This window comes from Mesorhizobium sp. P2_F5 (assembly GCF_056403715.1).
In genome coordinates, this window is the sequence record NZ_JBFUEY010000009.1 from 222,032 (window position 1) to 279,240 (window position 57,209).

The 57,209-nt window shown below is 62.7% G+C and carries 54 protein-coding genes (2 of these 54 running past the window's edge); 31 read left to right on the forward strand and 23 right to left on the reverse strand.

Annotated elements, in window-relative coordinates; translation table 11 throughout:
• On the forward strand, positions 1-522 hold the end of the coding sequence (gene galE / locus AC1DYO_RS15450; protein WP_477264566.1) for a UDP-glucose 4-epimerase GalE. It extends 558 nt beyond the left edge of the window; the window shows 522 of its 1,080 coding nt (coding positions 559-1,080); its start codon lies off the left edge, out of view; the stop codon is at positions 520-522.
• Between the two features lie 167 nt (positions 523-689).
• Here galE and AC1DYO_RS15455 read toward each other — a convergent pair whose 3' ends face one another.
• The 3 genes from AC1DYO_RS15455 to AC1DYO_RS15465 all read right to left on the reverse strand — a co-directional run bounded on the left by AC1DYO_RS15455 (position 690) and on the right by AC1DYO_RS15465 (position 4,774).
• Positions 690-1,277: a DUF995 domain-containing protein gene (locus tag AC1DYO_RS15455; protein ID WP_477264568.1), complete on the reverse strand. Its 588-nt coding sequence runs from the start codon at positions 1,275-1,277 to the stop codon at positions 690-692.
• 215 nt (positions 1,278-1,492) lie between these two features.
• Entirely contained in the window at positions 1,493-3,982 is a 2,490-nt protein-coding gene (locus AC1DYO_RS15460; RefSeq protein ID WP_477264570.1) for a sulfatase-like hydrolase/transferase, read from the reverse strand.
• A gap of 273 nt (positions 3,983-4,255) precedes the next feature.
• Positions 4,256-4,774, reverse strand: coding sequence for a hypothetical protein (locus AC1DYO_RS15465; protein WP_477264572.1), 519 nt, complete (start codon positions 4,772-4,774; stop codon positions 4,256-4,258).
• Positions 4,775-5,111: 337 nt separating this feature from the next.
• Between AC1DYO_RS15465 and AC1DYO_RS15470 the strand changes: the two genes are divergently transcribed.
• Positions 5,112-7,691, forward strand: coding sequence for a DUF6212 domain-containing protein (locus tag AC1DYO_RS15470; RefSeq protein ID WP_477264574.1), 2,580 nt, complete (start codon positions 5,112-5,114; stop codon positions 7,689-7,691).
• Positions 7,692-7,956: 265 nt separating this feature from the next.
• Positions 7,957-8,244: a hypothetical protein gene (locus AC1DYO_RS15475; RefSeq protein ID WP_181059053.1), complete on the forward strand. Its 288-nt coding sequence runs from the start codon at positions 7,957-7,959 to the stop codon at positions 8,242-8,244.
• Between the two features lie 36 nt (positions 8,245-8,280).
• Here the strand turns inward: AC1DYO_RS15475 and AC1DYO_RS15480 are convergent, their stop codons facing one another.
• Positions 8,281-9,294 carry a glycosyltransferase family 2 protein gene (locus tag AC1DYO_RS15480; RefSeq protein WP_477264576.1) on the reverse strand — a complete coding sequence of 338 codons (1,014 nt, stop codon included), beginning with the start codon at positions 9,292-9,294 and terminating at the stop codon, positions 8,281-8,283.
• A 130-nt stretch (positions 9,295-9,424) separates the two neighbouring features.
• Between AC1DYO_RS15480 and AC1DYO_RS15485 the strand changes: the two genes are divergently transcribed.
• Both AC1DYO_RS15485 and AC1DYO_RS15490 read left to right on the forward strand, forming a co-directional pair.
• On the forward strand, positions 9,425-12,727 hold the full coding sequence (locus AC1DYO_RS15485; RefSeq protein WP_477264578.1) for a DUF6212 domain-containing protein: 3,303 nt from the start codon (positions 9,425-9,427) through the stop codon (positions 12,725-12,727).
• Positions 12,728-12,816: 89 nt separating this feature from the next.
• Entirely contained in the window at positions 12,817-13,593 is a 777-nt protein-coding gene (locus tag AC1DYO_RS15490; RefSeq protein ID WP_477264580.1) for an OmpA family protein, read from the forward strand.
• 55 nt (positions 13,594-13,648) lie between these two features.
• Here AC1DYO_RS15490 and AC1DYO_RS15495 read toward each other — a convergent pair whose 3' ends face one another.
• Complete coding sequence (locus AC1DYO_RS15495) at positions 13,649-14,257, reverse strand: TetR/AcrR family transcriptional regulator (RefSeq protein WP_477264582.1); 609 nt, start codon at positions 14,255-14,257, stop codon at positions 13,649-13,651.
• Positions 14,258-14,393: 136 nt separating this feature from the next.
• Between AC1DYO_RS15495 and AC1DYO_RS15500 the strand changes: the two genes are divergently transcribed.
• Positions 14,394-14,855: a carboxymuconolactone decarboxylase family protein gene (locus AC1DYO_RS15500; RefSeq protein ID WP_477264584.1), complete on the forward strand. Its 462-nt coding sequence runs from the start codon at positions 14,394-14,396 to the stop codon at positions 14,853-14,855.
• Between the two features lie 178 nt (positions 14,856-15,033).
• On the forward strand, positions 15,034-16,191 hold the full coding sequence (locus AC1DYO_RS15505) for an ATP-grasp domain-containing protein (RefSeq protein ID WP_477264586.1): 1,158 nt from the start codon (positions 15,034-15,036) through the stop codon (positions 16,189-16,191).
• A gap of 19 nt (positions 16,192-16,210) precedes the next feature.
• Here AC1DYO_RS15505 and AC1DYO_RS15510 read toward each other — a convergent pair whose 3' ends face one another.
• The 8 genes from AC1DYO_RS15510 to AC1DYO_RS15545 form a co-directional block, all read right to left on the reverse strand.
• Positions 16,211-17,215: a Rieske 2Fe-2S domain-containing protein gene (locus tag AC1DYO_RS15510; RefSeq protein ID WP_477264588.1), complete on the reverse strand. Its 1,005-nt coding sequence runs from the start codon at positions 17,213-17,215 to the stop codon at positions 16,211-16,213.
• Positions 17,212-18,366: a GNAT family N-acetyltransferase gene (locus AC1DYO_RS15515; RefSeq protein ID WP_477264590.1), complete on the reverse strand. Its 1,155-nt coding sequence runs from the start codon at positions 18,364-18,366 to the stop codon at positions 17,212-17,214. Before AC1DYO_RS15515 ends, AC1DYO_RS15510 begins: the two co-directional genes overlap by 4 nt.
• On the reverse strand, positions 18,363-19,619 hold the full coding sequence (locus AC1DYO_RS15520; protein WP_477264592.1) for a F390 synthetase-related protein: 1,257 nt from the start codon (positions 19,617-19,619) through the stop codon (positions 18,363-18,365). Before AC1DYO_RS15520 ends, AC1DYO_RS15515 begins: the two co-directional genes overlap by 4 nt.
• Entirely contained in the window at positions 19,616-20,440 is an 825-nt protein-coding gene (locus tag AC1DYO_RS15525; protein WP_477264594.1) for an MBL fold metallo-hydrolase, read from the reverse strand. The genes AC1DYO_RS15520 and AC1DYO_RS15525 overlap by 4 nt, the downstream gene beginning before the upstream one ends.
• Positions 20,437-21,429: an NAD-dependent epimerase/dehydratase family protein gene (locus AC1DYO_RS15530; protein WP_477264596.1), complete on the reverse strand. Its 993-nt coding sequence runs from the start codon at positions 21,427-21,429 to the stop codon at positions 20,437-20,439. Before AC1DYO_RS15530 ends, AC1DYO_RS15525 begins: the two co-directional genes overlap by 4 nt.
• A gap of 2 nt (positions 21,430-21,431) precedes the next feature.
• The gene (locus tag AC1DYO_RS15535) at positions 21,432-22,373 is read right to left on the reverse strand and encodes a 3-oxoacyl-[acyl-carrier-protein] synthase III C-terminal domain-containing protein (RefSeq protein WP_477264598.1); all 942 of its coding nucleotides are present in this window, start codon (positions 22,371-22,373) and stop codon (positions 21,432-21,434) included.
• A 142-nt stretch (positions 22,374-22,515) separates the two neighbouring features.
• On the reverse strand, positions 22,516-22,965 hold the full coding sequence (locus AC1DYO_RS15540) for a DNA polymerase III subunit chi (RefSeq protein WP_477264600.1): 450 nt from the start codon (positions 22,963-22,965) through the stop codon (positions 22,516-22,518).
• Positions 22,966-22,971: 6 nt separating this feature from the next.
• Positions 22,972-24,462 carry a leucyl aminopeptidase gene (locus AC1DYO_RS15545; RefSeq protein ID WP_477264601.1) on the reverse strand — a complete coding sequence of 497 codons (1,491 nt, stop codon included), beginning with the start codon at positions 24,460-24,462 and terminating at the stop codon, positions 22,972-22,974.
• Positions 24,463-24,835: 373 nt separating this feature from the next.
• On the opposite strand from AC1DYO_RS15545, the gene lptF reads away from it, so the two are divergent.
• From lptF to AC1DYO_RS15585, 8 genes are all read left to right on the forward strand, one after another.
• Positions 24,836-26,035: an LPS export ABC transporter permease LptF gene (gene lptF, locus AC1DYO_RS15550; protein ID WP_477264603.1), complete on the forward strand. Its 1,200-nt coding sequence runs from the start codon at positions 24,836-24,838 to the stop codon at positions 26,033-26,035.
• 2 nt (positions 26,036-26,037) lie between these two features.
• A complete protein-coding gene (gene lptG, locus AC1DYO_RS15555; RefSeq protein ID WP_477264605.1) occupies positions 26,038-27,120 on the forward strand; it encodes an LPS export ABC transporter permease LptG in 1,083 nt (360 codons plus the stop codon).
• Positions 27,120-29,543 (forward strand): LPS-assembly protein LptD, encoded by a 2,424-nt coding sequence (locus tag AC1DYO_RS15560; protein WP_477264607.1) that lies wholly within the window; start codon positions 27,120-27,122, stop codon positions 29,541-29,543. The genes lptG and AC1DYO_RS15560 overlap by 1 nt, the downstream gene beginning before the upstream one ends.
• A 75-nt stretch (positions 29,544-29,618) precedes the next feature.
• Positions 29,619-30,548: a peptidylprolyl isomerase gene (locus AC1DYO_RS15565; RefSeq protein ID WP_181059037.1), complete on the forward strand. Its 930-nt coding sequence runs from the start codon at positions 29,619-29,621 to the stop codon at positions 30,546-30,548.
• 13 nt (positions 30,549-30,561) lie between these two features.
• Positions 30,562-31,590 (forward strand): 4-hydroxythreonine-4-phosphate dehydrogenase PdxA, encoded by a 1,029-nt coding sequence (gene pdxA / locus AC1DYO_RS15570; protein WP_477264610.1) that lies wholly within the window; start codon positions 30,562-30,564, stop codon positions 31,588-31,590.
• Positions 31,587-32,426, forward strand: coding sequence for a 16S rRNA (adenine(1518)-N(6)/adenine(1519)-N(6))-dimethyltransferase RsmA (gene rsmA, locus AC1DYO_RS15575; protein ID WP_477264612.1), 840 nt, complete (start codon positions 31,587-31,589; stop codon positions 32,424-32,426). Before pdxA ends, rsmA begins: the two co-directional genes overlap by 4 nt.
• Positions 32,427-32,489: 63 nt before the next feature.
• Positions 32,490-32,798 carry a type II toxin-antitoxin system RelB/DinJ family antitoxin gene (locus AC1DYO_RS15580; protein ID WP_477264816.1) on the forward strand — a complete coding sequence of 103 codons (309 nt, stop codon included), beginning with the start codon at positions 32,490-32,492 and terminating at the stop codon, positions 32,796-32,798.
• A complete protein-coding gene (locus tag AC1DYO_RS15585) occupies positions 32,795-33,088 on the forward strand; it encodes a type II toxin-antitoxin system RelE/ParE family toxin (RefSeq protein ID WP_477264614.1) in 294 nt (97 codons plus the stop codon). Before AC1DYO_RS15580 ends, AC1DYO_RS15585 begins: the two co-directional genes overlap by 4 nt.
• 33 nt (positions 33,089-33,121) lie before the next feature.
• Here the strand turns inward: AC1DYO_RS15585 and gmk are convergent, their stop codons facing one another.
• From gmk to fabD, 9 genes are all read right to left on the reverse strand, one after another.
• Entirely contained in the window at positions 33,122-33,796 is a 675-nt protein-coding gene (gene gmk, locus AC1DYO_RS15590; protein WP_477264616.1) for a guanylate kinase, read from the reverse strand.
• Positions 33,797-33,802: 6 nt separating this feature from the next.
• Positions 33,803-34,693, reverse strand: a complete 891-nt coding sequence (locus AC1DYO_RS15595) for a YicC/YloC family endoribonuclease (protein ID WP_477264618.1) — start codon at positions 34,691-34,693, stop codon at positions 33,803-33,805.
• A gap of 262 nt (positions 34,694-34,955) precedes the next feature.
• Positions 34,956-36,215, reverse strand: a complete 1,260-nt coding sequence (mltG, locus tag AC1DYO_RS15600; RefSeq protein ID WP_477264620.1) for an endolytic transglycosylase MltG — start codon at positions 36,213-36,215, stop codon at positions 34,956-34,958.
• Positions 36,216-36,417: 202 nt separating this feature from the next.
• A complete protein-coding gene (gene fabF, locus AC1DYO_RS15605; protein WP_112560796.1) occupies positions 36,418-37,680 on the reverse strand; it encodes a beta-ketoacyl-ACP synthase II in 1,263 nt (420 codons plus the stop codon).
• Between the two features lie 34 nt (positions 37,681-37,714).
• Complete coding sequence (locus AC1DYO_RS15610) at positions 37,715-37,951, reverse strand: acyl carrier protein (protein WP_006203723.1); 237 nt, start codon at positions 37,949-37,951, stop codon at positions 37,715-37,717.
• A gap of 221 nt (positions 37,952-38,172) precedes the next feature.
• The gene (fabG, locus tag AC1DYO_RS15615; RefSeq protein WP_027045360.1) at positions 38,173-38,910 is read right to left on the reverse strand and encodes a 3-oxoacyl-[acyl-carrier-protein] reductase; all 738 of its coding nucleotides are present in this window, start codon (positions 38,908-38,910) and stop codon (positions 38,173-38,175) included.
• A 42-nt stretch (positions 38,911-38,952) separates the two neighbouring features.
• Positions 38,953-39,219: a type II toxin-antitoxin system RelE family toxin gene (locus tag AC1DYO_RS15620; protein ID WP_477264623.1), complete on the reverse strand. Its 267-nt coding sequence runs from the start codon at positions 39,217-39,219 to the stop codon at positions 38,953-38,955.
• Positions 39,203-39,424, reverse strand: a complete 222-nt coding sequence (gene relB / locus AC1DYO_RS15625; RefSeq protein WP_181059030.1) for a type II toxin-antitoxin system RelB family antitoxin — start codon at positions 39,422-39,424, stop codon at positions 39,203-39,205. Before relB ends, AC1DYO_RS15620 begins: the two co-directional genes overlap by 17 nt.
• Positions 39,425-39,510: 86 nt before the next feature.
• On the reverse strand, positions 39,511-40,458 hold the full coding sequence (gene fabD, locus AC1DYO_RS15630) for an ACP S-malonyltransferase (protein ID WP_477264625.1): 948 nt from the start codon (positions 40,456-40,458) through the stop codon (positions 39,511-39,513).
• Positions 40,459-40,736: 278 nt separating this feature from the next.
• Between fabD and AC1DYO_RS15635 the strand changes: the two genes are divergently transcribed.
• The 15 genes from AC1DYO_RS15635 (at position 40,737) to AC1DYO_RS15705 (ending at position 55,870) form a co-directional block, all read left to right on the forward strand.
• Positions 40,737-42,665: an LTA synthase family protein gene (locus AC1DYO_RS15635; protein ID WP_477264627.1), complete on the forward strand. Its 1,929-nt coding sequence runs from the start codon at positions 40,737-40,739 to the stop codon at positions 42,663-42,665.
• 297 nt (positions 42,666-42,962) lie between these two features.
• Positions 42,963-43,463: a 30S ribosomal protein S6 gene (gene rpsF / locus AC1DYO_RS15640; RefSeq protein ID WP_112560792.1), complete on the forward strand. Its 501-nt coding sequence runs from the start codon at positions 42,963-42,965 to the stop codon at positions 43,461-43,463.
• Complete coding sequence (gene rpsR / locus AC1DYO_RS15645; RefSeq protein ID WP_006203718.1) at positions 43,463-43,711, forward strand: 30S ribosomal protein S18; 249 nt, start codon at positions 43,463-43,465, stop codon at positions 43,709-43,711. Before rpsF ends, rpsR begins: the two co-directional genes overlap by 1 nt.
• Positions 43,712-43,979: 268 nt before the next feature.
• Positions 43,980-44,564, forward strand: a complete 585-nt coding sequence (rplI, locus tag AC1DYO_RS15650; RefSeq protein ID WP_181059027.1) for a 50S ribosomal protein L9 — start codon at positions 43,980-43,982, stop codon at positions 44,562-44,564.
• A 176-nt stretch (positions 44,565-44,740) separates the two neighbouring features.
• Entirely contained in the window at positions 44,741-46,075 is a 1,335-nt protein-coding gene (locus tag AC1DYO_RS15655; protein WP_477264629.1) for a class I SAM-dependent methyltransferase, read from the forward strand.
• Positions 46,076-46,145: 70 nt separating this feature from the next.
• A complete protein-coding gene (locus AC1DYO_RS15660) occupies positions 46,146-46,469 on the forward strand; it encodes a YnfA family protein (RefSeq protein WP_477264631.1) in 324 nt (107 codons plus the stop codon).
• Positions 46,470-46,471: 2 nt separating this feature from the next.
• Entirely contained in the window at positions 46,472-47,446 is a 975-nt protein-coding gene (locus AC1DYO_RS15665; RefSeq protein ID WP_477264633.1) for a small ribosomal subunit Rsm22 family protein, read from the forward strand.
• A 66-nt stretch (positions 47,447-47,512) separates the two neighbouring features.
• Positions 47,513-48,007 (forward strand): P-loop nucleotide/nucleoside kinase family protein, encoded by a 495-nt coding sequence (locus tag AC1DYO_RS15670; RefSeq protein WP_477264635.1) that lies wholly within the window; start codon positions 47,513-47,515, stop codon positions 48,005-48,007.
• Between the two features lie 288 nt (positions 48,008-48,295).
• Positions 48,296-49,786, forward strand: a complete 1,491-nt coding sequence (locus tag AC1DYO_RS15675) for a replicative DNA helicase (protein ID WP_477264637.1) — start codon at positions 48,296-48,298, stop codon at positions 49,784-49,786.
• Positions 49,787-50,038: 252 nt separating this feature from the next.
• The gene (gene radA / locus AC1DYO_RS15680) at positions 50,039-51,442 is read left to right on the forward strand and encodes a DNA repair protein RadA (RefSeq protein WP_477264639.1); all 1,404 of its coding nucleotides are present in this window, start codon (positions 50,039-50,041) and stop codon (positions 51,440-51,442) included.
• 48 nt (positions 51,443-51,490) lie between these two features.
• The gene (locus tag AC1DYO_RS15685; RefSeq protein WP_477264641.1) at positions 51,491-52,162 is read left to right on the forward strand and encodes a CvpA family protein; all 672 of its coding nucleotides are present in this window, start codon (positions 51,491-51,493) and stop codon (positions 52,160-52,162) included.
• 130 nt (positions 52,163-52,292) lie between these two features.
• The gene (gene purF, locus AC1DYO_RS15690; protein WP_112397309.1) at positions 52,293-53,774 is read left to right on the forward strand and encodes an amidophosphoribosyltransferase; all 1,482 of its coding nucleotides are present in this window, start codon (positions 52,293-52,295) and stop codon (positions 53,772-53,774) included.
• Between the two features lie 220 nt (positions 53,775-53,994).
• Entirely contained in the window at positions 53,995-54,750 is a 756-nt protein-coding gene (locus AC1DYO_RS15695; protein ID WP_477264643.1) for an SDR family NAD(P)-dependent oxidoreductase, read from the forward strand.
• A 130-nt stretch (positions 54,751-54,880) separates the two neighbouring features.
• Positions 54,881-55,510, forward strand: coding sequence for a hypothetical protein (locus tag AC1DYO_RS15700; RefSeq protein WP_477264645.1), 630 nt, complete (start codon positions 54,881-54,883; stop codon positions 55,508-55,510).
• A gap of 138 nt (positions 55,511-55,648) precedes the next feature.
• The gene (locus tag AC1DYO_RS15705) at positions 55,649-55,870 is read left to right on the forward strand and encodes a hypothetical protein (protein ID WP_023689120.1); all 222 of its coding nucleotides are present in this window, start codon (positions 55,649-55,651) and stop codon (positions 55,868-55,870) included.
• Positions 55,871-56,027: 157 nt separating this feature from the next.
• Here the strand turns inward: AC1DYO_RS15705 and AC1DYO_RS15710 are convergent, their stop codons facing one another.
• The gene (locus AC1DYO_RS15710; RefSeq protein WP_477264647.1) at positions 56,028-56,534 is read right to left on the reverse strand and encodes an OsmC family protein; all 507 of its coding nucleotides are present in this window, start codon (positions 56,532-56,534) and stop codon (positions 56,028-56,030) included.
• Between the two features lie 188 nt (positions 56,535-56,722).
• On the opposite strand from AC1DYO_RS15710, the gene AC1DYO_RS15715 reads away from it, so the two are divergent.
• A protein-coding gene (locus AC1DYO_RS15715) for a S10 family peptidase (RefSeq protein WP_477264649.1) crosses the window boundary here: on the forward strand, positions 56,723-57,209 show its beginning. 1,019 nt of this gene lie beyond the right edge of the window; the window shows 487 of its 1,506 coding nt (coding positions 1-487); it begins with the start codon at positions 56,723-56,725; its stop codon lies off the right edge, out of view.

Sequence of the window (57,209 nt, forward strand, 5' to 3'; positions counted from 1 at the left end):
ACGCCGGAAACCCACCTGATCCCGCGAGTGCTAATGGCCGCATCCGGACTGATCGACGAGATCGAGGTTTTCGGCGCGGACTACGACACGTCGGATGGCACCTGCGTGCGCGACTACATCCATGTCAGCGATCTGGCGCGCGCACATCTAAAGGCTCTGGTGCATCTGGAGTCGGGTGGCGAAAGCTTATCGGTCAATCTCGGCACCGGACGCGGCGTATCCATCAAGGAGATTCTCCAGGCGGTCACCCGGATGACGTCAAAATCGGTTCCAACCGTCTTCAGGCCCCGGCGCCCGGGAGACCCGGCAGAGCTCTACGCCGACCCTGCCAAAGCACGCGAACATCTCGATTTCATGCCGGAACTTTCCGACATCGATACGATCGTCAGGACAGCCGCCCCATTCTTCGGACTGGAGGCCGCCGCGTCCACAATTCCGATGCCGACAGCGAAGCGCGGTCGGTCAACTGCGCCAGACATGTCAAATGCATCGGAAAGCAACACCAGCTCGCAAAGCTGGTAGTAGTCGTCCCGCTTGTCGTGTGTCGGGACGTGGGCTCGCTGAGGTGAGTGAGGGCTTCTCAGCGAGCCTTTGATACGGCTCAGGGCCTGAAACCAAAGCCCGTCAACGCGCTTTGTCTTCATGCATGCCGTTGTCCCAAAATCGCTGCGCGCTTTGGGCCGCATGCATCAACTCTTGGAATCGATCAGGCTGCGGATCTTGTCAAACTGCGCGCCCTTTGTATCGCCTTCCTCGAATTTCCGTTGCTCGTCGGAAGGGTTTTCCGAAGAGTGCCTGAAACTGTACCAGACTCCGTCCGGATCCTTGCGCTGCTGGAGGGTCCCGCCCCGGATGCGGTGGCTGAAACACGTGCGAATCGGCGCCGCGTAGCTCTTGGACCGCCAGACGAGATCCATGCACATCTTGCCATCGTTGCTTAGATGCCATCTGCCTTCGCCGACAGAAACCGTGTCCGGCTCGGAGGTCCAGGCCCGGACCGGTCGATCCTTCTGTCCGAAATAGGCCGCTCCGTTATCCCATATCCACGTGCGGTCAGCATAAACAAGCTGAAGTTCGAAAGCCGTCGGGACAGTAACGGCATCTGCAGGTCCTCTGTCTTTGGCACCAGCTGCGTGCGCGGCTCCGCAAAGCACCATCTGGCAGCAAATGGCCAGGAGGGGCGCAAGGGAGACACGCCTGGCAAGTCGATGGCGCCTCACCCCGCTGGCTGATTCAGATGGCAATCCGGTCCGGGTCGTCATGCCGAGCGATCGCATTCGATGTTCACTTCCCAAGCGGGCGTCGACCAGCCGAGCATACCGCAAGAACGGGCCCGGTCCGTTCTGCGCTGACAACTGGCTCCACGCCCCAACCATCAGTATTTCGCATGCTATTGACTGCCACGCGAAGATGTCAACCGCGAGGGCCGACAGTATCTGTCGCGGCGCGCACGGGCTGTAAGATCGAAGACGACGGTCAGGCACGCGGCACGTTATACACATCCCTCGACGAAGGGGCCGCTAACCCATAGCGAGCCGTTGCTGTACATGGCCGTCCCGTTGTCGTCGGTGTAGCCATGAGACTGCTCGTCGACGTGCAGCCTGGTGTTTGGCACCAGCTGACCGTTCACCTTGACGCTCTTGATGAACAGGTTGCGATCACCTGGCTTGCCCTCTCCGCCCCAGAGGTCGTTGATATAGCGAAGCTCGATCGTCTTCGGGTTTGGCACGCTGCTGAGATCGATGTGGAACGGCTTGGCCTCGGTCGACGCCTGCATTAGCTCCGCCACGGCAGCTTCGGGCGTCGATGCGGCGCTCTCGTTGCCCGGGACGTCGATCTCGGCGACGGTCTTTCCGTCGACCACGACGTCGAACCGAGGCGCGCCTTGGAGATTAACGCCGGCAGCGTCGACCTCCAGACTGGTGATGGAGCAACGTCCGGTGGCTTTCGCCGCGGTGGCCACTAGGTCGGCCACACGCTGCCTCTGCGATTGCACCCATCCGGCGATGGGCTGCAGCAGCGCGTTTCGGTCGCCGGCATCGACCTTGAAGAGGTTGGTTCGTTCACCGGAATCGGCCTTGAGGTCGTATTCCTCCACCTTGCCGGTGGTCGCGTTGAAGATGACCTTTCGATCGTTCTCGCGATAGCCGAACAGGAATCCGGCCCAAGGGTTGAAGAAGAAGGTCTTGTTTGGCCGTTGCTCGCTGAACAGGCTGCGCCCCTGCCACTGCTTCGGCAGCTGAAGTCCGAGTATGTCGAAGATCGTCGGAGCGATATCGATGATGCCGCCGACCGGGTGCGCAACCTCGTCATGAAAGAGATGCTTGTTGATCATGATGAGCGGTATGTGGATGTTTTCCTCGTAGATCGCGCTGGCATGAATGTAGTCGCCATGCTCCCCGAACGCCTCGCCATGATCGCCCAATATGACCACGAGCGTCGAATCGAGCTTGCCGGACTGCTTGAGCGATTCAAGGATCTCGCCAAGCGCCGTATCGCCGACCTTCAGGGCGTTGAGATAAGCGTTGAATTTCTGATCGTCCGAGTAGTGGACCAGCGTGTTGCCATCGGCGGAAGGCGCCATCTTCGAAAACATCGGGCTGTCGGTGATGTAGGGATAATGGGTCATCGCCGTGAACATTATGCCGAAGAAGGGTTTTCCCGCGTCCTTGTTCATCCAGTCGATGATCGACTGCGCCGTGCAAAGATCGCTGTTGTAGTCCATGTTCTTCCACTGCTCCGAGCTGAGCTTGAACGTCGGGGTACCGCATTTCTGCCCCCGGTAGTCCTGGATCACATCCAGTCCCCTGTTGAGCAGAAACTCATCGACCCGTTGGAATCGGGAATCCGCACTCCAGAAAAACCCTGTGCGGAAATTGTTCTTGGACAGGGTGTTGGAGATCGTGTCGAGAGGCAGATAAGGATACCTGGTGGTCATGCCATAGTATGAAATGTCGTTGTACATAGAAGTGAGCAGAGAAAATACCGAGTAATGCGTGGACGGCGCGTGCGCATATATGTTGTCGAATCGTATGGAGTCGTTCGCATAACTCTTGATATTCGGTGTGACCGGATACTTGCCGCCAAACGTCTCGATGTATTTGGACGGCACCGACTCCATCATGAAAATCAGCACGTTCTTGATCGGGTTTGGCGTCGGCGCCTTGAAGGTCGACGTTTCCGGCGGACGCTCGCCGACGCTCGCGACATCCGGGTCATTGGTGCTGGCATTCATTGTCAGCACGACCGGCGTTGGACTGAGCACGGCCGATTCAACAAAATACAGGATCGGATTGTCGATCTTGGCCGCCGGCAGCGCCTCCGCCCGCACGTGGTATCCAGTGCCGGCGAGGGCCGCGCCGACACACACAACGAGCACGCCCAGAAAGGCCCCGTAGCCAGCGGCGCTCAGCCTCTGGCACAAACTGGCCGCGGCATAGCCAAGGATGAGCACCAGAATGACGGACCCTGAAAGGGTCGCGAAGTCCTTGATGTTGAGCGCGTCGCCCATCGCGTTCCTGGCATCGGCATTCTGCAAGAAGTCGCCATAGACCAGCCACTGGAACGTGAACGGTTCGCCCAGCATCTTGACGAGATTGATGTTGGCAAATCCCCAGCCCAGAGAGACCACGACAGCAACATAGAAGAGGAAGACGACGATTGCTGAGCCGAGACGGCTGGCCTTTGCCAGGAAAAGCAGGATCAGAGTCACCACGGTCAGGGACGTAACGACAATCAAGTCGTAGTAGCTCGATGCCAATCCCTTGGGGATGGCCCCCAAAAGGCCTGGAAACGTGGTTTGCGGATCAACGATTGCGCCGCGGTAGACACCCAAAAGCAGCCAGGACAACAGGCCCGTGCAAATGATCCGCAGGCTCCTGCGCCGGAAGCGCAAGTCCTTCGATGAAGCCGTCCCCGCCTTCGATTCCGTAAGGCCGCTCTCAGGTCGGCGCGCCGACCCCATATTGCCGCCGATGCTCATACAATTGCCCGCCGCCAGTCTGCGCTTCGGCCCAAACCACGGCCGATAGCCTTCAAACCCCCACCCGCAGAATCGGCTTGCGCTAAAAAAGAGTCAACAAAATCAAGTTTGCGTTAACCAACTCTCTTGAGAACTGGTTAACCGAACGCATTGATCGGCGATGCGTTTTGGCCAAGTGAGCTGTCTGATCAACTGTGCACCCGCCGTATGAATCGGCGACGGCGGGCGCTGTCGAGCACCCGCCGTCGTGACGTTCGGTACTGGCGTCGACGATCAGCCGCCACGCAGACGTGTCGCACTCAGGCTCGCGATGGTCATGCCCCGCTGTTCGGAAGGGCACGTCGGCAGAAAGCGGCTCGCATCCGCGTATGTCATCTTCGCGATGGAACTCTTCAGCCCACCACGCTTGGCGATCCAGCCGCGAACCCAGCCAGGGTAGTTTTTCATCATGAAATTCGCGGCCACCTGATTGCCCCGCGCAGAAACGCCATACGGTAGGTGAAAGCCGAACGACGCGTTCTGCGTGATGCACACCTTGCTCTTGGGCATCGACAGATAAAGCGTGCAGGCCGAGTCGCACGAACCGTTGAACCGCACAAAAGTACCGCTGCGGCGCATTTTCAGCGCACGGATGGCATAGTCGATCACATAGCCACCGCGATCGCCACTGATCGTCTTGACGTTGGCCGTGCCAAGGCTGATGCGCGGTCGCAGCAATTCTCCCGCGGAGCTTGCCGAGACCAGTGCGCCCATCAAACCGAGCGCACCGAGAAACTTCATTATCGTTTTCATTTGCGCCTCCTGCTATGCCGTCAATGACTAGCTGGGAGGCGTAAAGATTGAATATTCCGCGTCGCTAAAGTTGTATCAGTTGATTGATTGTACAGCCGTTTTAGGATCTGATTGACGATTTGGTTTACTAATGGCGCAGAAGGATGATCACTGAAAAGTAAACCCGGCACGGACATCATTGCGGATCGACTGTGCTGGGGAGCGCACTCGGCGGAACTGGATCAGAGGAAGTCGGATGGCCGTTGGTGGCAAGGAGCGGAGGCCGTCAAAGGAAGGCAAGCCTCGCCGCGTCTGCGTCGTGACAAATGTAATCGGTCAGGCTGGCGAAGACGCCGCCATGGTCGAACTGGCCAGGCTTTTCGCCGAAGATGGCGACGACGTCACCCTGCTATGGGTTCCCGGCAGGGATGCAGCATCTCTAGAGGAGGAGGCAGCGCGCCACCGCGACCTGGAGGCGGCCTCGGTGCGACTGGAAGTTCTCGACAAGTCCGATCAGTTGCTTCCTTCGCTGGCGACGCCCGAGAGCCGGTCCGCCGCTGTGCTGCATTATCTCGAACGGTCCAGCCACGATTTGGTCTACGCGCCGCTTGAGGGCGGGTTGCCTTACTACACGCTGCTGGCGGTCGAGACCGCGGCCTTTGCCGCGCCGCCGATCGTGGTCGTCGCCCACGCTCCGGAAGAATGGGAACATGACGCCGACAAGGCGTTCATGGACAGCACCGAGGCGATCGCCGTCGCCTACATGGAGAAATACTGCGCCGAGATGGCGAACAGGACGATCTGTGTGTCGGCCGCCTTGCGACAGTGGATGTTGTCGAAGGGCTGGAAGGTGAAGAAGGCGATCGTGATGCCGATGTTGCTGATGCAGGATCGTCTCGGTCCAGCCGGAGCGCGGCCGTCGATTGCGAGAAGCGCCAGAGAACTTGCCGTCTTGGCCGGCTGGCGCTTCCGCGATGGCCTGACGCTGCTTTGCGACGCGCTCGACATCATCGCGCCAACAGCGCCAAAAGAGCTGACGGTCACCGCATTCGGTCCATTCGGAAAGATCATGGGCGAGCACAGCGGTGGACTGCTTCTGAGGCGCGCCGAGCGGTGGCCGTTCAAGCTCAACCTGTTGGCGCACGCAAGCCCCGCCGCAAAGCTCGACTACGTCGCGCGGACCGGCGCACTCGCCGTCATCCCCGCCCGCGCCGCATCGACAGGCGCGGCGGTCGCCGCCTGTACCGAGGCGGGATTGCCTTTCGTTGCGACCAATGTCGACGCGAACGCCGAGAGCTGGAATGCGCAGTCGAGGCAACCGCGGCTGGTCGATCCTGACGCTGCCGCGTTGGCGCAGGCGATTTCGGCGGCGCTCAATGACCCGCCTCGCCCGCTGCCTGTCGACCGCCAATGTCGGCAGTCCTGGCTGGATACGCGCAATTTGCCGACGCCGGCCAAGCGCAGGCGCGTCGACAAAAGTGCCGGGTCGTCACCACTGGTCTCTATCGTCATGGCCCATCGCAACCGGCCACTCTATCTGAAACAGGCAATCGCGGCGATCGAGGCGCAAACCTACGATCACCTGGAACTGGTTCTGGTCGACGACGGAAGCGACCTGGACGAAGCCAGGCGATTGCTGGATACGCTGGAACCGACCTTCCGTAAGCGCGGATGGAAAATCCTGCGCCGACCGCACAAGCATCTCGGCGCGGCGCGAAATGCCGGCATCCGCGCTTCGCGCGGCGCGCTGATCCTGTTCGTCGACGATGACAACGCGCTGTTTGCGGAGGCCGTCGATCATTTCGTGCGTGCGATGGCTACATCGGGCGCCGATATCTGCACTGCGTTCCAACTGATCTTCTACGAGGATTTTGTGCCCGAGGATCGCGCCGACGGGCTGATCCAGTACCTGCCCCTGGGTGGTCCCGACGCGCTCGGCCTGATCCACAACGTCTACGGCGACGCGAATGCGATGATGCGCCGATCTGTGTTCTCGCAGATCGGGTTCTTGATCGAAAAACCCGGCTACGCCATGCACGACTGGGAGTTCTTTGCGCGAGCCTCTCTCGCGGGTCTCAAGATCAGGACGATTCCAAAGCCGCTATACTGGTATCGCTCGAAACCGGATGGAATGTTCCGGACGTCGAATTGGTACGACAGCCGGCTTCCCGTCCTGGAGGCGTTCAGGTCGAGCCAATCCGATGACGTCCGCCTGCTGCATCATTTGGCCATCGCCCAGAACACGCACCGGTCCGAAATTGAAAGTGCCCGCGAAAACCTGAAATATGTCCCCGGCAATCGAAAATATCTGGAGCTGTGCGACATCGAACCGAACAGCGATGCAGCTATAGAGAAGCTTGCGAGCATTGCTGGGTCGATCGGCCGCCCCGATACGGCTGCCACCTTGCTTGGACGCCCCGCCGCCGCCACACACCACGATGCCCCGAACCGTCCTGATGTCAGCGGCAGTTCGATCACCCTCGACTACGACATACTGAGGAGTGCACGGTTGCTTACACCGCGCGTCTCGGCTCTCCCGCTGCTGCTTGTCGCGCCGGATGACGGCGGGGTGTTCTTGCGTCCGCATGCGGACGGCGCGGTCGCTGCATCGCTTGATCATCATTTTCCAGCCTTCTTCCGGAAGGTGGAAGCAACCGTTGAAATCGCTCATGCCGATGCGCCGGCGATGGATTTTGCTCTCGCCCTTGCTCGACCCGACCAAACCATAGATTGGCAACAGGACGTCGGCGCGCAAACGATCGCCTTTTCAGGCTGGATAAGCATCGAAGACAGATTTGTGCGCCATCCCTTGGTGGCAGCGCTTCGCGCACGACGGAAGATGCCGCTTTCAATCGTTCTCGCCGTTCGTTTCGCTGGAACGTCCAATGGTTTTCCAACCAATGCTTTCTTTCGGAAGCTGACACTGTTCAGCGACTAAAGCGCGTCGCGCCTGAACGGCCTCATGCAACGCGCTTTAGGTTGTTGTATTTATGCATGTCGTTGTCCCAAAACCGCTGCGCACTTTTGGGCGCATGCATTAGCGGCGATCCGCCCAAGCAAACGAAATCCCCGAGCGCCAGCGAGGCCCCGGTCCGATCAATTGCGCGCGTTAACCACGTTTGCCCAAACTTGCCGAAATGGTTGACAAAACGTTAATAGATGCTAATATTTCAGTGGGTTGTTTTGTGTGTGTGGGGTGCGTTATGCGCAAGGTTCATTCTTTGCTTTTGGGCGGACTTAGTCTGCTGGGGCTGAGCGTCGCTTTCACAGGCGCGGCGCAGGCGAGTATCGATGTTGGCGTCAAGGAAGCCGAGCTCGCATGCGAGCAGGCCCTCAAAACCGGCACAATCGAGGCGCTTGAGGACTATCTGCACCGTTACCCGAATGCTCCGACCGCCTGCAAGGCGCTTGCTCTCAACAGTCTGGGCCAGTTTGCGGGCGGTGATGGGAGCAATGACCACGGTGAAGGCGGCGGCCGCTACGGCGGATAAGCATCAGCCAAATTTTGCCCTTCAATAATTCGCACGTCAGTTAGCGTAGTCGCTACCTTGGTGTTGTATGGCAAGGGTTGATACGAATCCGGCATAGCGCTCCGAGGTTTTCATCCAGCCGAGCTCCACCAGTTGCGCGGCGTCACCGCGATAGCGGACAGACCTTTGATTGCGGAGCGCGAGTTTCGGATTGCGCTCCAGGGCCTCCATGTAGGCAGCACGCTCCTCAAGCGTCTTTTCCTTGAGTTGCGCATTTTCACTCAGAGACGACGCTGATTTCTGGCGAAACCCCCAGATGAATTTGAAGTGCAGCAATGCGACGCGGAGTTCGCTGAACCGGACCTTGCTGATCGTGTGCTGTGCGACGTGATAATGCGTGCCCCGCCCCCATTTTACGATCGGCACCTTTGTCAGGCACGGGGGAAAGGTTTGCTTGAACCGGCCGTGCCAGAAGACCCGTTCCCTCACGCCACCGAACATCTGCTCGGGTGGATACATACCGTCGCGGGCGCGCAGCCACCCTGGCTCCGGGTCGAAGTAAGGTGAAGCTTCAACAAGCGGGATCGTGCCATCATAGCTGTATTCGGCCAACGGGCCGTCGGCATACATGTCGATCATGGAGCCGATAACTGCGTCCGCGCCGGTCGAATCGAGATAGCTGCAAAGCTGCCGCAGGTTCGCTCGCTCAAGATCGGGATAGACGAGAAGCTCGTCAGCGTCGATCGAGAGGCACCAATGGCCGGTGCCGAACACATTCATGAGCGTGTTGATCCATCGCGGCGGATCGATGTTTTCAGCGAAATGCGATCCTTCCGTGTGGAAGCAGTGGCTGTCCGGCTGCTCCAGGATCAGCTCACGCGTCCCGTCCGTGGAGCCATTGTCCAGGAAGAAAAAGCGATCGACGCCGAGGCCGCGGTAGTGGTCGAGAAGTTGCCGCAGCAATTTGGCTTCGTTGCGCAGTCCGACAAAGCACAAGATCTCGCCATCGGTCACGTCAATCGGCCGGTCGTCCAGGCGCGCAAGATGTTTTGGGGAGCGAAGTTCAACCATCCGAACGTCATCAAACCAGTTCACGCGAAAGGCAGGTGCGGTATGGAGAGTCCCGCGAAACGATTATCAAAGTGTTATCCAACTGTTGGCAAGACTGTTTCGAACGAAGCGGGCTGACAAGGGGGACTCATTGAGCGTTGGTTCCAAGGCAGGCGCAATGCCCAAGGGCAAGCGACAGGCAAGCCAGAAGCCTCGCAATGTGTGTGTCGTTTCGGAGGTTGAGTTCGGCTCGACGGTTACTGGTGATCACGGGTCGGTGACCTACGCGCTGGCGCAGCATCTGGCGGGAACCGGTGACACCGTGACGCTGCTTTGGGCGCCGAGCCCGCTCGGCAGCCAGCCCGACGATCAGGAAATCGCCAGGCTACGCAAATGGTGCTTCGACAATTTCCTGGTGCGGCTCGAATTGTTGCCTCAGTCGCCCGAGTTGCTGCGCGGCATGGATTCCAGCGACAAGAACTCATTGGCTGTCTACCACTACCTCAAGCAGAACGCATTCGACGTCGTCTATTTTGCGCTTGAAGGCGGACTGGCGCATTTCTCTACCCTTGCCAAGCGAACAGGCGTCTTTCCCGACCCTCCTGCGATCGTCGTGCTCGCGCATGAGCCGCTTATGTGGAAGCTGGAAGCCAATTCCCGGGCGGTCGAACGAAAAGAGCAGATGACCGTCGCGCATATGGAAAAGACGTCGGCCGAGACGTGCGACCATCTTGTCATCGCTGGCCAGTCGCTGCTCGACTGGATGGCCAAGGCAGCATGGAAGCTGCCCACCAGCCATCACATTGCTGCGCCCCTCGAGCCGGAGGAGTGGCGTTCGAACTTCGCTGTCGATCACTACAGGCCGCGAGAGCGGCCCGCCGCCGAAGTGGTTCATTTCTCAGGCACAGAGGCGCGTGATGGACTGACGCTCTTCTGCGATGCGCTCGATCGTCTGGCCGACCGCGGCGTCACCGATCTGACAGTGACCGTTGTCGGCACGTTTGGTCATGTCCTGGGCGAGCATTCGGGCGGCATGATCGTTCGGCGTGCGCGGCAATGGCCGTTCAAATTGAAGCTCCTGCCCATTCGAGATGAGCCTGATATCTACAGGTACCTGCGGCAGAGTCATGCGCTGGTGGCGATGACGCACTCAGCGGCTCAGCTCCCGCTGGAAGTGATGACGTGCCTCGACGAAGAGATTCCGTTCGTCGCGACAGATGTCGGCAGCATACGTGACGTGCTCCATCCGAAGTCGGCTGACGCCGTCATGATGGAGGCGTCAGCTTCCGCCATCGCGGCCAAAATTGCGTCTGCGCTTGAAAGCCGATCGTTTGGTCCGGCAAAGCCCCTGCAAAAACGGGAAGCGCGCGAGAAAGCCTGGAGCAGGCTGCACGCAAAATTCTCCCGTGATCCCGGTAAGGTCTCCAGCCGCAGCCGCAGCCGGCCACCGCTCGTTTCGATCATAACGGCGCACTACAACCGGGCGCGCCTGTTGCCCCAGGCGATTGCCTCGGTCCGACGCCAGGACTATTCCAACATCGAACTGATCGTCGTCGATGACGGCAGCACCGATCCAGATGCAATCCAATTGCTGGCAGAGCTCGAACCGGAGTTCGAGCAGCGAGGCTGGCGGATCATCCGGCAGAAGAACGGCTTCCTCGGCAAGGCGCGCAACACGGGAATCCGCGCCGCCAAGGGTTCACTGATCCTGTTCCTAGACGACGACAACGTGCTGTTCCCAAACGCCGTCAGTACGTTCGTCACCGGCATGCAGAATTCCGGCGCCGATATCTGCACAACCTTCGCCAAGTGGCTCAACGAGCCCTTCGTGCCGCCGGACACCAAGAGCGGCTACATGCTTTACTTCCCGGTCGGCGGGCCTACGGACATCGCCTTGCTCAACAATCCGTATGGCGATGCCAATGCGATGTTCCGGCGTGAGGTGTTCGACAAGATAGGTTACCTGAACGAAGAGCGGGGGTTTTCCGCAAGCGATTGGGAGTTTTTCCTTCGCGCGGACCTGGCAGGCCTGGAGATCGTCCCCGTCCCGGAACCGCTCTATTGGTACCGGTCGGCACCGACTGGCATGAATCGAAATGCCGAGTGGTTGAGGAATCGCAAGCCGATCATCGCTGTCTTTCGAAAGCATAGATTCGCGAAAACGAACATGTTCGTGCAACTCGGCATCAGCTCGAACACCGACAATCATGAGAAGGAGCTCAACCTCTGGAATTTGGAGCTGCGGGTCAACGACGAGCGGTATCTCAGATTGAGCACTGGTCCCGCCAATACCGCGGACGCAATGCAGTTGCTGGCCGAGATCGCGGCACGCGAAGGCAGGGCGGATACCGCAATTTCGCTTCTCGCCCATGCAGGACGAACCGACTTCGCCCTGGGGGTGGTTGAAATACTCAACGCGGCGACCGAAGAGACCGTGCCGGAGTTGCATTCCTCACTTTACCGCGAGCAGTATCTTTCCGCCGAGCCCATGCGCCTGGCTCATGTCAGTTCGTATCCGGACGCCGATCCGGACCTGCTGAGCTATGTCGAACAATCGCCGGACCAGTTGTTCCTCGAAGCCAAGGGCAACAACGTCACCATGGCTTTGCTGAAAGGCGTCTGCCCGCCGGGCGCCATAGGCGCGAGTTGTTGGGTTTACCTCGATGAGGAACTGACGGGCTCTGCGCAGTTTCAGCTCGCGATGGTGGACGCGGAAAACCAGACCTTCAGCAATCTCGCCCAACTGCTTGAGGATGGGAGCGGGAGCGGTTGGGCTGATGTCAGCCGACGGCACGAGGCGCGTGAGATAGGGGCGACCGTCAGTTCGCCGGCAACCGGCCGACGCGATTTGTTGTTTGCAGTCAAATGCGGCGGCAGCCGCCCGGACGCGCGCGTACTCGGCGGCTTTTCGAGCGTCCAGATCCGCCATGTCGTTTCGACCGACGCGAAGCGCCCGCGCCTCAACGCACCGCAACAGCGCCAACGCATGCGTCGAATGACCAATGATGAGCTGAAGCGTGCGACGCTTGTGACCAACTATCCGTCCGAGCTGCCGACGCTGCTCATCGCCGGCGACAATGGCGGCATATTCCTGCGGCCGAACACGCATGGCCCGGTTGTTGCCGCCCTCAATTCGGCCTTCCCAGCCTTTGCCAGAAGTGTCGTCGCGACGGTGGAGATCGCTCACGATGACGCCTCCCCATTCGAGTTCGCCATGGCGCTGGGCAGGCAGGAAGAAAAACTCGTCTGGAAACACGATGCTCCTGTCGGCGCCTTGTCATTCTCCGGATGGACGCGCGTTTCGAGACCTTTCGAACTGCATGACCTGAAAGTTTCGATCCGGGAGATCGATCGCAAGTGGCTGACGATCTATCTGGCAATCCGATTGCCACGCGGCTCGAAGCCGATGCCGTCCAATGCTTTCTGGCGCAAGCTGTTGCTGGTGTGGGACTGACAGGCACGCGTCGTCGATCGCGAGAACGTTACCTTGTCGAAGAACTGAATGCGGTACTAAACTGAGCGAGTTCAGGGAGGTGCCAGAAGATGAAGAAGTCATTCAGTCTTGTTCTGGCCCTTATTATCGTTGTCGGCAGCGCAGCATTTTTCACAGCGATCGCCCAGGAGCGCGACGTGGGCCCGAAATGCGTCCAGTGGAACTCGTACCACGTCCTGTTCAATAAGGGCGACGGCAAGATATCCGGGGAATCCGCTAAGGCCCTGGCAGCTTTCATCAAGGATGCCGGGCACGATTGCGGCTACCGGCTCTACGCAACGGCGAGCAAGGAAGGCAACTACGGCAAAGCCTACGACATCGCTGGTCGCAGGCTCAATGCAACCGGCGATTTTCTCAAGGCGCAAGGCGTCAAGCCCGAAATGGTGCTGGCGCTTTCGCATTGGGTTGACGACGGCGCCGCCGACACCAATACGGCGCGGAGCGCGATACTGTACACGCTGCCAAAGCAAGGAATATCGTGCCGGCAATATGAGAAGCGCAGCGCTGTGCAGGTCGACCTGTTTTTCTATAGCCAGTCGTATGTGATTTCACCGCAGGTCAAGGCCGACCTTGAGAAGTTCGCTGCCAGCATCCGAGACTCGCGCTGCAATGTCGAACTGACGGCTTTCGCGGCCACGGAATTCACCGGCGCCGGCGCCGCAAAGACGAACAAGGAACTGGCCAAGCAGCGCGTGAAGGCGATCGAGGATATCTTGACCGCGGCCGGGATCGACAGCGACCGTCTGGTGGACACGAACGTCGAGTACGTTGGCGACCAGAAGCCGAACGTCGTTCGCAGTCGTCTGGCAACCGCGTCCCTGATGTAGCGTCTCGCGAAATCTGGATTGGCCGGCCGCCTTTCGGGCGCGCCTTGCCTGACAACTACCTTGTGTTGGCGCTGTCGCGTACACGCTCCATCTCGTCCAGCAGCATGTCGAGGCCGAGTTCGAAAGTCTTGTCGAATTCCGCCTTGCCGAAGTAGCGGCCGGCGACAGCGACATTGGGAAAATCGCGCGCAAGCTGCTCGTCGCTTACGGTGGTCACGGCCGAAGGGCCCTGAGCGTAGCCGGCGGTCTCATCGAGCAGCCCGCCCGTCATATAATAGCCGACGACCCGGAACAGCCTTGCCGTCGTTTCCTGATCGAAGCCGCCGTCCTTGAACAGTCCGATGACGCGGTCGAGATAGGCAAGACAAGTGGGCGAATTCATCCGGTAGGTGAGGAAATATGTCGCGAAGGCCGGATGCTCGCGAGCGATCCTGCGATAGTCCAATATGGCCATGCGTATCCTTTGCCGCCAATGCAGGCTGGCATCCGGCATCTTCAGTGGGCCGAACAGCCTGTCGACCAACGCCTCGAACAGATGCGCCATTGACGGAAAGTGGTGATAGATGCTCATCGCCTCGCAGCCGAGTTCGGTTGCGAGTTTGCGCGTCGAGAAGCCGGCAAAACCCTCCCGCTCGATTACCCCGAAGGCGGCATCTTCAATCATCTCGCGGGACAACCGGCCGCGGGCTCGCTTTTTTTTGATCGATGATTCCATGGCACCGCTTGACAGCTTACACTGTAAGGTTCAATTTTCGACACACCTTACACCGTAAGGCAAACCGGAACCAGAGGAGAAAATCATGTCTGCCACACTTTCATCGACCCATTCCCTCGTTCGCTCCCTACTGGCGGCCGCCGCTTGCACGCTGACCTTGACGCTGGCCGCACCCGCCCACGCCGATGACTATGATGCGACCATCAAGGACATCCAGTCGACCATGGGCGGCGTGCCGAGCTTCTTGAAGCAATTCCCGAAAGCTGGTCTGCCCGGCGCATGGGCAGAGGTCAAGGCCATCGAGCTCAGCGACAAGACGGCGCTGCCGCCGAAGGTCAAGTCGCTGATTTCGCTGGCGGTGGCGGCGCAGATTCCGTGCAATTACTGCATCTGGTCGGACACAAAGGACGCCAAGCGTGCCGGCGCGACCGACGAGGAGATACAGGAAGCCGTGGCGATGGCGGCGCTGACCCGCCACTGGAGCACCATCTTCAACGGCATGCAGGTCGACTTCGACACATTCAAGAAGGAAATGGGCGGCGAGTAGCGCCGATTTGACCAGCACGCAGCCGGCATGATGCGTCATCGACGTGCCATGCCGGCGGCTTCGATGACGGCGTGCTTCACCTCGCGCCAATTGCATCGGGACGTTGTCAACACCGCCGATTTCGCGCAAGCCTGACTGGAGAGTCGCGATGGGCGGGCGGGCTTGATGCAGGTCTTCGATGGCAGGTAGCACAGTGCTGATCACGGGCGCCCGCGCGCCGGTGGCGCTGCATCTGGCGCGACTGCTGCACGGCGCCGGACGGCGGGTGATCCTGGCCGACAGTCCGGCCCGGCCGATCGCGGCGGCTAGCACGGCATGCGCCGCCTACCATCGCCTGCCGCCGCCACGCTTTGCCGGCGAAGCCTATGCCAAGGCCGTGGAAGCGCTTGTCCGAGCGGAGGGCGTGGAAACAGTCATCCCGACTTGCGAGGAAGTCTTCTATCTCGGCCAGATCTGGCGCGATCGCGCCATGCCGGCCCGCCTGTTCGCGCCCGACATGGCGATGCTCGCCCGCGTCCACGACAAGCATGCCTTCATCCGGCTGGCGCAAAGCCTCGGACTCGACGTGCCGGAGACAATGCTGCTGCAAAGCGATGCCGATCTTGCGACTGTGCGCGATCGTTCGCGCGAGCTGGTGTTCAAGCCGGTGTGGTCGCGTTTCGCCCGTGACGTGCGGCTGCGGCCATCGCCAGGCGAACTCAATGTCATCCGCCCCTCACCCACCACCCCATGGGTGGCTCAGCGTTTCGTCGCCGGCGACGAGATCGGCGCCTATGCGGTGGCGCTGGACGGCAGGCTCAAGGCGCTGGCGCTCTACCGTTCGCTCTACCGCGCAGGCAAGGGCGCCGGCATCTGCTTCGCGCCGATCGAGGACGCGGCTGCCCGGCGCTTCGTCGAGATCTTCGTCTCCGGCGCCGGCTGGACCGGCCAGATCTCCTTCGACCTGATGCGCGAGAAGGACGGAACGGTTCTGCCGCTGGAGTGCAATCCACGCGCTGTGAGTGGCCTGCATTTCTTTCGCAATCCCCAGCGCTTCGCCGACGCTGTGCTGGACGACGGCCCGGAGGTGAGGCCTGATGTCACCAGGCTGCAGACGGTGCGGCTGGCGATGTGGATCTACGGGCTGCCGGCGGTGCTGCGATCCGGTGGTCTCGGCCGCTTTCGCCAAACTATGCGCGACGCCGATGAGTTGCTCGATTGGACGGATGATCCCGCGCCTAGGAAAGCGCAATGGCGCGCTCTGGCCGAGATCGCCGGCACAGCACTGCGTCAGCGCATCAGCCTGCAGGCCGCGTCGACGCGCGACATCGAGTGGAATGGGCCGGAGCAGACGTAGAAGAGATCTCGCAGTTTTCTTACAGCTCGATCTGGTACACGCGCGGTTCCGCTGCCGCCGGCGGTATCTTGCCGTCCATGATGGCTGCTATGTCGCGGCGCAGGAAATCCAGCGGGCCGATCGCCGGCAGCACTTGCGGCGGGATGCGGGCATTGTGGCTGGCCGATTTCAGCACCCGCCGATCCTGCTGCAGCGCGAAGGCGAAGAGCGGCCGGAAGGCCAGCGCCTTGAGCTCGCCGAACAGGCCCTGGCGCGGGCCGATCAGCCAGCCGACGCCCTCGACTGTCCGCTCGTCCGCTTGGCGCAAATGGAAGGTGGTCGCCAGCGCCAGACCGCCCTTTCCCCAATATTCCAGTTCGACGATGCCTGGATGGCGGTAACGGCCGATGGTCCTGGCGCGCTCGCCTTCCAGCAGCCGGCTGACCAGTCCCTGCTGGCGGTCCTCGCCGGTGTAGCAGCTTTCGACCCAGCCCTCGCCGCCGGTCACCTCGACGCGCACGAGATGGCGTTTTGCGGTGAGACCACGCAGCACGCCCTTGTGGGTGAAGTGGGTGTGCGTGGCGTCGAGAATATTCTCGGCCGCGTCGAGAACCGTCGATTGCGCCGAACTGCGCACGCGCTTCACGACGACATCCTTGCCCTGCATGCAGTGGAGATAGGGCTCGGCCTCGGGCGCGCCCGACGAGACGAAGACGACGCCGTCGCGCTCCATGGCGCTGTAGCGGCGGACGCGATAGTGCGGGATGTCACCGACATGGCCGGGAATGGCTGTGCAGCGGCCTTCGCGATTGTAGCGCCAGCCGTGATAGGGGCATTCGATCTCGCCGCCGATGACCTTGCCGGTCGACAGTTCGACCAGCCGGTGGGCGCAACGGTCGAACAGGGCAGCTATGCCTTGCGCCGAGCGAAACAGCACCAGCGGCGTGCCATAGAACAGGATGCGTTTCGGCCTGGCTTTGATGTCGGCGGACAGCACCACCGCCTGCCAATAGTCTTTGTCTTTTTGCTGCCGGGCTTCGCTCAAAGTTCAAATCTCCTGAGCAACGGAATGCCGATCCTCGCGAGCACAAATTCCATGATCCGCACCGCCACGCGTTGGCGGCGTGGCAGGTGGCCGGCATAGACGGCATTGTATTCCACTGTCGCCACGGCGCCACGCAAGCGTTTGAAGGCGGCGGCACCGGCGCTCATGTTGAAGAACAGGCGGTGCGTCGTAGCGTGGTCTTGCGCCATCGCCATCATCATGCGGTAGAGGCCTTCGCTCACCGGCAGGCCGGTGTCATAGCCGACGATCGGCTGCGTCAGTGTCCTGCCGTTCTTCGACAAGGCGGTGACGGCGACCAGTTCTCCGCCGGGACGACGCAGGCCTGCCAGCTTGAAGATGCCGCGACGGTGCATCTCGCTGATGTAACGGGCGGTATAGTGCGGGTTGAGCGGCGTGTATTTATCGAGATAGAGCATGCGGTAGAGTGCTTCGCAGCGCTCATAGTCCGCCTCGGTGAAGTCGGCATCGCCGACCATCTCGAAGCGCGTCGCGCGCAGCTGCTTGCGGTCGCGCTTCATGTCGTTGGTCATGGCCGGCGCGGAACCACGGCCGGCGAAGATATAGATCTGCCGCGCCGCCAGCAGACGGAACCCTTGCTGCTTCAGCGCCGAAATCGTCGAGGGATCGGCGATCTCGTTCAGCGAGCGGATGACGATGGCCCGATCGGGAAAACGCGCAGTGAGATCGTCGCGGATCGCAGCGACCGTCTTGCGGTCGAGCAGTGGCACCGGATTGGTCGAATAGAGCCAGTTGTTGACCTGCACCTGAATGTCGAGGCCGCTGGCCCTGACCAGCGGCGCGCAGAGGCCGATCAGCATCCGGATCGCTCTTTGCAGCAAAGGCACGGAGACGAAGTTGCGGGTCTCGTCGATGGCGTAGTCGATATAGGCGCTGGACGGGCAGCAGATGTAGCAGTTCGGCGCTTCGCTTCTGTCGTTCAGCGTCAGCGGAAAGGAACGGCCTGCGATCTCGAAAGCCTCGACGGCCACCGTCAGATTGCGGACGAGGTCGCGCGCCGGCACCTCGTTGAAAAGCCGCACGAAAGCGTCGACGTCGTGCGGGCTGTTTTCCACCCGGTCCACTTGCCCAAGTCCCAACAGGGTGGGCTCCAATGCGGCAGGCTGGTTCACGGCGCCGCTCCCAACCGGCATTCGACGCGGCGTAGTTTACGGCCGGTCTCGAGCGGCAAGTCCTTGCGCACAAGGCTAACCGAAGCCGTCGTCTGGCGCGCCGACAGCAAATTGCGCACGGCCTGATGGGCGGCGGTGGCGGCTTCATCGGCAACCCCGGGGGCCAGGCTGAGTTCGATTGAATCGGGTGCAGTCTGGACCAGGCGGAAATCGTCGATGCGCCTGTCGGCCTTGAGCACAGCATTGCGCAATATGTCGGGCGTCACAAGAATCTGCCCATGTGGCGACGCGAGCCGGAAGGCATCGTCCATGCGGCCGACGATCTCATCCACCGTGCGCAGTGGCGAGCCACAACGGCATGGTGTTTCGGACAGCCGCAGCAAATCGTTCATGCGGTAGCGCGCCATGATCTGGGTCTGGCGGCGAAAGGCGGTGACCAGCGGCATGACCAGGCCGCTGCCGGCCGGCTCGAACTCGAAGTACACCGAATCCTCTGCCAGATGCAGCCCACCCTTTCGGCACGTGACGGCGAACAGCCCTTCGGTCGCCATGTAGATCTGGTCGAGCGGACGGCCGAAGAATGCCTCGATGACCGGCCGGTCGACCGGATCGAGCGTTTCGGCGGCGCTGAAGACACGCTTCGGCTTCAACCGAAAGTTTTCGGCCGCGAAATGCCGCAGGATCTTCGGCGGCGCGATGATCACCGTCGGCGCGAAATCTTCGAGGGCGGAGCGCCAGCTCTCCGGCCCGCGCGTCAGGTCGAAGAAGCCGAGATCGATGCGCCGCGATTTGCGGGCGCTGTCGTAGAGCCCGGTATTTTGCGGCAGGATCACCGCCACGCGCTGCCTGCGCCAGAGCAGATCGGGCACGGCCTTGGCCAGGATCGTGCCCAGCCAGCGGTATTTTTCCGCCTCGGAAATGACGAACAGGCCGCGATTGCCCGACGTGCCGGTGCTGGCGCCAACCGTCAGATCGCCGATGCGGCCATCGCCGGCCTGCGCCTTCCAGGCCTCGGCGGCCGAGACGCCCTGGATGTTGAAGCGCTCGAAATTGGCCATCAGCGTCGGCTTGTCGGTCACCGGCAGATCGCCGAGATGGAGCGGCGCCTTGCCGTAGAACGGCGCGCGCGGCAGGTCGCGGTCAAGAAAGCGGCGCAAAGCATGCGCCTGCCAGCGCTCGAAACTCTCGCGGCTCTTGCGCGAGAGCCATCGCGTCAACACAAACGAGCCAATTGCCTCGGCCGGACCGTTCATGCGCCCTCTCCGGCAAGATCGTAGGCCGTCACCGCCGGATCATGGCAAAGCACGATCTCGCCGCCGGTTGCCAGAAACCGGCGCAACATCGCGCTGGTCGGCTCGAGTGCGGCGGCATCCTCGGCCAGCAGGGTAGCCGGCAGACCGGGTGTCCGGCTTTCGACAAGGGCTGCGATCAGCCATTGCGCATCGATGGCATAGAGCAGCGGCCGCTCCAGATTGGGGAACAGCAGGCCGAACTGGCCATCGGCATGGCCGGGCAGATCGACGGCGACGACGCTACCGTCGCCTAACAGATCGGCGCCACCGGGCACATCACCACGAGACTCAATTTGCTGCTTCGACGACAGCCCGTCGAGCCGCGCCTCGAAGTCCGGTGGAAACAGTTCCTTGAAAACGCCATGGCGCAGATTCTGCCACGCCGTCTTGGCCTTTGCCCGCGCCCAGGCAGCGTCATTGGCGATGAAGCGGGCGTTGGGAAACAGAGGCAAGCCGGACATGTGGTCGGCATGGAAATGGGTGACGATGACGGTGCGAACATCTTCCGGCGACAGGCCGAAACGCGCCAGCACCGGCTGCGGCTGCTCGGCTTCGTTGAGCTCGGGCCGGAGGATCGCACTGTAGAGACGCAGCGCCGTGCTGCGCCCGCTCCCTTGAGTCACATGCGGCGTGTAGCCGGTATCGATCAGCACCGGGCCGGCCTGCGGATGCAGGATCAGCCCGTAGCGGACACGCAGCCCGACCTTCGCCCAGCTGCCACCGCGCAGGATCAGGCGTTCGGCCGCGCTGACAAAGGCGCTGTTGGCGAAGACGATCTTCACGCCGCTCCCTCCGTCGCCTTGCCGAATGTGCGATCGAGCCCTTCCTCGAACGACACTTTCGGCGCCCAGCCGAGGATGCGGCCGGCCTTGGTAATGTCGAGGCTCTGCGCATAGGCGAACAGGCCAAGACCGTAGCGCGTCACCGGCGGTTCAGGCCGGCCGGGCAGAAGCTCAGCCACCGTCTCCGCCAACCCGGCCGCCAGCATTGCCGGCAAAAGCGGCATTTTCCGCCAGCGCGGCCGCACGCCGGCGCGGGCGCAGGCCGCCTCGGCAATGCGGCGCACCGGCACCACCTCGCCGCCGGAGATGTTGAAAATCTGACCCTCGGCGGCACTGCCGGCAGACAGTGCGGCAAGCACCGCGTCGACGACGTCATCGATGTGAGTGAGATCGATGCGCGCCTTGCCGTCGCGAAACAGCGGTAGCGGGCGCTGCCGCGCCACCTGCAACAAACGCGGCAGCAGCGTGCGGTCGCCGACGCCGTATATGCCGCGCGGCCGTAGCACCACCGGGCCGGTTTCAGTCGCCGCCAGCACGATCTCCTCAGCCTGCCGCTTGGTGCGGGCATAGTGGTTGACCGGCGGAGGCAGGCCAGCATCTTCGCTGACGCCGAGCTGGTCGCGATAGGCAAAACAGACTGTCGGGCTGGAGATATGGACGAAGCGGCGCACGCCTTGCCGACGTGCGAAATCGACGAGGTTGCGGGTTGCCACGACGTTGGCCGTCTCGAAATCCGCCAGCCTGCCGAAAGGCGCCGACAGGGCAGCGCAATGGATGATCGCATCGACGCCGCCGAGCGCGTGATCGGCAGCAGTATCGAACGGCAGGGACAAATCGAGGCGGAGGACCTCATGGCCATTGGCTTCGAGCGCAGCGCAGCGGCTGACATCGCGACCAAGGCCAAGCGCCGGCCTGCCCGATGCCGCCAGCCGCGTCATGACATGGGAACCGAGAAAACCGCTGGCGCCGGTGACGAGCACGCGCGCCACGGTCAAGCTTCCAGCGCCATGCCGCCGAACGACACGCCAGCCGAGGTGCCCAGGAACAGCACTTTGGCGCCTGGCGCAATACGCCGCTCACGGCGCGCGATATCGAGCGCAAACGGAATGGAAGCGGCGATCTGGTTGCCGTGGTGGGCGGCGATGTCGACGAGCTTTTCCTTGCCGAAGCCAGTCTGGCGCGCCATGTGCGCGAGCGCGAAGGGGCTTGCCTGATGAGGCACGACGACATCGACATCGTCGCGCTGCCAGCCGGCTCGATCGAGCAACTCCGCCACAAAGCCGTTGAAATGGCGTGAGGTAACACGGAACAGTTCTTTGCCGTCCATCTGGAACAGGCTGTGGCGGGCGAATTCCTCCGGCTGGCTGTGAAAGTCGAAACGCGTGCCGCCGGAACCGATGCTGCAAGCTTCGTAGGCGGAAGGGTAGGTGCGCATCAGATTGGCCGCTACCCTGCCTTCTCCGGGCGCTGCCAGTTGCAGGACCGCTGCCGCCGCGCCATCGCCGAACAGGGCCGCGATTTCCGGTTGGTCCTGCCACGGCAGACCGCGCGACGCGATCTCGGAAGAAAACACCAGCGCGGTGTGGCACTGCCCGGCCTCAATCAGCCGCGATGCGGTCTCGAAGGCGGTGAGAAAGCCGAGGCAGGTGCTGTTGACGTCGAAGGCGGCGGCCGATCCGTCCGCCAGGCCGAGGCGCTGCATGACCAGCGGTGCGGTCGCCGGCAGCGGCTGGTAAGGCACGCCGCAACCGCCAATGACCAGATCGATGCTGCTGGCCCCGAGCCCGGCGTCGGCAAGCGCGAGGCGCGCCGCCGCGCAGGCAAGGTCAACCTGCGACTCGGCCTCGCAGACATAGCGTTCGATAACGCCGGTGGCAGCTTCGAGATGGCCATCATCAAGCCCCAGCCGCGCATCGAGAGAACGCGACGTCACGCATTGAGCCGGCACGGCTCGGCCGGTTCCGATGATCTTGACCCGCATTCTCAGCCCGCCGCGTGAGTTGCGCTTTTCGCAATCCTTAGATCGGATCGTTCTGACATAACAGCGTCGTTTTCAAGACGCGCCGGCAAAGCGCTTAAGCCTTGCGCTCCCAGCGCCGGTCGGGCGTCTGCTGCCAGTAGGTCACGGCGTGGCCGGCCTCTTTCAACGTCTTCCAGTGCGTCCGAGCCCCTTCGACCTGGGCTGCGTCATGGCCGTCGAACAGGAACACTGCACGTTCATAGCCGGCGAGATCGGCGGGTGCTGCGCCGTCGACGAGGAAGCGTATCTGCGCCTGGTTGGGATTGACGTCGCTTGTGGTCAGAAGGATCGGCTGCTCGGCGGGATAGGCTTCGCGGTCGGTCGCATGGGCCAGGAACGAATCGTCCCTGAACGTCCACAGGTGCTGGTCGAGCGCGTCACGCCGTTCCTCGGTTCCGGTCTGCACCACGGCGCGCCAGCCGCGATCGACGCTGCGCTCGAGCAGGCCGGGCAGCGCATCCTCCAGCGTCGATTCGGTCAGGTGGTAGAACAGGACATCGGCCATATCAGCCTATCCCTCGTAATTGTCGCGCACCAAGCGGTCGAGCAGCCTGACGCCGAAGCCCGAGCCCCAGGACTGGTTGATCTCGCTCGGCGGCGAGCCCATCGCGGTGCCGGCGATGTCGAGATGCGCCCATGGCGTTTCCTTGACGAAGCGCTGCAGGAACTGCGCGGCGATGATGGCGCCGCCATAACGGCCGCCAATGTTCTTCATGTCGGCGTTCTTGGAATCGATCAGCTTGTCGTATTCGGCGCCGAGCGGCATGCGCCACAGCCGCTCCTGCGTCGCCTGGCCCGCCGCCGTCAACCTGTCCGAGAGTTCGTCATTGTTGGCGAATAGACCGGCATAGTGCTGGCCGAGCGCGACCATGATGGCGCCGGTCAGCGTCGCCAGATTGACCATGAATTTCGGCTGGAAGCGGTCGTTGCAGTACCACAGCGCATCGGCCAGCACGAGGCGGCCTTCGGCATCGGTGTTGAGCACTTCGATGGTTTGGCCCGACATCGAGGTGACGATGTCGCCGGGGCGCTGGGCATGGCCGTCTACGGCATTTTCCACCAGCCCGATGATGCCGACGACATTGGCCTTGGCCTTGCGCGCGGCCAGCGCCTGGATGAGCCCGATGACGGCCGCGGCACCGCCCATGTCGCCCTTCATATCCTCCATGCCGGAAGCCGGCTTCATCGAGTTGCCACCGGTGTCGAACGTGACGCCCTTGCCGACGAAGGCGACCGGTGCGTCCTTGGCCTTGCCGCCCTTCCATTGCATGACAGCCATGCGGGCGCCGCGCGGCGAGCCTTGCGCGACACCGAGCAGCGAGCCCATGCCGAGCTTCTTCATTTCCTTCTCGGTGAGGATCTCGACTTCGACGCCAAGCGCTTCCAGTTCCTTGGCGCGGGCTGCGAATTCGACCGGGCCGAGCGCATTGGCGGGTTCGTTGACCAGGTCGCGCGCGAGAAGCACGCCGTCGATGACCGCCACTTCGTCGGCGAAGGCCTTTTTCGCGGCGGCCGGATCTGCGGTGTGGATGGTCACCTTGATCGGCTTCTTCGGCTCGGCGTCTTCCTTGTCCTTCCTGGTCTTGTATTTGTCGAAGGAGTAGCTGCGCAGAATGATGCCGGCGGCAAGGTTCGCCGCTTGCCTGCCGCCGATTTTTGCGCCCGGCACATCGAGAATGACGGCCACTTCGGTCGCCTTGCGCAGGGACGCGGCAATGGTGCCGCCAAGCTTTAGCCAGGCAAAGTCATCGAGGCTGGAGAGTTTGCCGGTGCCGACCGCCAGCAGCCGGTCGAGCGATGTCCCCTGGGGCGCCAGCACTTCGACCACGCTGGCGAATTTTCCGGAAAAATCCGCCACCGGAAACGCCCGCGCCAGCGTTCCGTCTGGATCGCAAGCCTTTGCCGGTTCGCCAACACCGCCATCGTCGGCCGCCAGCACGAAGACGCTGCCCTTTTTGGGCGCGGCAAATTTGGCGAAGGCGATCAACGGTCTCAAAGTCATCAGGTCCTGCTTTCGGAAACGGCTCGGATTTTCAGGGAAGATGCGTTTTCAGGGAAGATGCGCGACATTTGGTCGTTTTCCTTCATTTGGCAAGACTTTGCCGGAATCGGGGCCCATATGCGCTGTGGAATCGATGACGATTCGTCGCGGCACGGCCCCGCTTTCCTGCCGCAACCTGTTGTTAACCATCGATGTTCTCCCTTTCTTATCCATTGCCGCCGACACTCCGGCCCGCGGGACGGGCGATGTGGGACGGAAATCGGATCGATCCGCCTGAAAGAAATGGCCAAACACACCCAGTTGTACAGGCGCAGCCGGACGACTACCTTGTCTGCGGGCATGATGCCGTTCGGCAAATCGAGAAAAGCCTTACATGAAGGTCGTTGAACGCTACATCATGCGTCGCGCGCTGGCGGTGTTTCTCGCCGCGCTGATCTGGACACTGGCCATTGTCTGGACGACGCAGGTGCTCGCCCGCATCGACCTCGTCACCGACAGCGGCCAATCGGCGCTGACTTTCTTCGAGGTCGCGGCCCTCATCATCCCCACTATCATCCCGATCGTGGTGCCGTTCGCCCTGGTGGTGGCGGTTGCGCAGACGCTCAGCGTCATGAACTCCGATTCGGAACTGGCCGTCATCAACGCCGCCGGCGCCTCGCGCTGGACGATTGTGCGGCCGGTCCTGCTGATCGCGCTGGCGGCCAGCGTCTTTTCCTTCGCCGTCGACAATGGCATCGAACCCTATGCCAGGCAAAAGAACCGCCAGCTGATCGCATCCTCGCGCGCCGATCTTTTGTCGCTGATCATCCAGGAAGGCACGTTCCGCAAGATCGACGACGGGCTGTTCCTGCAGGTCGGCGAGCGGCTGCCGGACAACCGGCTTGGCGGCATCTTCGTCGCCGATTCGCGCGAGGAAGGCGCCAATCTGATCTATTATGCAAAGAGCGGCAGCGTCGTCGAAAAGGGTGACGAGAAGGTGCTGATGATGAATGACGGCGTCATTCATCGCAAGACGCTGACCGGCGACCTGTCGGTCATCCGCTTCACCTCCTACGCCTTCGACCTGTCCGCCTTCATGTCGGCGGCGAACGACATCCTGCTCCTGCCCAAGGACCGAACGACGCAGTACCTGTTCAACCCGGACCCCAACGACAAAATCTTCCAACGCAGGCCCGGCGCCTACAAGGCCGAGCTCGACCAGCGCTTTTCCGAATGGTCATACTCGCTGGTGTTCGCGCTGATCGCGCTTGCCGTGGCAGGCGATGCGCGTTCGCACCGCGAGGCGCGCATCCACCCCCTGATCACAGCCATTGCCATTGCGCTGTTGGTGCGCTGGCTGGGCTTCTTTGCCGGCGGGAAGGCCGACAAAATCCCGCAATATGCTTATATGGTCTATGGCGTGCCGATCGTCGCCTCGGCGGTCGCCATCTGGTTCATCGTCACCTCGCGAAGCATGGAACTGCCCGATCGCTGGGCCGACTGGATGACGAATTTCGCCGGTCGCGTCGGCGATGGCTGGACGGCGCTCAAGTTGCGTTTGACCCGGCGCTACACATCCGGCCAGGGAGCCTGACGATGGGCTGGACCTTGGGCCGCTACTTCTTCTTTCGCTACGTGTCGATCACGATCTGGTTCTTCATCGGCCTTCTGGCGCTGGTGTTCCTGATCGACTTCACCGAACTGTCCGGCCGCATCACCGGCTTGCCGGGCTTCACCTATGGCACGGCGGTCGCCATCTCGGCGCTGAGGATGCCGATGATCATGCTTCAGACGGTGCCGTTTGTCGGCCTGTTCTCGGCCATGGCGACGCTGGTGTCGCTCAATCGCAAATATGAGCTGGTGATTGCTCGTTCGGCCGGTGTGTCGGCCTGGCAATTTCTGTTGCCCTGCTGCATCGGTGCGCTGTTATTCGGCGTGCTCTCGGTCGGCGTGCTCAATCCAATCGCCGCACACGGCTTTTCCTGGTCGGAGCAGATGGAAAACCAGCTGCGGTCCGGCAATTCGAACGCGGTGGCGGCCGATGCCACGCCGTGGATCCGCCAGAAGACAAGCTCCGGTGACACCATCATCGGCGCCCGCGCCATCCTCAACCAGGGCCTGGAGATGGCCGACGCGGTGTTCTTCGTCCTCGATCCGCAAGGCAATATCCTCGAGCGCAAGGACGCAGCGCGGGCTTTCCTGCGCGACGGCTACTGGGAATTGCAGGACGTGAAGGTATTCAAGGACGGCAACATCCGCTCGGAAACGACCGACCAGTTGCCGACCAACCTCAAGCCGGAGTTCGTGCAGGAGCGGCTGGCGCGCCCCGAAACCATCCCGTTTTACGAGCTTCCCGGCAAGATTGAGGTTGCCCGCTCCTTCGGCCTCAAGGCAAATGCCTTCGCCATGCAGTTCGATTCGCTGGTGGCGTTACCGTTCCTGCTTGTGGCCATGACGCTGATTGCGGCAACAGTTTCAATGCGATTTGCGAGGATGGGGCAGTCGGCAACGATGATTCTGGGTGGCGTCCTCGCCGGCTTTCTGCTTTATGTCGTTTCGGTATTGGTCAAGGCATTCGGCGTGGCGGGATTCGTGCCCACAGCCGTAGCTGCATGGGTTCCGGTTGTCGTGGCTATGTTCTTTGGGGTGACATTCCTGCTATACAAGGAAGACGGCTAGTGAGGGACGCGGCTTTGCGCAGCCATAGGCAGGCCGGTTTGGCGCGCCTTTATTCGGCGAGCGCCTTGGCATGCTTGCTCGCCTGCGGCGTGCTGACGGCCCCCGCGCTGGCGCAGGACGTCACCGACGTGGCAACGAAAGTTCCCTCCGGCACCCAGATGCTGCTGGCGGCCGACACGCTCGTCTATAACAACGACAACCAGACGGTCACCGCCGTCGGCGGCGTCCAGATCGACTACGGCGGCAACAAGCTCGTCGCCCAGCGTGTCGTGTATGATCGCAACACCAAGCGGCTCGTCGCCAGCGGCAATGTCGAGATCGTCAACAGCGACGGCACCAAAATCAACTCGCAGCATATCGATATTACCGACGATTTCGCCGACGGTTTCGTCAATGCGCTGCGCGTCGAAACCCCCGAAAAGGCCTATTTCGCCGCCGAAAGCGCCGAACGCATGGGCGGCGTGCTGACGACGTTCCACAACGGCGTCTATACGGCCTGCGAACCTTGCGAGGACAAGCCGGACAAGGCGCCGACCTGGCGGGTCAAAGCCAGGAAGATTATCTGGAACGGCGAAAAGAAGACGGTTCGCTTCGAGAACGCGAATTTCGAATTCTTCGGCTTCCCGCTGGCCTATCTGCCGGCGTTCGAGATCGCCGACCCGACGGTCAAGCGCAAAAGCGGCTTCCTCATCCCCGGCATCTCCTTCAACTCCGATCTCGGCGTCGGCGTCCATGTCCCCTACTATTTCGCTTTGTCGCCGACCTACGACCTCACCGTCACCGGCAGCGGCTATACCAAGCAGGGTTTCCTCGGCGAGGCCGAGTGGCGCCAGCGCTTCAACAATGGCCAGTACACGCTCAAGATTGCTGGCATCCGTCAGGAAAACCCTGACGAATTCGTCGACGACCTCGGGCGCAACGTTAATTCTGGTGAAGCAGGCGACCCCAACAAGTTCCGCGGCATGATGGGCACCAAGGGCCAATTCGCGATCAATCCGCGCTGGGATTTCGGCTGGGATATCCTGCTGCAGAGCGACAAGAATTTTTCGCGCACCTATACGATCGACGGCTACAACGATTACGTCCACCAATCCTCTGTCTACCTGACCGGCCTCAACGACCGCAATTATTTCGATGTGCGCGCCATGCGCTTCCAGGTTCAGGAAAACACCCTGGACAGCAATCCCGCGGCGCGGGGCGACAAGCAACCCTGGGTGCTGCCGTCGCTCGACTATGCCTATATCCCCGACATGTCGGTGGGCGGCGGCCAGCTGTCATTCAACGTCAACGCGCGCATCATCCGCCGCGACGATCTCGATCTAGCCTATTTCGACCCCAATAATGTGCCGGCCTCGGGCGTCCAGCGCGTGCGCGGCATCGAGGGCGAATCCGGGCGCTTCACCGCCGAAGCCGAATGGAAGCGCACCTTTACCACCGATGGCGGTTTGCAGCTGACGCCGCTTCTGGCTCTGCAGGGCGACGTCGACTATCTCAATGCTTCTTCGGCCTCGCTGACTGCGATAAACCAGATGGCGACAAATGTCGGTGCCGCCGACGACATGCGGTCATCCTTTGCCCGCTATATGGCGACCGCCGGACTTGAAATGCGCTGGCCGGTGCTGTTCTCGATGACCGGCTCCAGCCATATCGTCGAACCGATGGCGCAGGTCTTCATGCGCCCAAACGAACAGTATGTCGGCGGCCTGGCTGTTCCCAACGAGGATGCGCAGAGCTTCGTCTTCGACGCCACGACACTGTTCGAGCGCGACAAGTTCTCCGGCTACGACCGCGTCGAAGGGGGCAGCCGCGCCAATGTCGGGTTCCGCTATTCCGGCGCCTATGACAATGGCTGGGGCACCAACGCCATCTTTGGCCAATCCTACCAGTTGGGCGGACGCAATTCCTTCGATTCACCGGATCTGGTCAATGCGGGTGCCGATTCCGGCCTGGAGACTTCGACCTCCGATTATGTCGGCCTTATCGGCTTCAGTAGCCCGAGCGGCTTCTCCGGTTCGTTCAGCGGCCGCTTTGACGAGCAGAGCTTCGAAGTTCGACGCGCCGAGGTGAAGGCAGCCTATTCTGGCCTGCCGGTTTCGCTGAGCGCCAAATACGCCTTCATCCAGGCGCAGCCGCTCTACGGTTTCACCACCGATCGCCATGAAGTCACGCTCGGCGCCTCGACGCATCTGGCTCAGAACTGGCGCGTCTTCGGCACCGGCACCTACGACCTGCAGCAAAGCGTGCTGGTCAAAGACGGCGTCGGCTTCGCCTATAATGATTCCTGCTTCACCTATCTGATGACGTTCTCGGAATCGCGCGACCTCATCACCAGGGAAGTGTCGCAGAATGTCGGCTTCAACCTGTCGTTCCGCACGCTCGGCGATTTCGGCTCGTCACAAAGCTCGATCGACACCATCCAGTAGAGCCGGCTGACGACATCGTTTTGCCGCATAGAGCGGGCACGGCATTCGCTCATCCAAAACCGGGCTAGAATTGGGATGCTTTCGATGAGGAAATACCTGTTTTCGGCAGGATTCGCGCTCCTGGTAGCGGCGACCTCGGTCTCAGTTACCATGATGACGCCGCCGGCCTTCGCCAGTGAAATCAAGTATGTCGTCAACAACATGCCGATCACCACCGGCGACATCGCGCACCGGGCTGCCTTCCTGAAACTGCAGCGCAAAAAGGGTGATGCCGGCCAGGAAATGATCGACCAGACGCTGCGCATGGCGGAGGCCAGGCGCCTTGGCATCCGCATTACCGACGCTCAGGTCGAGGCCGCCTATCAGCGCTTTGCCTCGACCAACAAGATGCAGCTCAAGCAGCTCGACGGTGTCATGGCGCAGTCTGGCGTGACCAAGGAGCATTTCAAAGAATTCATCCGCGCCCAGATGGCGTGGAACCAGGCGCTGAGCGCACGCTATAGCGGCGGCGGCGGGCAGGTGAGCGAACAGGACCTGGTCAAGCACATGCTCGAAAAAGGCGGCGCCAAGCCGAGCGCCACCGAGTACATGCTGCAGCAGGTGATCTTCGTGGTTCCGAAGGCCGAGCGCAGCGCCACACTCGCCAAACGCAAGCGTGAGGCCGAGGCCATGCGCGCCCGCTTCAACGGCTGCGCCACCACACGTGAATTCGCCAAGGGCCTCATCGACGTCACCGTTCGCGACCTCCCCCGGGTGCTGGCGCCGCAACTGCCGCCGGACTGGGCCGAGCAGATCAAGGCCACCAAGCTGGGCGGCGCCACGACCGTGCGCGAGACCGATCGCGGCATCGAATTCATCGGAATCTGCTCGTCACGTGAGGTTTCCGACGACAAGGCTGCCCAAATGGTGTTCCAGAGCGAAGGCAGCGGCGACAAGAACGCCGACGAACTCTCGGCCAAATATGTCGAGGAGCTGAAGGCGAAAGCCAAGATCGTCACGCGCTGAAACCGGCCTAGCCGTGCGTGTGACAGAGCTTCCACTGGCACTGAGCGTCGGCGATCCGTCCGGCGTCGGGCCGGAAATCGCCATTGCCGCATGGCAGAGCGCCCGCGGTTCGGGTGCAGCCCCCTTCTATCTTCTCGCCGATCCGGCGCTGATCGCCGCGCGGGCGCGGCGGCTCGGCGCCGAGGTGGCAATCGTGGAGACGGTGCCGGCGCAAGCAGCCGATGTCTTTCAACACGCTTTGCCCGTGGTGCCGCTGGCGGCTCGCTTCACCGACAATCCCGGCCGGCCCGACCCGGCCAATGCCGCCGGCACCATCGAGGCCATCGATCGCGCCGTCGCCGACTGCCTTGCCGGGCATGCGGCCGCGGTCGTCACCTGTCCGATCGCCAAGAAGCCGCTTTATGATGCCGGCTTCGGCTTTCCCGGCCACACCGAATATCTGGCGCATCTGGCCTCTCTCCACACCGGTGGCGTGGTGACGCCGGTGATGCTGCTCGCCGGCCCCGAATTGCGCACGGTTCCGGTTACCATCCACATTGCGCTGGCCGAGGTGCCGAAGGCGCTGACGACGGAGCTGATCGTTGCGACCTCGCGCATCACCGCCGCCGATCTTGCAAACCGTTTCGGCATCGCCAGGCCGAGGCTCGCGCTTGCCGGCCTCAATCCGCATGCCGGCGAAAGCGGCGCCATGGGAACGGAGGATGAGCGCATCATCCGTCCGGCGGTAGACATCTTGCGCGCGCAAGGCATCGACGCTTTTGGACCGCTGCCGGCCGATACGATGTTTCATGCGCGCGCCCGCGCCGGCTACGACGTGGCGATCTGCATGTATCACGACCAGGCGTTGATCCCGGCCAAGGCGCTGGCCTTCGACGAGGCGGTCAACGTCACGCTTGGCCTGCCGTTTATCCGCACCTCGCCCGATCACGGCACAGCCTTCGACATCGCCGGCAAGGGCGTGGCACGTCCCAACAGCTTGATCGCGGCGCTGAAGCTGGCCCGCCGGCTGGCCGATACCGGCACAAAGGTCGCAGCCGCATGAGCATTGATGGGCTACCGCCACTGCGCGAGGTGATCGAGCGCCATGGGCTGCAGGCGAAGAAGGCGCTCGGCCAGAATTTCCTGCTCGACCTCAATCTGACCGGCAAGATCGCGCGCGCCGCCGGCAACCTTAGCGACAGCACGGTGATCGAGGTCGGCCCCGGCCCCGGCGGGCTGACCAGGGCGCTGCTCTCTGCCGGTGCCCGGCGCGTCATCGCCATCGAACGCGACGAACGCTGCCTGGCGGCGCTTGCCGAGGTCTCCAACCACTATCCGGGCCGGCTTGAGGTGATCAGCGGCGACGCGCTGAAGACGGATTTTGCCGCTCTTGCCAATGCCGCGTCGCAAGGCGGCGGCCCGGTGAGGATTGCCGCCAACCTGCCCTACAATATCGGCACCGAGCTTCTGATCCGCTGGCTGACCGTCACCGACTGGCCACCCTTCTATCAATCGATGACGCTGATGTTCCAGCGCGAAGTGGCCGAGCGCATTGTCGCTGGCGCCGGCAGCGAGGCCTATGGCCGGCTCGGCGTGCTGGCCGGCTGGCGGACCGAGGCGAGGATAGCCTTCGACGTGCCGCCGCAAGCGTTCACGCCACCGCCCAAGGTAACCTCCTCGGTGGTGCATCTGGTGCCGCGCGCCAGCCCGCTGGCAACGGATGTAAAAAAACTCGGCCGCGTGACTGAAGCCGCCTTCGGTCAACGCCGCAAGATGCTGCGGCAGAGCGTGAAGGGCCTGGGCGGTGAGGCGTTGCTGATGCGCGCGGGCATCGATCCAACCCGGCGGGCGGAGACGCTCAGCGTTGAGGAATTCGTGCGGCTGACGAATGCGGTTTGACCGCCGGCGCTGGCCTAGCAATCGTCATTCAAACGCATTACATTGATGTCAAAGGAGATTGCCATGCCAGCAAATGCACTGGTCCAGACGCGTATCGACGCCGACATCCGGGATCGGGCTTCGGCGGTGCTCGAAAGCATGGGGCTGACGGTCTCGGATGCGGTGCGGATATTGCTTACCCGAACCGCCAACGAGGGCGCGCTGCCCATCGATCTCGTCACAAACAACGAGGCCTATGATGCGTGGTTTCGCGCCAAGGTGCGCGAAGCGCTCGACGACACCCGACCCAACATTCCCGACGATCGAGTCGAGGCGCATTTTGCAGAGAGACGCTTAGCGGCGCGGCGCGCGGCTGGTGAACCTAAACCTTGAAGATCGTCTGGTCGCAATTCGCGCTTTCAGATCGCGACGGCATCTTCACGCATATCGAGGCTGACAATCCTGCGGCCGCGATCGCCGTCGATGAACGGATCGTCGCCGCGATCAGCCGTCTTCGAGACTTTCCCCAAAGCGGCCGGACCGGCCGGCTCGCTGGGACTCGAGAGCTTGTCATCGTCGGCACGCCATACGTGGCAGCCTATCAGCTGACCGACAGCATGATTCGAATCCTGCGCGTACTTCACGGAGCGCAGCGTTGGCCGGACGATCTGCCAGACAGCTGATGTGATTAGATTACCCAACGGTGGAGGAGCTACTCACTCCGTCTTCTCGTCTAATAGCCCCGACACGAAATCGAACAGCCCAGGCCGGCGGTCGCGCCTGAGCCGCTCGGCAATGACAATGCCGCGCACTTCGGCGAAGGCGCGGTCGAGATCGTCATTGACGATGACGAAGTCGTATTCCTTCCAGTGCTCGATCTCGTTGCGGGCGTTCTTCAGCCTGGTCTCGATTACGTGCTCCTGGTCCTCGGCGCGGCGCTTGAGGCGTGCCTTCAACTCCTTCATCGACGGCGGCAGGATGAAGATCGAGACGATGTCGGCGCGCATCTTCTCCTTGAGCTGCTGGGCGCCTTGCCAGTCGATGTCGAACAGCATGTCGCGGCCTTGCGCCAGCGCCAGTTCGGCCGGCTCGCGCGGCGTCGCATAGCAATTGCCGTGCACCTCGGCCCATTCCAGCAGCGCATCGGAATCGCGCAGCCGTTCGAATTCGCGCATGGTGCGGAAGTGGTAGTGGACGCCCTCGATCTCCGAGCCGCGGCGTGGCCTTGTGGTGACCGAGACCGACAGTTCCAGACTGCCATCGCTTTCCAGCAGGTTGCGCGCGATCGTCGACTTGCCGGCGCCGGACGGCGACGACAGGACCAGCATCAGCCCGCGGCGGCGAATGCGGGACCCCAGATCCCTGGCAACCATCGGCTCCTTGGCACCCATTTTGGGTTACTCCAGATTCTGGACCTGTTCGCGAAACTGGTCGACCACCGCCTTGAGCTCCAGCCCGATGGCGGTGACTGCGGCGGCGTTCGACTTCGAACACAGCGTATTCGATTCGCGGTTGAATTCCTGCGCCAGAAAATCGAGCTTACGGCCGATGGCGCCGCCATTTGCCAGCAGCGCCCGGCCAGACGCCACATGTGTCTTCAGCCGGTCGATCTCTTCGCGGATATCGGCCTTGGTTGCGAGAAACGCCGCTTCCATGTGCAGCCGGCCGGCATCGAGATTGGCCGACGCATCCATCAGCAGCCGCACCTGTTCGGCGATCCGCTCGCGGATTGCCGCCGGTTCGCGCGACGGGTCGGCCTCGGCCTTGAGCGTCAGCGCCTCGATGGCGTCGATGTGGCCGGAAAGCAGCGAACGCAGCGCTTCGCCTTCGCTTTGGCGCGCCTGCTCGAGGCCGGTGAGCGCCGTTTCGAGTGCTGACAGGATCACCGCATCGAGCGCTGCCCGTACTTCCTCGGTTTCGCTGGTTTCGGGAATATCGAGCACGCCGCGCAGGGAAAGCAGGCCGTCAGCCGTTGCCGGGGCAACACCGAACTGGTCCTGCAGCCGCTTGGCCAAGCCGGCCAAATCCCGGAGGAAGACGTCGTTGACGACCGGCTGCACCTGCTGGCCGGCGGCACGGCCGACGGTCAGCGTCGCCTGGAAATTGCCACGCGAAAAGCGCTTCTGCAGCGTCTGCCTAACAGCCGGCTCCAGCCGCTCGAAACCTTGCGGCAGCCGCAGCCTGACCTCGACGCTCTTGCCGTTGACCGACTTGACCTCCCAGGCGATCGAGGCGCCGTCATGTTCGGCGACGGCGCGTGCAAACCCGGTCATGCTCTGCAAATTCATGATGCGGCTCTTGTCTCCCTGATGGCCCGATTCTGAAACCCGCCCGCGTTCGATATCACGGGCAGCGCGAATGTTAGAATCGCAATACCGGCAAGGTGTTGATTTCCGGTGTCGTTTTGATCTCGCAGTGCTGAAATCGAGCGAAGCAGCGGCACCGGAGCAAAGCCGAAGGCGCTTCGAACCGCGCTGCTCGTTCAAAGCAGCAGCGCGTCGCCTGGGTCGGCAGCGCGTAAAGTCAATCCGTCAAAAAAGCGCGAGCCAGCTACTGGGCGGCACCCGCGTCGCCGCCAGCACCTCCGCTATCGCCGCCGGCATCGCCACTGGCGTCACCGCTGTCGTCGCCATCCGCCGGCGCGTCGGTCTGGCCCGGGGTCTTGGCGCCCTTGGCGGCGTCTTCAGCCTGCTTTTTCTGCATCGCCCGGTAGCGGGCAACGTTCTCATTGTGCTCGGCAAGCGTCGTGGCAAAGACATGGCCACCGGTGCCGTCGGCGACGAAATAGAGATCGTCGGTCTTCGACGGGTTGGCGACGGCTTCGAGTGCGGCACGGCCGGGATTGGCGATCGGCGTCGGCGGCAGGCCGTTGATCAGATAGGTGTTGTAAGGCGTCTGCTTCTCAATGTCCGACTGATAGATCGGCCGGTCGGCGGGTTTGCCCTTGCCACCGAACAGGCCGTAAATGATGGTCGGATCGGATTGCAGCCGCATGCCCTTGGCCAGACGGTTGAGGAAGACGGCGGCAACACGCGAGCGCTCGTCGCCCCGGCCGGTTTCCTTTTCGACGATCGAGGCCAAGGTGACGAAGTCGTCGACATTGGCCAGAGGCAGGTCGGGCGCGCGCCGCTGCCAGACCTCGTCGACCAGCTTCTTCTGGTCGGCGAGCAGCTTGTCGACCATCTGCTGGCGCGTGGCGCCGCGGGTGAAGCGCAACGTGTCGGTTGCGAGGCTTCCCTCGGCCGGCGTGGCCGCCGGCATGTCGCCGGTCAGCGCATCCTGCTCGGCGACGCGCTGCAGCGCCTGCTCGACCGTCAGCCCCTCGGGAATGGTCAGCGAGTACATCACCGACTTGCCGCTCTTCAGAAGCTCCATGATGTCGCGCATGGAGGCGCGCGGCTTGACCTCGTATTCGCCGGCCTTCAGCGCTGAATCATTGCCATAGACGCGCACGCCAATGCGGAAGATGCGGGCGTCGCTGATCAATCCACGCCGTTCGAGCTGGTCGGCAATGTCCTGGACGCCAGTGCTCGGCTTGACCAGGAAGGTGTCGCCATTGGCGGACGGACCAGGTTCGTTGAAGGCCTGTTTGCCGAAATAAAGCGAAACGCCGGCGGCGAGGATCATCAACATCACAGCGGAGATGACGAAGTTCATGAACACGACGACCTGGCTGCGCGAGGCGCGTGAGCGCTTCGGCGGCGGTGTGCCGGCTTCCGGCCGCAAGGCCTCGGCCGCAGTCTTCGGCACGATCGGGCCGGTCTGCTGGTTTTGTCCGAATTGTCCGCTGCCGCCCGGATTGGTGTTCATAAGCGCCCTACCATCTGATCTCTTAGAGCGACCATGCGCCCGGTTGGACGCACAGCGTGCCCTAACATTTCAAGCCTACGCATCGTGCTTTTAAAAAAAGCGCCTTCGGTTTCAGGCCGATGCGACGAATCCCCAGCGGCAGAGTAGGCTCGAATATGGCAAAATTGACGACAGACCGCTGGCGCGCCGGTCGATACCGCAATCAGCCGATATAGCGCTGGAAGACCAGCGAAGCGTTGGTGCCGCCGAAGCCGAAGGAGTTGGACAGCGCCACGTCGACCTGGCGATGCCGTGGCGTGTTGGGTACAAGATCGATCGCGGTTTCGCGTTCCGGGTTGTCGAGATTGATGGTGGCGGGCGCGATGTTGTCGCGGATGGCGAGGATCGAGAAGATCGCCTCGGCGGCACCCGCGGCACCCAGGAGATGGCCGATCGACGACTTGGTCGACGACATCGAGATCTTCGAGGCGGCGTTGCCGACCAGCCGCTCGACGGCGCCCAGTTCGATCGTATCGGCCATGGTCGAGGTGCCATGCGCGTTGATGTAGTCGATATCGGCGGGCGTAAGCTTGGCGCGGTTCAGCGCCGCCGTCATGCAGCGGAAGGCGCCGTCGCCGTCTTCGGCAGGTGCGGTGATGTGATAGGCATCGCCGGTCAGGCCGTAGCCGGTAACCTCGGCATAAATCTTGGCGCCACGCGCCTTGGCGTGTTCGAGTTCTTCCAGCACGACGACACCGGCGCCCTCGCCCATGACGAAGCCGTCGCGGTCGCGGTCATAGGGGCGCGAGGCCTTTTCAGGCGTGTCGTTGCGGTCGGTGGATAGCGCCCGGCAAGCGGCGAAGCCGGCAAGCGAAAGCCTGGTCACGGGCGATTCCGCGCCGCCGGCCAGCATCACGTCGGCATCGCCGAAGATGATCAGCCGGGCGGCATCGCCGATGGCGTGGGCGCCGGTCGAGCATGCGGTGACGACGGCATGGTTGGGGCCTTTCAGCCCGTGCCGGATCGACACCTGGCCGGATACCAGATTGATAATGTTTCCAGGAATGAAGAACGGGCTGATGCGGCGCGGTCCGCGCTCGTGCAAGATCAATGCGTTCTCGGCGATGCCTTCGAGGCCGCCAATGCCGGAGCCGATCATGACGCCGGTGGCGCAACGCTCGGCTTCGGTGCCGGGCTCCCAGCCGGAATCCTTCAGCGCTTCGTCGGCGGCCGCAATCCCGTAAAGGATGAAGTCGCCGATCTTGCGCAGTTCCTTGGGCTCAAGCACGGCTTCGGGATTGAGCGTGCCGTTGGTGCCGTCACCGCGCGGAATGACGTGGGCGATCTTGCAGGCAAGATCTTCCACTTCGAACTCGGTGACGCGCTTGGCGGCGCTGCGGCCGGTCAGCAGTTCCTTCCAGCTGTGCTCGAAGCCCATGCCGAACGGCGAAACCAGGCCAAGGCCCGTGACGACGACACGCCTCATCGCAGGTCCTCCCCGGTGATGACTGCGGATGGCGTCAGGCCGAAGCCTTGTCGATGTACTTCACGGCATCGCCGACGGTCAGGATGGTCTCGGCCGCATCGTCCGGAATCTCGACGCCGAACTCTTCTTCGAACGCCATGACGAGTTCGACCGTATCGAGGCTGTCCGCGCCCAGATCATCGATGAAGCTCGCCTGCTCCGTCACCTTGTCGGCATCGACGCCAAGATGTTCGATGACGATCTTCTTGACGCGCTCTGCGGTGTCACTCATTTGGGGCATCCTCGTCTTTTGTTTGTCTGTCTTCGTTAGCGGGCAGAATGCCGCTAATCAAGCTGAAAGATGGTCCTGCCGGAAACGCAACGGTGCCGGACCGGTTTTTGCCCGAACCGCCGGGTTGCGGGCCGCATTACACGAAAATTGGCTAAGGTCCAAGGCGAAATGGTCTCTTTTCACAAGCCGGCCATGTCTTCTTATAACCCGGCCCTGTCCCGTCAAATCATCGCCATGCCGCCGTTGACATGGATGGTCTGGCCGGTGACGTAGGCGGCTTCGTTGGAGGCGAGATAGGCGACGGCAGACGCCACTTCAACACTCGTACCCATGCGTCTGGTCGGGATCGCGGCCATGATTGCGTCTTTCTGCTTGTCGTTGAGCTTGTCGGTCATGGCCGATTCGATGAAGCCCGGGGCGACGCAGTTGACGGTGATGTTGCGGGTGGCGATCTCCTGCGCCAGCGACTTGGAAAAGCCGATCATGCCGGCTTTGGAGGCACAGTAATTGGTCTGGCCGGGATTGCCGGTGACGCCGACCACCGAAGTGATGTTGATGATGCGGCCATGGCGGCGGCGCATCATCGGATGGGTGAGTTCGCGGGTCAGCCGGAACACGGCGGTGAGGTTGACCTCAAGCACGCTGTCCCAGTCGGCATCCGACATGCGCACGAACAGGCCGTCCTTGGTGATGCCGGCATTGTTGACCAGGATATCGACGCCTTCGAGTTCGGCTTCCGCCTTCTGGCCGAGCGCCTTGACCTCGTCGCGGTTCGACAAATTGGCTGGAAACAGTTTTACCCGATCGCCGAGTTCACCGGCCAGGGTCTCCAGTTTCTCGATGCGGGTGCCATGCAGGCCGACAATGGCGCCTTGCGCATGCAGCACCCGGGCAATCGCCTCGCCAATGCCCCCCGATGCGCCGGTGACGAGCGCCTTGCGGCCGGTCAGTTCGAACATTTTTTCAATCCTCTTCTCAAGTCGGGAGGTCGGCGAATCTGGCTATCTGTAGACGTCGCCACGATGGCCTATCGTCACCACCAGAATGACGAGCCGGTTGTCCTGCACATCGCAGATAATCCGATAATCCCCAACCCGATATCTCCAAAAAGTCGCCAGAGGTCCCTTCAGCGACTTGCCTGCCTCCCGCAGGTTGTCCAGCGCGGCAATGCGGTTTTCGATGAAATCTCGGATGCGGTGAAGTGTCTGCGGGTCCAGTTTTTCGACGAATTTGCGCGCCGAGCGGGCATACTCAAGCGTCCAGGCCACGCCAGAATTCCTCGGCCTTCACAACGTCCTCCTCGCCGCTCCTGATCCGCTCCAAGACCTCGGCTGCGAGGTAGTAGTCTTCCATGTCCTCAAGACCGCGCTCGATGAGTTCGCGCAGATAGAAGGCCTTGCTGCGGCCGGTCTTGGTCGCAAGAAAATCCAGGCGCTCTTCAATTTCGGGAGCCAGTCGGATTGAGGTTGGCATACCGCCCTCCTGATGAATACATGTATTCATGTACAATGGCGAAGCCAAGAATTCAAGCCCGAGCCTCGTCTAGGCAGGACGCATGGTCAAGCAAGCGCGGCCAGCGCGGCCTCTACATCGGCGGGCGTGCCGACGGCCGATGTGGCGATGTCGCGGTTGATGCGCCGCGCCAGGCCCGACAGCACCTTGCCGGCGCCGATCTCGTAGAGCGTGACGACGCCGTTGGCGCCGAGCCACTCTACCGTTTCGCGCCAGCGCACGCGCCCGGTAATCTGCTCGACCAGGCGCCGTGCGATCTCGTCGGGATCGCTGGTCGGGGTCACGGTGACGTTGGAGACAACGGGAACCACCGGCGCATGCTTGGTTACCCCGGCCAGCGCCTCGCGCATGACATTGGCCGCCGGCGCCATCAGCGCCGAATGGAAGGGGGCGGAGACCTGCAGCATCAGCGCTCGCTTGGCGCCCTTTTCGGTGCATAGTTTTGCGGCGAGTTCCACTGCGGCCCTGGCGCCGGAGATCACCAGCTGGCCACCGCCATTGTCGTTGGCGATCTGGCAGACCTTGCCGGATCCCGTTGCAGCCTCGGCGCAAGCGGCTTCGACATCAGGCTGTTCCAGCCCGATGATCGCCGCCATCGCACCCTCGCCGGCCGGCACCGCCGCCTGCATGGCATTGCCACGGATGCGCAGCAACCGGGCAGCATCGGAGACCGAAACGAAGCCGGCGGCGGCAAGGGCGGAGTATTCGCCCAGCGAATGGCCGGCGACGTAGGCAACCTTGCCCTTCAGCGAAAAGCCGCGCGCTTCCAGTGCCCGAACCGCGGCCAACGACACGGCCATCAGCGCCGGCTGGGCATTGGCGGTCAGGGTCAGCGTCTCTTCCGGACCTTCCCAGATCAATTTCGACAGCTTTTCACCCAGCGCGTCATCGACTTCCTCGAAGACCCTGCGCGCCTCGGGGAAAGCGTCGGCGAGGTCCTTGCCCATGCCGACAGCCTGGCTGCCTTGTCCCGGAAAGGTGAATGCAACGGCCATTTGGGCTCTCTCCAGCGCCTGATTTTTCCTGCCTGTGACGCAAGGCGGACCGCCAAGTCAAGCCCGCGGTCGGCATTTCGGGCCTTGGTCCAGCCGGAAACTGACCCCGAGTCCCTGTTCCGAAAGGCTTTTTGCCGATCACTCCTGATGAAAACCGCTCACGAATCGTTTGCTGGCTCTTCTTATTTTCGCCACAGGCGCTAGCTTTTGCATGACAGTTCTATGACAGAACGGTGACGCGCGTGGAAAAACGCGTTGCTTGGGCCGGGGGAAGAGAGTTGGCAAGGATCAGGAAGGGCGCGGCCGTACCCGCGCCACAGTTCTTGGAAGACGATCCGTCCACCGGCTATCTGCCGGGGCGCAGATGGCCTGTCATCCGCTACGGTCTGATCACCCTGCTCGCCTCCGCCGTCCTGGTGTTCGCCATCGAATGGATCGTGCGCGGCGACTTCTTCGGCACGGTCGACTTCTTCCTGCAGCCCTTCAAGCCGGGCTGGACCACAATCATCGTCTTTACGCTGGTGCTGATTGGACTGGACGCCGTGCTTGGCCGCAGCCACCAGAGCCTGATGATCGTGGCGCCGCTGACGCTGGCGCTGGCCTTTGTCGGGCACCAGAAGTCGCATTATCTGGGCGATCCGCTCTACCCGACCGATTTCCTCTATTCGCGCCAGATCATGGCATTGATGCCGCTGCTGGTGCGCGAGCGGCCCTGGACAGCGCTCGCCATGGCGGTCGGCATCGTCGCCGGACTGTCGCTGCTGATCTATGGCTGGCGGCTGTGGCGCCGCAAAGTGCCGATCCTCAGCCGCAAGGGGCGCCTGGCGCGGCTGACACTGGCGGTGCCGCTGCTCGCCTTCTTCGTCTCGATCATGGACTACGCCACCTTCTCGTGGACCCGAGATCGGCTGCAGATCATCCCGATCATGTGGGACCAGAAGGAGAACTACGCCTCCAACGGGTTTGCGCTGGCTTTCGCGCTCAACGTGCCGATGGCGCATGTCTCCGCGCCGGCCGGCTATTCCGACAAGGCGATCGACGCGATCGACAGGCCTGATGTTGCGGCCTCGGTGCCGGATGAGAAACCCGACATCATCGTGGTGATGAGCGAATCCTTCTGGGATCCGACACAGTTGCCCGGCGTCACCATCACGCCGGACCCGATCCCCAATGTGCGCGCTTTGCGCTCGGGCTATATGTTCTCGCCGGAATTCGGCGGCATGACCGCCAACATCGAATTCGAGGCGCTGACCGGCTTTTCCAATGCCTTCCTGCCGGCGGGCTCGATCCCCTATCAGCAATATGTGCGCACGCCGACGCCGTCGCTGGCGACCTTCCTGAAAAGCGAAGGCTACCGCGCACGCGCCATCCATCCCGGCACCAACTGGTTCTGGAATCGCGGTGCGGTCTATGCCGATTTCGGCTTCAACGATTTCCGCTCGGAAGAGACGCTGCCGCCGCTGGAAAAGCGCGGGCCGCTGGCCTCCGACGCGGCAATGACCGACGAGATCATCGCAGAGGCCGACGCCAGCGAGGATCCGGTGTTCTTCTTCGCCGTCAGCCTGCAGAACCATGGCCCCTACGAGCCATACCGCTATTACAATCCGACCCACAAGGTCGCGGCACCCATCAGCACATGGGCGCGGGAATCGCTGCTCAGCTACGCCGAGGGTTCGGCCGATGCCGACCGTGGCCTCGAACGGCTGATCGACTGGGCGAAGAAGCGCGAGCGGCCGACGGTCATTGCCTTCTTCGGCGACCATCTGCCGCCGCTCGGTCCCGTCTATGTCGAGACCGGCTTCCTGAAAGACAATGTCGCGCCGCGCAGGGAGGCTACGCCGGAGGCGGCACTCGAGCACCACCAGACGCCGCTGATCATCTGGTCGAACCGCACCGGTCCGGCGCAGGATATGGGCGCGGTCAGTCCGGCCTTCCTGCCCTATCACATCCTGACCACGGCCGGGATCACGCACCCTTACTACACCGGCTTCCTCGGCGCGCTGCGCGAACGCTACCGCGTCGTCGATCGCAATCTTTTGCTGACACCGTCAGGTGAAGCGACGCCCGATTGGGCGCGGCAGAAGGACGTCGATCCGGCGATCAACGATTTTCGCCTGCTGCAATACGACATGATGTTCGGCAAGCGTAAGGCCGCGCCCGACTTCTTCCCCGAAACGGTGGACAAGGTCGTCGCCCATACAAGTTGATGGCCTGCGACGCCAAGGACGCTGTCTGGAACGCCTCGTGCCCTTGCCTTCCAGCCAAATTGCTGTATAGACGCCCGCAATCTGCCGGTCCTTGCTGGGGGCTGAACGGAGGGCCGGAGGTTTTATCCAAAACCTTCGTGTGAAGCCAGAAGCGCTTCCGCCTCCCGTGTCTCCGCTCTCGACCGTCTCGAAATGCTCCTTTCTTCCCCGCCCCTTCGGGACCAGCGGGTCAGAGAAGTTGCAGAGGCTTTTGCCGCGAGGAGCCGGGAGAGAAACGAAGAAAGGCACTGAACCACTATGGCTCTATACGAACATGTGTTCCTTGCCCGGCAGGACCTCTCGCAGCAGCAGGTCGATGCGCTTGTCGAACAGTACAAGGGCGTCATCTCCGCAAATGGCGGGTCCGTCGGCCGGGTCGAGAACTGGGGACTGAAGTCCCTCACTTACCGGGTCAACAAGAACCGGAAGGCTTACTACACGCTTATGGACCTCACCTGCCCGCCGGCAGCGCTCAACGAAATGGAGCGCCAGATGGGTCTGTCCGAAGACGTGCTGCGTTTCCTGACCGTCAAGGTCGAGGCGCATGAGGAAGGCCCGTCGGCCATGATGCAGAAGCGCGAAGAGCGCTCGGAACGCGGCGGCTTCGGCGACCGCGACCGTGGCGATCGTGGTCCGCGCTCGTTCGGCGACCGTGATCGCGGCGACCGTGGCGATCGTCCGCCGCGCTCGTTCGGCGACGCCGGTGGCGATCGTGGTCCGCGCCGTCCGCGCGAAGGTGTTGAAGGGGGTGCAGAATAATGGTCGACATCAATCAGATCCCGACCCGGCGCCCGTTCCATCGCCGCCGCAAGACCTGCCCGTTCTCCGGCGCCAACGCGCCCAAGATCGACTACAAGGACGTGCGTCTGCTGCAGCGCTACATTTCCGAGCGCGGCAAGATCGTGCCGTCGCGCATCACCGCCGTCAGCCAGAAGAAGCAGCGCGAACTCGCCAAGGCGATCAAGCGCGCCCGCTTCCTCGGCCTGCTGCCCTACGTGGTTCGCTAAGACTTTCGAGCAGGCGGTTCGCCGCCTGCTCTCTTTCTCCCACGGCGACGGGCGCCGCAGGGTTAATTCGATGATGCATGTCGTTGTCCCAAAACCGGGACCACTTTTTGGGCGACATGCATTGAAATCCCGAGTTGAGGTGAAAAGCCTCTAACTGCCGCGACAGGCAGGACAGCGACACCGGCGCCAAGGCGCCCGAGCTTCCTGACCTGTTCCATTCAATTCGGCGCCGATCCCGCGATCGGTGCCCAGACGAAGGAACAAGACCATGCAAGTGATTCTTCTCGAACGCGTTTCCCGCCTCGGCCAGATGGGTGATACCGTCAAGGTCAAGGACGGCTTTGCCCGCAACTTCCTCTTGCCGCAGGGCAAGGCGCTGCGCGCCAACGAAGCCAACAAGAAGAAGTTCGAGGGCCAGCGCGCCCAGCTCGAAGCCCGCAACCTCGAGCGCAAGTCGGAAGCCAGCCAGGTTGCCGAAAAGCTCGACGGCAAGAGCTTCATCGCCGTGCGTTCGGCCGGCGAGACCGGCCAGCTCTACGGTTCGGTGTCGACCCGTGACATCGCCGACCTGCTGACGGCGGAAGGTTTCTCGGTCAACCGCAACCAGATCCAGCTCAACCAGCCGATCAAGACCATCGGCGTCACCAATGTGGCGATTGCGCTGCACCCGGAAGTCGAGGTCACCATCAGCCTCAACATCGCCCGCACGGCCGAAGAAGCTGAACGCCAGGCCAAGGGTGAGACGCTGACCACCGCCGAAGCCATCTATGGCGACGACATCAACGACAATGCGCGGCCGGAGAACTTCTTCGACCCGAATACCGAGTTCGAAGGCGGCGAAGACAACGCCTGATCGCTTAAGGACAAGCGAGGGAGCAGCGCTCCCAATCACATTGTCGTCATCCAGCCTTTCTGGACCAATGCCCGGGCGTCTCGCCCGGGCATTTTTGTGCCAAATGGAACTTTTCGAGCCCCTATATATTAAGGCAGAATTAGACAGCCAGTCTGACCGTGAGGGGACATTTGGTGATGAATATTCTGTTGAAGCGCGTTCTCGACCGCCTGGTGCGTACAGGCAATCTCAAAGTAACCGGGCCGAAGGGCTCGACCGTGATATTCGGCGACGGCAGCGGCGAGCCTGTGCACATGCACATCAAGACCAAGCATGCCGAGCGTAGCATCTCCTTCGATCCGATGCTGGCGGTGCCGGAAGCCTATATGGACGGCGAACTCGACATCCTCGAGGGCGGCGTGCTGGGTGTGATGCGCATCGCCTTCCAGAACATGGGCAGCGGCGGCATCGACGCCACCTGGACAAAGGCGATCGAGGGTCTGCGCCACGCCTTCCGCCGCTTGCAGCAGATCAACACTACCTCGCGCTCGCGCCGCAACGTGCAGCGCCACTATGATCTGTCGGGCGACCTCTACCGGCTCTTCCTCGACGAGGACATGCAGTATTCCTGCGCCTATTTCGAGCAGCCGGACATGACGCTCGACGAGGCGCAGGTCGCCAAGAAGCGCCACATCGCCGCCAAGCTCCGGCTGAAGGCCGGCCAAACCGTGCTCGATATCGGCTCCGGCTGGGGTGGGCTCGGCCTCTATCTCGCCAAGGCTTTCGACGTCGACGTGCAAGGCGTGACGCTGTCGACCGAGCAGCACGGCGTCGCCACCGACCGGGCGCATGCGCAAGGCCTGCAGGACCGGGTGCATTTCGACCTCAAGGACTACCGCGAACTCAACGAGCGTTTCGACCGCATCGTCTCGGTCGGCATGTTCGAGCATGTCGGCGTCAACCACTTCCGCACCTTCTTCGAGAAGTCGGCGACGCTGCTGAAGCCGGATGGCGTCATGCTCTTGCACACGATCGGCCGCTCCGGCGTGCCGTGGGCGACCAGCGCCTTCGTACGCAAATATATCTTCCCCGGCGGCTACGTCCCCTCGCTGTCGGAGGTGATGCCGGCGATCGAGAAGTCGGGGCTGGTGGTTACCGACGTCGAGATCCTGCGGTTGCACTACGCCGATACGCTGAAGCATTGGGGCCAGCGCTTTGCCGCCAACCGCGACAAGGCCAAGGCCATCTATGATGAGCGCTTCTGCCGCATGTGGGAGTTCTATCTCGCCGCCTCGGAAGCCGCCTTCCGCTGGCAGGACCTGGTGATCTTCCAGATCCAGATCGCCAAGAAGAACGACACCCTGCCAATGACGCGCGACTACATGGCCAAATGCGAAAAGGCGCTGGAAATGCGCGAGATTGGGCATCGCCAGGAGACGGCGGCCGCCGAGCCTGCTGTTGCAAGGTCGATTGCTACTAGGCCCGTGGCTGCTAGGTCGGCGCGCCGCCGCAAGGTGACGGACCGGGAGTAGCCGCGGCCCATCGGTCTTGCCATTGCCTGCCCAAACATGAAAAAGGTCTCGCTATAGTGAGACCTTTTTCATGACCTACCTCCTCTATATCGCTGCCGCATTGGCCGAGATCGCCGGTTGCTTTTCCTTCTGGGCGTGGTGGCGGCTTGAAAAGTCACCAATGTGGCTGGCGCCCGGCCTCGTCTCGCTAGCGCTGTTCGGCTTCCTGCTGGCGCTGGTCGATACGTCAGCCGCCGGTCGCGCCTACGCCGCCTATGGCGGCATCTACATCGCGGCCTCGCTCGGCTGGCTGTGGCTGGTGGAAGGCGTGCGCCCAGACCGTTGGGATCTTGCCGGCGCGGCACTTTGCATCGCCGGCGCCTCGGTTATCTTTCTCGCACCGCGCGGAGCCTGAGCGTGGAACTGCCCGCACCGCTCAGACAAGGCGTCGAACGCCTGCTCGAAACGATACCGCTGCCGGCGCTGCGCCAGGCGGCGAAGACGCTGTCGGATCGCTACCGCGCCGAACTGCGCGACGGCCGCCTGCACATGGCCGAGGAGATGGCGGTAAAAGCCTATCTCGCGACGCGGCTGCCGGCGACCTATGCCGCGGTGCGCGCCAGCCTCGATGCGCTTTCCGAGGCACGGCCCGATTTCCAGCCCAAAACCCTGCTCGATGTCGGCGCTGGTCCTGGCACGGTGCTTTGGGCCACCACGGACCTGTGGCCCGACATCGAGCAGGCGGTGCTGATCGAAGCCAGCGCCGCGGTGCGCAAAGTCGGCCAGTCGCTCGCTCTCGACGCCATCGCCGCCAGGACAGACTGGCGCGCCGGCGACGTGACCATCGACCTTGCCGATCTCAAGCCTGCCGATCTCGTCACCTGCGCCTATGTGCTGGACGAAATCGCGCCGGCATCGCTGACGAAGCTTGTCGCCCGGCTCTGGCAATTGACCGGCGACACGCTGCTGATCGTCGAGCCGGGCACGCCGGCCGGCTGGCAGCGCATCCTGGCAGTGCGCCGGCAATTGCTGGAGGCCGGCGCGCATCTGCTGGCGCCTTGTCCGCATGAAGCGCCCTGCCCGCTTGAGCCGCCCGACTGGTGCCATTTTTCGCGCCGCGTCGCCCGCTCGCGCCTGCATCGCCTGGCCAAGGATGCCGACGTGCCGTGGGAAGACGAGAAATTCATCTACGTCGCGGCGTCGCGGCAGCCGGCCGCTTCCCGCGCAGCGCGCGTCATCGCGCCGCCGAAATCGGGCTCCGGCAAGGTGCTGCTCAAATTGTGCCGGCCGGACGGTGGCGCCGGCGAGACGCTTTTCACCAAGCGCGACGGCGAGTTGTTCAAGGCGGCGCGGCGGCTGGACTGGGGCGATACATTTGGCACAGGCGACTGATCCGAGCGGATAAGTCACCAGCGTGTCGTGCTGGTGGGGAGACACCAGGCCGAGTATTCTTCCCGTATGGAACAAGGCCACGTACCAGTTTTATATCTTATTTGCGGAAAGATCGCCGCGGGGAAGTCAACGCTCGCGAACCACATTGCAACACAGCCGGCGACCTTGCTCATCAGCGAAGATCACTGGACCTCACATCTGTTTTCAGATGAGCTGAAGACAATCGACGACTACGGCCGCCTTTCCGCGAAGCTGCGTGCTGCCATGGCGCAGCACGTTGTCGATATCTTGCGACAGGGCCTTTCGGTCGTTCTGGACTTCCCGGCGAACACAGTCGGCCAACGCGACTGGATGCGTTCGCTCATTGCCCAGGCCGATGTGGCCCACGAGCTGCATCTGCTTGATGTGCCCGATACGGTTTGCAAGCAGAGGCTTCTGGAGCGAAATCGACGTGGCGAACACCCCTTCCAGGTCAGTGAAGCGGACTACGATCTGTTCACACGCTATTTCGTCCCTCCGGAACCCGACGAAGGCTTCAACATCGTTACCCACACATCCTGAGCGGATAATCGAGTGCGGCCGGTTTCACAGATCTAATCAACCGAACGACAGGATTCTTCGGCCCAACGGGTCCAGCCGATTGTTCTTGCTTCGTTCCCTTCACTCTCATAGAATCATCGTTTGTCGAGTCAATCGGAATCAGAGCACGAGAATTCTGTCCTGTGGACGGTTTGCCGTCCCTGTGGACAGCGGGCATCAACGCTGATTGGACGCGAGTGATGCATATAAGTCAGCACCGGATCTTTCGCGTTCTGGTATCGAGAAGCCGGGATCGAAATCGGGGACATCATGGCAGAGGCAGCGCGAAAATTCGGCGTGGCGGAGCAAGCGCTTTATCGTGAGGCGCCGAACAACATCGAGGCCGAGCAGGCGCTGCTCGGCGCCATCCTCGTCAACAACGATGCCTTCTACCGCGTCTCCGACTTCCTCAAGGCCGGCCATTTCTATGAGCCGCTGCACAGGAAGATCTTCGAGGTCGCGGCTGAACTCATCCGCATGGGCAAGGTGGCGACGCCGATAACGCTGAAAACCTTCCTGCCGGCCGACGAGAAGGTCGGCGACATGACGGTGGCGCAATATGTGGTCCGTCTGGCGGTCGAGGCCGTCACCGTCGTCAACGCCACCGACTATGGCCGCGCCATCTACGATTTGGCCACGCGCCGCGCGTTGATCACCGTCGGCGAGGACATGGTCAACATCGCCTATGACGCGCCGGTCGACATGGCGCCGTCCGAGCAGATCGAGGATGCGGAGCGGCGGCTGTTCGAACTGGCCGAAACCGGCCGCTACGATGGCGGCTTCGAGAGCTTCACCGACGCCGTCAAGACCGCCGTCGACATGGCCAACGCCGCCTATATGCGCGACGGCCACCTGTCAGGCCTCGCCACCGGCATGCGCGATCTTGACCGCCGCATGGGTGGCCTGCAGGCGTCGGATCTGATCATCATTGCCGGCCGTCCGGGCATGGGCAAGACATCGCTCGCCACCAACATCGCCTTCAACATCGCCGAGATGTATGAGCCGGCGCAGCAGGCCGACGGCTCGTTCAAGGCCGCCAATGGCGGCGTGGTCGGCTTCTTCTCGCTGGAAATGTCGTCTGAGCAGCTCGCCACCCGCATCATTTCCGAACAGACGGAAATTTCGTCGTCAAAAATCCGCCGCGGCGAGATTTCGGAGATGGATTTCGAAAAGCTGGTCGCCTGCTCGCAGACGATGCAGAAGATTCCGCTGTTCATCGACCAGACCGGCGGTATCTCGATAGCGCAGCTTTCGGCGCGGGCGCGCCGGCTGAAGCGCCAGCGCGGCCTTGACCTCATCGTCATCGACTATATCCAGCTGATGCAGGGTTCATCCGCCAAGGCCTCGCAGAACCGCGTCCAGGAAATCACCGAGATCACCACCGGCCTCAAGGCGCTGGCCAAGGAGCTCTCCGTGCCGATCATCGCGCTGTCGCAGCTGTCGCGTCAGGTCGAAAGCCGCGAAGACAAGCGCCCGCAGCTCTCCGATCTGCGCGAATCCGGTTCGATCGAGCAGGACGCCGACGTGGTGATATTCGTCTATCGCGAGGAATATTATCTGAAGAACCGCGAACCGAAGCCCGGCACCGACGAATACATCAAGTGGGAACACGAGATGAACGAGATGCGCGGCAAGGCCGAAGTCATCGTCGCCAAGCAGCGCCACGGCCCGACGGGTTCGGTCAGCCTCGCCTTCCAGGGCGAGTTCACGCGGTTTTCCGACCTTGCTGAAGAGCACCACATTGCGGAGAGGTTTGAGTAGCCGCTTGTCCGAAGTCGCACCAATGATCCGGAATGGCAGCTCCCCACGGCGCCCCCCTCTGTCCTGCCGGACATCTCCCCCACGAGGGGGGAGATTGGCCGTCACTCGCGGCGGTGCTCTCTTTTCCAACGCTGAAAATCGGCGAGGCCCTATGCGCAATCTGATCTCCCCCCTTGTGGGGGAGATGTCCGGCAGGACAGAGGGGGGCGCTGTCCCGCTAACCTGTCTTTCCTTAATCCCAGGCCGCGCCTGATGGCCAAATCCCGCGTCCAGTTCATCTGCCAGAACTGCGGCTCCGTGCACCAGCGCTGGGCCGGCAAATGCGATGCCTGCGGCGAGTGGAACACACTCGTCGAGGAAGGCACGTCGGGCGGCATTGGCTCAGGCCCGGCCAACACGCGCAATGCCCGCAAGGGCCGCGCCGTGGTCCTGACCAGCCTGTCGGGCGATATCGAGGACGCCCCGCGCATCGTCTCTGGCATTGGCGAGCTCGACCGCGCCACCGGCGGCGGTTTTGTGCGCGGTTCGGCCCTGCTGGTCGGCGGCGATCCCGGCATCGGCAAGTCGACGCTGCTCACCCAAGCTGCCGCCGCACTGGCGTCAAAAGGCCACCGCATCGTCTATGTCTCGGGCGAAGAGGCCGTCGCCCAGATCAGGCTGCGGGCGCAGCGGCTTGGCGTCGCCGACACACCGGTAGAACTCGCGGCCGAAACCAATGTCGAGGACATCCTGGCGACGATCGCCGATGGCAGAAGGCCAGACCTCGTCATCCTCGATTCCATCCAGACGCTGTGGACCGACATGGCCGATTCGGCGCCCGGCACCGTCACGCAGGTGCGCGCCGCCGCCCAGGCGATGATCCGCTATGCCAAATCCACCGGCGCTGCCATCGTGCTGGTCGGCCATGTCACCAAGGAAGGCCAGATCGCCGGCCCGCGCGTCGTCGAGCACATGGTCGACGCCGTGCTCTATTTCGAAGGCGAAGGCGGCCATCACTATCGCATCCTGCGCACGGTGAAGAACCGTTTCGGCCCGACCGACGAGATCGGCGTCTTCGAAATGTCGGACAAGGGCCTGCGCGAAGTCGCCAATCCGTCGGAGCTGTTCCTCGGCGAACGCCATGCAAAGTCGCCAGGTGCGGCGGTTTTCGCCGGGATGGAAGGCACGCGGCCGGTTCTGGTCGAGATCCAGGCACTGGTGGCGCCGTCGTCGCTGGGCACGCCGCGCCGTGCCGTCGTCGGCTGGGACGGCGCGCGGCTGTCGATGATTTTGGCCGTGCTCGAGGCGCATTGCGGGGTGCGCTTCGGCACCCATGATGTCTATCTCAATGTCGCCGGCGGCTACCGGATTTCCGAACCTGCGGCCGATCTGGCGGTCGCCGCTGCACTGGTTTCGTCGCTCACCGGTCTTGCCCTTCCCGCCGATTGCGTCTATTTCGGCGAAATCAGCCTGTCGGGCGCAGTGAGGCCGGTTGCGCATGCGCAACAGCGCCTTAAAGAGGCCGAAAAGCTGGGTTTTGGAAGTGCGGTTCTGCCCTTGGGCAGCGAGGAGGTTGTCGGGGGGATCGGAGCCGGCGCGTTCCAGCCAACCGAACTTGCCGATCTCGTCGCGCGCATAGCCGGCTCACGGCGCAGCCGTGTCGACGAGGAAGACTAACACGGCTCGCGCGAGCCGTGAAAAGACAATCGGAGTGGGGCGAACAACATGCCGATTACGCTGCTTGACGGAATTCTCGTCGGCTTCACCCTGGTCTCGGCGATGCTCGCCATGGTTCGCGGCCTGTCCCGCGAAATCTTGTCCGTCGTCTCCTGGGCCGCGGCCGCTGCGGCGGCGTTCTTCTTCTACAAGCCGGTGCTGCCTTACGTTCAGCCCTATGTCGAAAGCGACAAGATCGCCATGGCGGCGTCCGCCGGCATCGTCTTCCTCATCGCGCTGATCGTCGTTTCCGTCATCACCATGAAGCTTGCCGACTGGATCATCGATTCCAGGATCGGCGCGCTCGACCGCACACTGGGCTTCCTCTATGGCGCCGCGCGCGGCATCCTCGTCGTCGCCGTGGCGCTGCTGTTCTTCAACTGGCTCGCCGGCGCCAAGGCGCCTGCCTGGATCGCCAACGCCAAGTCGAGGCCACTGCTCGAGACCATCGGCGCCAAGCTGGAAAGCCTGCTGCCCGAGGATCCGGAAAACGCCATCCTGAAGAAGCTCAACCCGAATCAGCCGGCAGCACCCGAGGCGCCTCCGGCAGCCGATGCACCGGCGGCGGATGCTCCGGCAGCCGGCGAGGATGCGCCCGCGCCCGACGACGAGACCGACGCTCCGGCCGACAATGCGCCGGCACAGCCCGCCGCTCCGGCCCCGGCCGCACCGGCAAACTGAGCACTGGACGGATGGCCTCTGCCGGCCATTCCGTCAGTTCTGGTCTGACTATGGTGTGAACGGCGCACGGCGTGCGTTGCTTTCGCGGCGCTATCGCCTTATATGGCCATTTTAGCGGAGCTTGAGCCCCATGGCAGTTTCGAAGGCAGACGCAGACGACGTGCTTTCCGCCGAAGCAGACGATCATTTCCACGATGAATGCGGTGTGTTCGGCATTTTTGGCCGGCAGGACGCCGCGGCCATCGTCACACTGGGCCTGCACGCGCTGCAACATCGCGGCCAGGAAGCGGCCGGCATCGTCTCTTATGACGGCACCCAGTTCCATGTCGAACGCCATGTCGGCCTGATCGGCGACACCTTTACCAAGCAGCATGTCATCGACAGCCTGCAAGGCAACCGCGCCATCGGCCACACGCGCTACGCCACCACAGGCGGCGCCGGCATGCGCAACATCCAGCCCTTCTTCGCCGAACTCGCCGATGGCGGCTTTGCCGTCGCCCATAATGGCAACCTCACCAACGCCATGACGGTACAGCGCGCGCTGCAGAAGCAGGGCGCGATCTTCTCGTCGACCTCCGACACCGAGACGCTGCTGCACCTCGTTGCGACCAGCAAGGAGCGCGATTTAAATTCGCGCTTCATCGACGCCGTGCGTCAGGTCGAAGGCGCCTTCTCGCTGGTGGCGATGACCTCCAAGAAGATGATCGGCTGCCGCGATCCGCTGGGCATCCGGCCGCTGGTGCTGGGCGACCTCGACGGCGCCTGGATCCTGGCCTCCGAAACCTGCGCGCTCGACATTATCGGCGCCCGCTTCGTGCGCGACCTGAAGCCCGGCGAGATGGTCGTCGTGACCTCGAAGGGCATTGAGAGCCTGTTCCCGTTCGAGCCGCAGAAGACCCGCTTCTGCATCTTCGAATATGTCTATTTCGCCCGCCCGGACTCCTCGGTCGAAGGCCGCAACGTCTATGAGGTGCGCAAGCGCATCGGCGCCGAGCTGGCGCAGGAAAGCCCGGTCGAGGCCGACATCGTCGTGCCGGTGCCGGATTCCGGCACGCCGGCGGCGATCGGCTTTTCCCAAGCCGCCGGTATTCCCTTCGAGCTCGGCATCATCCGCAACCACTATGTCGGTCGCACCTTCATCCAGCCCGGCGATTCCATCCGCCACATGGGTGTGAAGCTGAAGCATAACGCCAACCGCCGCATGATCGAGGGCAAGCGGGTGGTGCTGGTCGACGATTCCATCGTGCGAGGCACCACCAGCCAGAAGATCGTGCAGATGGTGCGCGACGCCGGCGCCCGGGAAGTGCATATGCGCATCGCCTCGCCGCCGACCAGCGCGTCGTGCTTCTACGGCGTCGACACACCGGAGAAGTCGAAGCTGTTGGCGTCGCGCATGTCGATCGAGGAAATGGCTGAGTTCATCCGCGTCGATTCACTCGGCTTCCTGACTATCGACGGGCTTTACCGCGCCGTCGGCGAAGCCGGCCGCGACAATGAGCAGCCGCAATTCTGCGACGCCTGTTTCACCGGCCAGTACCCGACCCGCCTGCTCGACTTCGAAGGCCACGACAATGTGCGCACGCTGTCGCTGCTGGCGAACAACGGGGCGTAGGGTTGCCGAACCAGCATTTGCCTTCGCCAGTTTACCCCCCTCTGTCCTGCCGGACATCTCCCCCTCAAGGGGGGAGATCAGCTGCCACCTCTGTTTTCGCCAATCGCCAAGGTAGCAGAACAAGGGCCAGCGTTGATGAAATCCAATCTCCCCCCTTGAGGGGGAGATGCCCGGCAGGGCAGAGGGGGGTGTCTCGCACCCACCTCACGGAAGCCATCGCATGACCCTCGACCTCTCCGGCCGCGTCGCGGTCGTTACCGGCGCCTCGCGCGGCATCGGCTATTTCATCGCCAAGGAGCTTGCCGCCGCCGGCGCGCATGTCATCGCGGTTGCCCGCACCGTCGGCGGGCTGGAAGAGCTCGACGACCAGATCAAGGCCGAACGCGCAAAAACCGGCAAAGGTGAAGCGACGCTGGTGCCTCTCGACCTCACCGACATGCCTGGCATCGACCGGCTAGGCGGCGCCATCCATGAGCGCTGGGGCAAGCTCGACATCCTGGTCGCCAATGCCGGTGTGCTCGGCGTCATCTCGCCGATCGGCCATGTCGAGGCGAAAACCTTCGAGAAGGTGATGACCATCAACGTCACCTCGACCTGGCGGCTGATCCGCTCGGTCGATCCGCTGCTCAGGCTCTCCGACGCCGGCCGCGCCATTCTCATGTCCTCCGGAGCCGCGCATTCGGCGCGCGCGTTCTGGGCGCCTTACGCCGCGTCGAAGGCTGCGGTCGAAACCATGATGCGCTCCTGGGCACATGAGACGCAAAGCCTGCCGCTGCGCATCAATGCCGCCGATCCTGGCGCCACCCGTACCGCCATGCGCGCGCAGGCCGCGCCCGGCGAGGATCCAGAGACGCTGCCGCACCCGTCGGAGATCGCAAAGCGCATCGTGCCGCTGGCGAGCCCCGAGTTGAAAGAGACCGGGCTGATCTTCCAGGCCAGGCACCAGCGCTTCGTCGCTTACCAGCAGCCGGAATAAAGCTGGTCTTGTTCTGACGCATGTCGTTCTCCCAAAACCGCAGCACACTTTTGGGCGACATGCGTCGGGATTAAACAGGCCTCCAGTTACGTTTCTTCGAATGTAGGACATTCGAAACCGGAGGACCGACATGCGCAGACTTCTTCTCGTTGCCGCCGCTGCGATTGCCGCCACAGCTGGCGTAGCCCTCGCTCAAGACGCCAAGATGAGTTTCTTCGTCACCAGCGTCGGTTCCGGCAAGGGCGCCGATCTCGGCGGCCTCAAAGGCGCCGATGCGCATTGTGCCTCGCTGGCGGAAGCGGCCGGGGTGACCGGCAAGGAATGGCACGCCTATCTCTCGACCGCCGACACCGATGCGCGCGACCGCATCGGCAAGGGTCCGTGGGTCAACGCCAAGGGCGAAACGATCGCCGATGACGTCGCCTCGCTACACAGCGACGCCAACGCCATCAGCAAGCAGACGGCGCTCAACGAGAAGGGCGAAGTGGTCAATGGCCGCGGCGACAAGCCGAACCGGCACGACATACTGACCGGCTCTAAGCCCGACGGCACCAAGATCGCCGACCAGACCTGCGGCGACTGGACGCTAAGTGGCGCGGAGGGCGCGGCGATGATGGGCCATCACGACCGCACCGGCCTCGATGAGTCGGCGGCCGCCAAATCCTGGAACTCCTCGCATGCCTCGCGCGGCGGCTGCAGCCAGGACGCGCTGAAGGGCACCGGCGGCGACGGCCTGTTCTACTGCTTTGCGGTGAACTGAGAGAAGCCCTGGGGAGCGGCTCTGTTCACGGGTCTGTGATGATCCGGCAGGTCCCTCCCCCGTCGCCCTGCTTTCGCCATCAGCCGGGAGTTGCTAGGGTCGATCCAACTCCGACATCCAGCAAAGCGAGGAATTCCCATGGCTGCTCCCAGCGTAGCATTGGTCTGGTACCTGGTGATCGCCGGCCCGCAAGGCGGCATGGTGGTTCTGCCCAGCACCTTCGACACCCGCGAACAGTGCACCAACGCGATCACCGAATACCAGAAGCAGCCGACCCCGGCTGGCTGGGCGGTGAACTGCGTGCCGAGCGCGTCACCGTTTACGGATGAGGGCGATGCGGAAGAGCCGGCCGCGCAGTGATTGGGTATCTCCCCCCTCGAGGGGGAGATGCCCGGCAGGGCAGAGGGGGTCGGTACGTCCTGACACGACATCCTTTCGCCGAGAGAGAAAGCTGGCGCTCTACGCGCGGCGACCCCCTCTGTCGCCTTCGGCGACATCTCCCCCTCAAGGGGGGAGATCAGGCCCGCGCTGAAACCGCCAGCTCCGGCTTGCTGTTGATGGTCTGGAACACCACGCAATAGCGTTCCGTCAGCTTGATCAGCGCGTCGATGCGCTCCTGCGGTTCATCTGTGTCGAGGTTGAAATTCAGCCGGATGGCGCGAAAGCCCACGGGGGCGTCCTTGGCCACACCCAGCGTGCCGCGAAAGTCGAGATCGCCTTCGGCCTCGACAGTGGCAGCGCCAAGCCTGAACTCCAGCGCCGTCGCCACCGCCTTCAGCGTCACGCCGGCGCACGCCACCAGCGCCTCCAAAAGCATGTCTCCCGAGCACAGTTCGAGCCCGGAACCGCCAGTGGCCGGATGCAGGCCGGCCACGGCCAGCGCCCTGCCCGTCTCGACCTTGCAGGCGATCGACTGGTCGTCGATCGAACCCCGGGCGCGAAGCGTGATCAGCGCCTGCGCGGCATCGCCGCGATAGGCCTCCTTGAGCGGCGCCTGCATGGCTTTGAGTGCGGTGGCGTCCATTTGTTTCGATCCTTTTCGATGGTCTTTGCAAGTTGATAGCACTCAGCCGCCGACGTGTGGAGATCGGCCAATACCGATGCCTAGGTGATCTCCCCCGCAAGGGGGGAGATTAGCAGCCTCGACGATGACCGCCCTTTGACTTCGACCGCCCAGACCATACCTATGCGGGAGCCATTCCCGGAGGTGTCATGCGTGCCACGCTAAAGCTCATTCCCGCAATTCTCCTGTTGCTTGGTACACTGATAGGGCCTGGCCTCGCCGAAACGCCGGAGCGTCCTGCACCCACGGGCGGTGTGCTGTCGTTACTGCCGGCGCCGCAGATCACCAGCCATTCAATCACCATTGCCGGGCGCAAGCTGGACTACCAGGCAAAGGCCGGCACGCTGTCGCTGCTTTCCGGCAAGGGCGATGTCACGGCGGAAATCTTCTATGTCGCTTACACGCTGCCACCAGCGGCGGGCGCGGAGAAGGCTCGCCCCATCACCTTCGTCTTTAACGGCGGCCCGGGCGCGGCGTCCGCCTATCTGCATCTCGGCGCGCTCGGGCCGCGTGTCATCGCGACCGGAGCGGATGGACAATTCCTGCCGCCGCCGCAGAAGCTCGTCGACAATCCCGACAGCTGGCTCGACATGACCGATCTCGTCTTCGTCGATCCGGTCGGCACCGGCTACAGCC

Coding starts and splice junctions, on each gene's coding strand:
- AC1DYO_RS15705 (WP_023689120.1), top strand. CDS start 55,649: ATGGCTGCTCCCAGCGTAGCATTGGTCTGGTACCTGGTGATCGCCGGC.
- AC1DYO_RS15480 (WP_477264576.1), bottom strand. CDS start 9,294: ATGGTTGAACTTCGCTCCCCAAAACATCTTGCGCGCCTGGACGACCGG.
- rplI (WP_181059027.1), top strand. CDS start 43,980: ATGCAAGTGATTCTTCTCGAACGCGTTTCCCGCCTCGGCCAGATGGGT.
- mltG (WP_477264620.1), bottom strand. CDS start 36,215: ATGAACACCAATCCGGGCGGCAGCGGACAATTCGGACAAAACCAGCAG.
- AC1DYO_RS15675 (WP_477264637.1), top strand. CDS start 48,296: ATGGCAGAGGCAGCGCGAAAATTCGGCGTGGCGGAGCAAGCGCTTTAT.
- AC1DYO_RS15490 (WP_477264580.1), top strand. CDS start 12,817: ATGAAGAAGTCATTCAGTCTTGTTCTGGCCCTTATTATCGTTGTCGGC.
- AC1DYO_RS15520 (WP_477264592.1), bottom strand. CDS start 19,619: ATGAACGGTCCGGCCGAGGCAATTGGCTCGTTTGTGTTGACGCGATGG.
- AC1DYO_RS15595 (WP_477264618.1), bottom strand. CDS start 34,693: ATGAATTTGCAGAGCATGACCGGGTTTGCACGCGCCGTCGCCGAACAT.
- AC1DYO_RS15500 (WP_477264584.1), top strand. CDS start 14,394: ATGTCTGCCACACTTTCATCGACCCATTCCCTCGTTCGCTCCCTACTG.
- gmk (WP_477264616.1), bottom strand. CDS start 33,796: ATGGGTGCCAAGGAGCCGATGGTTGCCAGGGATCTGGGGTCCCGCATT.
- AC1DYO_RS15685 (WP_477264641.1), top strand. CDS start 51,491: ATGCCGATTACGCTGCTTGACGGAATTCTCGTCGGCTTCACCCTGGTC.
- lptF (WP_477264603.1), top strand. CDS start 24,836: ATGAAGGTCGTTGAACGCTACATCATGCGTCGCGCGCTGGCGGTGTTT.
- AC1DYO_RS15660 (WP_477264631.1), top strand. CDS start 46,146: ATGACCTACCTCCTCTATATCGCTGCCGCATTGGCCGAGATCGCCGGT.
- AC1DYO_RS15505 (WP_477264586.1), top strand. CDS start 15,034: ATGGCAGGTAGCACAGTGCTGATCACGGGCGCCCGCGCGCCGGTGGCG.
- AC1DYO_RS15495 (WP_477264582.1), bottom strand. CDS start 14,257: ATGATTGAAGATGCCGCCTTCGGGGTAATCGAGCGGGAGGGTTTTGCC.
- radA (WP_477264639.1), top strand. CDS start 50,039: ATGGCCAAATCCCGCGTCCAGTTCATCTGCCAGAACTGCGGCTCCGTG.
- purF (WP_112397309.1), top strand. CDS start 52,293: ATGGCAGTTTCGAAGGCAGACGCAGACGACGTGCTTTCCGCCGAAGCA.
- AC1DYO_RS15710 (WP_477264647.1), bottom strand. CDS start 56,534: ATGGACGCCACCGCACTCAAAGCCATGCAGGCGCCGCTCAAGGAGGCC.
- relB (WP_181059030.1), bottom strand. CDS start 39,424: ATGCCAACCTCAATCCGACTGGCTCCCGAAATTGAAGAGCGCCTGGAT.
- lptG (WP_477264605.1), top strand. CDS start 26,038: ATGGGCTGGACCTTGGGCCGCTACTTCTTCTTTCGCTACGTGTCGATC.
- AC1DYO_RS15700 (WP_477264645.1), top strand. CDS start 54,881: ATGCGCAGACTTCTTCTCGTTGCCGCCGCTGCGATTGCCGCCACAGCT.
- AC1DYO_RS15580 (WP_477264816.1), top strand. CDS start 32,490: ATGCCAGCAAATGCACTGGTCCAGACGCGTATCGACGCCGACATCCGG.
- AC1DYO_RS15610 (WP_006203723.1), bottom strand. CDS start 37,951: ATGAGTGACACCGCAGAGCGCGTCAAGAAGATCGTCATCGAACATCTT.
- fabD (WP_477264625.1), bottom strand. CDS start 40,458: ATGGCCGTTGCATTCACCTTTCCGGGACAAGGCAGCCAGGCTGTCGGC.
- AC1DYO_RS15565 (WP_181059037.1), top strand. CDS start 29,619: ATGCTTTCGATGAGGAAATACCTGTTTTCGGCAGGATTCGCGCTCCTG.
- fabG (WP_027045360.1), bottom strand. CDS start 38,910: ATGTTCGAACTGACCGGCCGCAAGGCGCTCGTCACCGGCGCATCGGGG.
- AC1DYO_RS15455 (WP_477264568.1), bottom strand. CDS start 1,277: ATGCGATCGCTCGGCATGACGACCCGGACCGGATTGCCATCTGAATCA.
- rpsF (WP_112560792.1), top strand. CDS start 42,963: ATGGCTCTATACGAACATGTGTTCCTTGCCCGGCAGGACCTCTCGCAG.
- AC1DYO_RS15460 (WP_477264570.1), bottom strand. CDS start 3,982: ATGAGCATCGGCGGCAATATGGGGTCGGCGCGCCGACCTGAGAGCGGC.
- AC1DYO_RS15470 (WP_477264574.1), top strand. CDS start 5,112: ATGGTCGAACTGGCCAGGCTTTTCGCCGAAGATGGCGACGACGTCACC.
- AC1DYO_RS15655 (WP_477264629.1), top strand. CDS start 44,741: ATGAATATTCTGTTGAAGCGCGTTCTCGACCGCCTGGTGCGTACAGGC.
- AC1DYO_RS15695 (WP_477264643.1), top strand. CDS start 53,995: ATGACCCTCGACCTCTCCGGCCGCGTCGCGGTCGTTACCGGCGCCTCG.
- AC1DYO_RS15465 (WP_477264572.1), bottom strand. CDS start 4,774: ATGAAAACGATAATGAAGTTTCTCGGTGCGCTCGGTTTGATGGGCGCA.
- AC1DYO_RS15545 (WP_477264601.1), bottom strand. CDS start 24,462: ATGACTTTGAGACCGTTGATCGCCTTCGCCAAATTTGCCGCGCCCAAA.
- fabF (WP_112560796.1), bottom strand. CDS start 37,680: ATGAGGCGTGTCGTCGTCACGGGCCTTGGCCTGGTTTCGCCGTTCGGC.
- rpsR (WP_006203718.1), top strand. CDS start 43,463: ATGGTCGACATCAATCAGATCCCGACCCGGCGCCCGTTCCATCGCCGC.
- AC1DYO_RS15670 (WP_477264635.1), top strand. CDS start 47,513: ATGGAACAAGGCCACGTACCAGTTTTATATCTTATTTGCGGAAAGATC.
- AC1DYO_RS15540 (WP_477264600.1), bottom strand. CDS start 22,965: ATGGCCGATGTCCTGTTCTACCACCTGACCGAATCGACGCTGGAGGAT.
- AC1DYO_RS15475 (WP_181059053.1), top strand. CDS start 7,957: ATGCGCAAGGTTCATTCTTTGCTTTTGGGCGGACTTAGTCTGCTGGGG.
- rsmA (WP_477264612.1), top strand. CDS start 31,587: ATGAGCATTGATGGGCTACCGCCACTGCGCGAGGTGATCGAGCGCCAT.